The sequence below is a fragment of the Actinomadura sp. 9N407 genome (assembly GCF_044326315.1).
Classification (GTDB): Bacteria; Actinomycetota; Actinomycetes; order Streptosporangiales; family Streptosporangiaceae; genus Spirillospora.
Window position 1 is genome coordinate 1 of record NZ_JBIRAW010000022.1, and the last position, 56,213, is coordinate 56,213.

At 71.3% G+C, this 56,213-nt stretch carries 51 protein-coding genes (1 of these 51 running past the window's edge); 23 read left to right on the forward strand and 28 right to left on the reverse strand.

The features are described 5' to 3' along the window. From ACH34Q_RS29570 to pgsA, 4 genes are all read left to right on the forward strand, one after another. Positions 1 to 490 (forward strand): DNA translocase FtsK (locus ACH34Q_RS29570; protein ID WP_395986365.1); only part of this gene is annotated, 490 nt, incomplete at its 5' end. A gap of 276 nt (positions 491 to 766) precedes the next feature. Next, positions 767 to 1,531: a helix-turn-helix domain-containing protein gene (locus tag ACH34Q_RS29575; protein WP_395986366.1), complete on the forward strand. Its 765-nt coding sequence runs from the start codon at positions 767 to 769 to the stop codon at positions 1,529 to 1,531. Between the two features lie 86 nt (positions 1,532 to 1,617). Further along, a complete protein-coding gene (rimO, locus tag ACH34Q_RS29580; RefSeq protein ID WP_395986367.1) occupies positions 1,618 to 3,018 on the forward strand; it encodes a 30S ribosomal protein S12 methylthiotransferase RimO in 1,401 nt (466 codons plus the stop codon). A gap of 154 nt (positions 3,019 to 3,172) precedes the next feature. Continuing rightward, complete coding sequence (gene pgsA, locus ACH34Q_RS29585; protein ID WP_395986368.1) at positions 3,173 to 3,742, forward strand: CDP-diacylglycerol--glycerol-3-phosphate 3-phosphatidyltransferase; 570 nt, start codon at positions 3,173 to 3,175, stop codon at positions 3,740 to 3,742. Between the two features lie 178 nt (positions 3,743 to 3,920). On the opposite strand, the gene ACH34Q_RS29590 is transcribed toward pgsA, so the two are convergent. Both ACH34Q_RS29590 and ACH34Q_RS29595 read right to left on the reverse strand, forming a co-directional pair. After that, positions 3,921 to 4,337: a hypothetical protein gene (locus ACH34Q_RS29590; RefSeq protein WP_395986369.1), complete on the reverse strand. Its 417-nt coding sequence runs from the start codon at positions 4,335 to 4,337 to the stop codon at positions 3,921 to 3,923. A gap of 160 nt (positions 4,338 to 4,497) precedes the next feature. Next, positions 4,498 to 4,767, reverse strand: coding sequence for a helix-turn-helix transcriptional regulator (locus tag ACH34Q_RS29595; protein WP_395986370.1), 270 nt, complete (start codon positions 4,765 to 4,767; stop codon positions 4,498 to 4,500). A gap of 233 nt (positions 4,768 to 5,000) precedes the next feature. Between ACH34Q_RS29595 and ACH34Q_RS29600 the strand changes: the two genes are divergently transcribed. The 5 genes from ACH34Q_RS29600 (at position 5,001) to ACH34Q_RS29620 (ending at position 8,891) form a co-directional block, all read left to right on the forward strand. Beyond that, the gene (locus tag ACH34Q_RS29600; protein ID WP_395986371.1) at positions 5,001 to 5,642 is read left to right on the forward strand and encodes an RNA polymerase sigma factor; all 642 of its coding nucleotides are present in this window, start codon (positions 5,001 to 5,003) and stop codon (positions 5,640 to 5,642) included. Beyond that, positions 5,635 to 6,342 (forward strand): hypothetical protein, encoded by a 708-nt coding sequence (locus tag ACH34Q_RS29605; protein ID WP_395986372.1) that lies wholly within the window; start codon positions 5,635 to 5,637, stop codon positions 6,340 to 6,342. The genes ACH34Q_RS29600 and ACH34Q_RS29605 overlap by 8 nt, the downstream gene beginning before the upstream one ends. 184 nt (positions 6,343 to 6,526) lie before the next feature. Continuing rightward, positions 6,527 to 7,804, forward strand: a complete 1,278-nt coding sequence (locus tag ACH34Q_RS29610; protein ID WP_395986373.1) for a CinA family nicotinamide mononucleotide deamidase-related protein — start codon at positions 6,527 to 6,529, stop codon at positions 7,802 to 7,804. Positions 7,805 to 7,923: 119 nt separating this feature from the next. Beyond that, positions 7,924 to 8,274, forward strand: a complete 351-nt coding sequence (locus ACH34Q_RS29615) for a helix-turn-helix domain-containing protein (protein WP_395986374.1) — start codon at positions 7,924 to 7,926, stop codon at positions 8,272 to 8,274. Positions 8,275 to 8,423: 149 nt separating this feature from the next. Continuing rightward, positions 8,424 to 8,891, forward strand: coding sequence for a Dps family protein (locus ACH34Q_RS29620; RefSeq protein WP_395986375.1), 468 nt, complete (start codon positions 8,424 to 8,426; stop codon positions 8,889 to 8,891). Between the two features lie 284 nt (positions 8,892 to 9,175). On the opposite strand, the gene ACH34Q_RS29625 is transcribed toward ACH34Q_RS29620, so the two are convergent. From ACH34Q_RS29625 to ACH34Q_RS29655, 7 genes are all read right to left on the reverse strand, one after another. Beyond that, a complete protein-coding gene (locus ACH34Q_RS29625; protein WP_395986376.1) occupies positions 9,176 to 10,066 on the reverse strand; it encodes a LysR family transcriptional regulator in 891 nt (296 codons plus the stop codon). A gap of 243 nt (positions 10,067 to 10,309) precedes the next feature. Further along, positions 10,310 to 11,101, reverse strand: a complete 792-nt coding sequence (locus ACH34Q_RS29630; protein WP_395986377.1) for a DNA-formamidopyrimidine glycosylase family protein — start codon at positions 11,099 to 11,101, stop codon at positions 10,310 to 10,312. Positions 11,102 to 11,174: 73 nt separating this feature from the next. Then, complete coding sequence (locus ACH34Q_RS29635) at positions 11,175 to 11,639, reverse strand: RrF2 family transcriptional regulator (protein ID WP_395986378.1); 465 nt, start codon at positions 11,637 to 11,639, stop codon at positions 11,175 to 11,177. 57 nt (positions 11,640 to 11,696) lie between these two features. After that, entirely contained in the window at positions 11,697 to 13,172 is a 1,476-nt protein-coding gene (locus tag ACH34Q_RS29640; RefSeq protein ID WP_395986379.1) for a glycoside hydrolase family 3 protein, read from the reverse strand. Next, positions 13,169 to 14,107 carry a carbohydrate ABC transporter permease gene (locus ACH34Q_RS29645; protein ID WP_395986380.1) on the reverse strand — a complete coding sequence of 313 codons (939 nt, stop codon included), beginning with the start codon at positions 14,105 to 14,107 and terminating at the stop codon, positions 13,169 to 13,171. Before ACH34Q_RS29645 ends, ACH34Q_RS29640 begins: the two co-directional genes overlap by 4 nt. Continuing rightward, positions 14,104 to 15,096 carry a carbohydrate ABC transporter permease gene (locus ACH34Q_RS29650; RefSeq protein ID WP_395986381.1) on the reverse strand — a complete coding sequence of 331 codons (993 nt, stop codon included), beginning with the start codon at positions 15,094 to 15,096 and terminating at the stop codon, positions 14,104 to 14,106. Before ACH34Q_RS29650 ends, ACH34Q_RS29645 begins: the two co-directional genes overlap by 4 nt. Before the next feature lie 60 nt (positions 15,097 to 15,156). After that, positions 15,157 to 16,443 (reverse strand): extracellular solute-binding protein, encoded by a 1,287-nt coding sequence (locus ACH34Q_RS29655; protein ID WP_395986382.1) that lies wholly within the window; start codon positions 16,441 to 16,443, stop codon positions 15,157 to 15,159. Positions 16,444 to 16,756: 313 nt separating this feature from the next. Between ACH34Q_RS29655 and ACH34Q_RS29660 the strand changes: the two genes are divergently transcribed. Continuing rightward, the gene (locus tag ACH34Q_RS29660) at positions 16,757 to 17,968 is read left to right on the forward strand and encodes an ROK family protein (protein ID WP_395986383.1); all 1,212 of its coding nucleotides are present in this window, start codon (positions 16,757 to 16,759) and stop codon (positions 17,966 to 17,968) included. A 195-nt stretch (positions 17,969 to 18,163) separates the two neighbouring features. Here ACH34Q_RS29660 and ACH34Q_RS29665 read toward each other — a convergent pair whose 3' ends face one another. Further along, positions 18,164 to 18,313, reverse strand: a complete 150-nt coding sequence (locus tag ACH34Q_RS29665) for a hypothetical protein (protein WP_395986384.1) — start codon at positions 18,311 to 18,313, stop codon at positions 18,164 to 18,166. Between the two features lie 106 nt (positions 18,314 to 18,419). Next, the gene (locus tag ACH34Q_RS29670) at positions 18,420 to 19,385 is read right to left on the reverse strand and encodes a hypothetical protein (protein ID WP_395986385.1); all 966 of its coding nucleotides are present in this window, start codon (positions 19,383 to 19,385) and stop codon (positions 18,420 to 18,422) included. 133 nt (positions 19,386 to 19,518) lie between these two features. Here ACH34Q_RS29670 and secA2 point away from each other — a divergent pair, with 133 nt between their 5' ends. Beyond that, a complete protein-coding gene (gene secA2 / locus ACH34Q_RS29675) occupies positions 19,519 to 21,753 on the forward strand; it encodes an accessory Sec system translocase SecA2 (RefSeq protein ID WP_395986386.1) in 2,235 nt (744 codons plus the stop codon). Here secA2 and ACH34Q_RS29680 read toward each other — a convergent pair. After that, positions 21,734 to 22,300: a TetR/AcrR family transcriptional regulator gene (locus ACH34Q_RS29680; protein WP_395986387.1), complete on the reverse strand. Its 567-nt coding sequence runs from the start codon at positions 22,298 to 22,300 to the stop codon at positions 21,734 to 21,736. The genes secA2 and ACH34Q_RS29680 overlap by 20 nt on opposite strands. Before the next feature lie 104 nt (positions 22,301 to 22,404). Here ACH34Q_RS29680 and ACH34Q_RS29685 point away from each other — a divergent pair, with 104 nt between their 5' ends. Next, positions 22,405 to 23,343, forward strand: coding sequence for a DMT family transporter (locus ACH34Q_RS29685; RefSeq protein WP_395986388.1), 939 nt, complete (start codon positions 22,405 to 22,407; stop codon positions 23,341 to 23,343). Here the strand turns inward: ACH34Q_RS29685 and ACH34Q_RS29690 are convergent. Beyond that, positions 23,332 to 28,065: a DEAD/DEAH box helicase gene (locus ACH34Q_RS29690; protein WP_395986389.1), complete on the reverse strand. Its 4,734-nt coding sequence runs from the start codon at positions 28,063 to 28,065 to the stop codon at positions 23,332 to 23,334. The two genes, ACH34Q_RS29685 and ACH34Q_RS29690, sit on opposite strands and share 12 nt — an antisense overlap. A 161-nt stretch (positions 28,066 to 28,226) precedes the next feature. On the opposite strand from ACH34Q_RS29690, the gene ACH34Q_RS29695 reads away from it, so the two are divergent. Together ACH34Q_RS29695 and ACH34Q_RS29700 are read left to right on the forward strand one after the other, a co-directional pair. Continuing rightward, complete coding sequence (locus ACH34Q_RS29695; protein ID WP_395986390.1) at positions 28,227 to 29,540, forward strand: alpha/beta hydrolase fold domain-containing protein; 1,314 nt, start codon at positions 28,227 to 28,229, stop codon at positions 29,538 to 29,540. Positions 29,541 to 29,549: 9 nt separating this feature from the next. Further along, positions 29,550 to 29,744, forward strand: coding sequence for a DUF3046 domain-containing protein (locus ACH34Q_RS29700; protein ID WP_395986391.1), 195 nt, complete (start codon positions 29,550 to 29,552; stop codon positions 29,742 to 29,744). Positions 29,745 to 29,786: 42 nt separating this feature from the next. Here the strand turns inward: ACH34Q_RS29700 and ACH34Q_RS29705 are convergent, their stop codons facing one another. From ACH34Q_RS29705 to ACH34Q_RS29720, 4 genes are all read right to left on the reverse strand, one after another. Beyond that, positions 29,787 to 30,245: a DUF350 domain-containing protein gene (locus ACH34Q_RS29705; RefSeq protein WP_395986392.1), complete on the reverse strand. Its 459-nt coding sequence runs from the start codon at positions 30,243 to 30,245 to the stop codon at positions 29,787 to 29,789. Positions 30,246 to 30,314: 69 nt separating this feature from the next. Continuing rightward, positions 30,315 to 31,472 (reverse strand): glutathionylspermidine synthase family protein, encoded by a 1,158-nt coding sequence (locus tag ACH34Q_RS29710; RefSeq protein WP_395986394.1) that lies wholly within the window; start codon positions 31,470 to 31,472, stop codon positions 30,315 to 30,317. Positions 31,473 to 31,475: 3 nt separating this feature from the next. Then, positions 31,476 to 31,853, reverse strand: coding sequence for a hypothetical protein (locus tag ACH34Q_RS29715; protein ID WP_395986395.1), 378 nt, complete (start codon positions 31,851 to 31,853; stop codon positions 31,476 to 31,478). A gap of 180 nt (positions 31,854 to 32,033) precedes the next feature. Next, positions 32,034 to 32,894 carry an ATP-grasp domain-containing protein gene (locus ACH34Q_RS29720; protein WP_395986396.1) on the reverse strand — a complete coding sequence of 287 codons (861 nt, stop codon included), beginning with the start codon at positions 32,892 to 32,894 and terminating at the stop codon, positions 32,034 to 32,036. A gap of 194 nt (positions 32,895 to 33,088) precedes the next feature. Between ACH34Q_RS29720 and recA the strand changes: the two genes are divergently transcribed. The 3 genes from recA to rny all read left to right on the forward strand — a co-directional run bounded on the left by recA (position 33,089) and on the right by rny (position 38,000). Continuing rightward, positions 33,089 to 34,321, forward strand: coding sequence for a recombinase RecA (gene recA / locus ACH34Q_RS29725; RefSeq protein ID WP_395986397.1), 1,233 nt, complete (start codon positions 33,089 to 33,091; stop codon positions 34,319 to 34,321). Between the two features lie 155 nt (positions 34,322 to 34,476). Next, the gene (locus ACH34Q_RS29730; protein WP_395986398.1) at positions 34,477 to 35,991 is read left to right on the forward strand and encodes a RecX family transcriptional regulator; all 1,515 of its coding nucleotides are present in this window, start codon (positions 34,477 to 34,479) and stop codon (positions 35,989 to 35,991) included. Between the two features lie 440 nt (positions 35,992 to 36,431). After that, on the forward strand, positions 36,432 to 38,000 hold the full coding sequence (gene rny / locus ACH34Q_RS29735) for a ribonuclease Y (RefSeq protein ID WP_395986399.1): 1,569 nt from the start codon (positions 36,432 to 36,434) through the stop codon (positions 37,998 to 38,000). 208 nt (positions 38,001 to 38,208) lie between these two features. On the opposite strand, the gene ACH34Q_RS29740 is transcribed toward rny, so the two are convergent. From ACH34Q_RS29740 to ACH34Q_RS29765, 6 genes are all read right to left on the reverse strand, one after another. Beyond that, the gene (locus tag ACH34Q_RS29740; protein ID WP_395986400.1) at positions 38,209 to 40,173 is read right to left on the reverse strand and encodes a S9 family peptidase; all 1,965 of its coding nucleotides are present in this window, start codon (positions 40,171 to 40,173) and stop codon (positions 38,209 to 38,211) included. Between the two features lie 105 nt (positions 40,174 to 40,278). Further along, positions 40,279 to 41,448 (reverse strand): NAD(P)-binding domain-containing protein, encoded by a 1,170-nt coding sequence (locus ACH34Q_RS29745; protein ID WP_395986401.1) that lies wholly within the window; start codon positions 41,446 to 41,448, stop codon positions 40,279 to 40,281. A gap of 78 nt (positions 41,449 to 41,526) precedes the next feature. Next, positions 41,527 to 42,519 carry an amino acid ABC transporter permease gene (locus tag ACH34Q_RS29750; protein ID WP_395986402.1) on the reverse strand — a complete coding sequence of 331 codons (993 nt, stop codon included), beginning with the start codon at positions 42,517 to 42,519 and terminating at the stop codon, positions 41,527 to 41,529. Further along, complete coding sequence (locus tag ACH34Q_RS29755) at positions 42,516 to 43,217, reverse strand: amino acid ABC transporter permease (protein WP_395986503.1); 702 nt, start codon at positions 43,215 to 43,217, stop codon at positions 42,516 to 42,518. The genes ACH34Q_RS29750 and ACH34Q_RS29755 overlap by 4 nt, the downstream gene beginning before the upstream one ends. 89 nt (positions 43,218 to 43,306) lie before the next feature. Next, on the reverse strand, positions 43,307 to 44,176 hold the full coding sequence (locus ACH34Q_RS29760) for a glutamate ABC transporter substrate-binding protein (protein WP_395986403.1): 870 nt from the start codon (positions 44,174 to 44,176) through the stop codon (positions 43,307 to 43,309). 151 nt (positions 44,177 to 44,327) lie between these two features. Then, complete coding sequence (locus ACH34Q_RS29765; RefSeq protein WP_395986504.1) at positions 44,328 to 45,068, reverse strand: amino acid ABC transporter ATP-binding protein; 741 nt, start codon at positions 45,066 to 45,068, stop codon at positions 44,328 to 44,330. A 73-nt stretch (positions 45,069 to 45,141) separates the two neighbouring features. Between ACH34Q_RS29765 and ACH34Q_RS29770 the strand changes: the two genes are divergently transcribed. Genes ACH34Q_RS29770 through ACH34Q_RS29780 form a run of 3 tightly spaced genes read left to right on the forward strand, consistent with a single transcriptional unit; the run spans position 45,142 to position 47,631 of the window. Next, positions 45,142 to 45,336 carry a hypothetical protein gene (locus ACH34Q_RS29770; RefSeq protein WP_395986404.1) on the forward strand — a complete coding sequence of 65 codons (195 nt, stop codon included), beginning with the start codon at positions 45,142 to 45,144 and terminating at the stop codon, positions 45,334 to 45,336. 5 nt (positions 45,337 to 45,341) lie between these two features. Next, positions 45,342 to 46,883 (forward strand): tRNA (N6-isopentenyl adenosine(37)-C2)-methylthiotransferase MiaB, encoded by a 1,542-nt coding sequence (gene miaB / locus ACH34Q_RS29775; protein ID WP_395986405.1) that lies wholly within the window; start codon positions 45,342 to 45,344, stop codon positions 46,881 to 46,883. A 40-nt stretch (positions 46,884 to 46,923) separates the two neighbouring features. After that, the gene (locus tag ACH34Q_RS29780) at positions 46,924 to 47,631 is read left to right on the forward strand and encodes a class III extradiol dioxygenase subunit B-like domain-containing protein (protein ID WP_395986406.1); all 708 of its coding nucleotides are present in this window, start codon (positions 46,924 to 46,926) and stop codon (positions 47,629 to 47,631) included. Between the two features lie 18 nt (positions 47,632 to 47,649). Here the strand turns inward: ACH34Q_RS29780 and ACH34Q_RS29785 are convergent, their stop codons facing one another. After that, positions 47,650 to 47,838: an antitoxin gene (locus ACH34Q_RS29785; protein WP_395986407.1), complete on the reverse strand. Its 189-nt coding sequence runs from the start codon at positions 47,836 to 47,838 to the stop codon at positions 47,650 to 47,652. Between the two features lie 118 nt (positions 47,839 to 47,956). On the opposite strand from ACH34Q_RS29785, the gene miaA reads away from it, so the two are divergent. Further along, a complete protein-coding gene (miaA, locus tag ACH34Q_RS29790) occupies positions 47,957 to 48,862 on the forward strand; it encodes a tRNA (adenosine(37)-N6)-dimethylallyltransferase MiaA (protein ID WP_395986408.1) in 906 nt (301 codons plus the stop codon). Positions 48,863 to 48,900: 38 nt separating this feature from the next. Continuing rightward, on the forward strand, positions 48,901 to 49,731 hold the full coding sequence (dapF, locus tag ACH34Q_RS29795) for a diaminopimelate epimerase (protein WP_395986409.1): 831 nt from the start codon (positions 48,901 to 48,903) through the stop codon (positions 49,729 to 49,731). Between the two features lie 300 nt (positions 49,732 to 50,031). Here dapF and ACH34Q_RS29800 read toward each other — a convergent pair whose 3' ends face one another. Continuing rightward, on the reverse strand, positions 50,032 to 52,029 hold the full coding sequence (locus ACH34Q_RS29800) for a histidine kinase (protein ID WP_395986410.1): 1,998 nt from the start codon (positions 52,027 to 52,029) through the stop codon (positions 50,032 to 50,034). Positions 52,030 to 52,602: 573 nt separating this feature from the next. Next, a complete protein-coding gene (locus tag ACH34Q_RS29805) occupies positions 52,603 to 53,271 on the reverse strand; it encodes a TetR/AcrR family transcriptional regulator (RefSeq protein WP_395986411.1) in 669 nt (222 codons plus the stop codon). Positions 53,272 to 53,373: 102 nt separating this feature from the next. On the opposite strand from ACH34Q_RS29805, the gene ACH34Q_RS29810 reads away from it, so the two are divergent. Continuing rightward, positions 53,374 to 54,354 carry a hypothetical protein gene (locus tag ACH34Q_RS29810; protein WP_395986412.1) on the forward strand — a complete coding sequence of 327 codons (981 nt, stop codon included), beginning with the start codon at positions 53,374 to 53,376 and terminating at the stop codon, positions 54,352 to 54,354. Positions 54,355 to 54,580: 226 nt separating this feature from the next. Here the strand turns inward: ACH34Q_RS29810 and ACH34Q_RS29815 are convergent, their stop codons facing one another. Together ACH34Q_RS29815 and ACH34Q_RS29820 are read right to left on the reverse strand one after the other, a co-directional pair. Further along, entirely contained in the window at positions 54,581 to 55,348 is a 768-nt protein-coding gene (locus ACH34Q_RS29815; RefSeq protein ID WP_395986413.1) for a hypothetical protein, read from the reverse strand. Between the two features lie 148 nt (positions 55,349 to 55,496). Continuing rightward, a protein-coding gene (locus ACH34Q_RS29820; RefSeq protein ID WP_395986414.1) for a heterodisulfide reductase-related iron-sulfur binding cluster crosses the window boundary here: on the reverse strand, positions 55,497 to 56,213 show its 3' portion. Its footprint extends 573 nt past the window's final position; 717 of the gene's 1,290 nt are visible here — the last part of the coding sequence; its start codon lies off the right edge, out of view — the gene reads right to left on this strand; its stop codon occupies positions 55,497 to 55,499.

Below are 56,213 nucleotides of genomic sequence, written 5' to 3' on the forward strand. Positions count from 1 at the left end.
GTCCTCGCTGTCCGACAGCCGGGTCATCCTCGACCAGCCCGGCGCGGAGAAGCTGGTCGGGCAGGGCGACGCGCTGTTCCTGCCGATGGGCGCCAGCAAGCCGATGCGGATCCAGAACGCCTACGTGGCGGAGAAGGAGATCCACAGCATCGTCGAGCACTGCAAGGCGCAGATGGAGGCGGCCTACCGGGAGGATGTCACCGACGTCGCCGGCCCCAAGAAGGAGATCGACGGGGACATCGGCGACGACATGGACCTGCTGGTGCAGGCGATCGAACTGGTCGTCAGCACGCAGTTCGGCTCCACCTCGATGCTGCAGCGCAAGCTGCGGGTCGGCTTCGCCAAGGCGGGCCGGCTGATGGACCTGATGGAGAGCCGCGACATCGTGGGGCCGAGCGAGGGCTCCAAGGCGCGGGACGTGCTGGCCAAGCCCGACGATCTGCCCGGGGTGCTGGCCGTGCTCCGCGGCGGCTCGGAGGTCAAGGACTGAGCCCCCCGGCCCTTTCGCCCAGGTCCCGGCCGGTCCGGCCGGGACCTGACCGGTTCAGGGGGTTCGGTCCGGTCCGATTTCCGGCGCACGGTCGCAATGATCTTGTGCCGATTCGCAACTATCTCGGCACGCGTCCCGACCAGGCATGGCGGAATGATGCGAAATCTTGCCCGGTTTCGAACGTGTTGCCGCTCGCCCAATGGGCATGGCGGTTCCTAGACTGGTCATCACTGGAGTATGGGGTTTCGGTCATGGTCGGCTCTAAGGAGGCCTGGCGTGAGCATCGGTGAGACCTTGGCAAGGGAGCGCGAGCAGGCCGGTCTCACCCTGACGCAGGTGAGTCTCCAGACCAGGATCCGCGAATCGGTGATCCGGGCCATGGAGAACGACGATTTCAGCACCTGCGGCGGCAATTTCTATGCCCGCGGCCATATTCGCAGCGTTTCCCGCGTCATCGGAATCGACCCCGAACCCCTCGTACGCGACTATGACGACGCGCACGGCGGCGCACCCATGCCGCTGTCGGCGGCCGCCGCGTTCGAGCCCGAGCGGGCCGTGGCCTTCCGCGAGCGCCGTTCGCCCAACTGGAGCGCCGCGATGGCGCTGGCCCTGGCGCTCGTGGTCATCTACGGCATCTTCCAGGTGGTGACCACCGCCGGCGACCGCGAGCGGCACACCGCCCGGCAGGCCGCGGGCACGCCCGCCGCCCCGGCCTCGCCCAGTCCCAGCGCGACGTCCAAGGCACCGCCCAAGGCCAACGACCCGGTCGCGGCGGCCCCGCGCAAGGAGGTCCGGCTCGAGGTCAAGGCGCGCCGTACGACCTGGGTCAACATCCGGGGCGACAAGGGCCGGCAGCTGTTCAGCGGCATGATCCGTCCCGGCGCCGGCAAGAGCTGGACCGAGAAGAAGAAGATCAGTGTCCTGGTCGGCAACGGCGGCGGCCTCCGGATGGTCGTCAACGGCCAGGACATCGGCGCGCCCGGTGAGGGCGGCGGCGTCCTGCGGATGACGTTCACGCCGGACGACCCCAAGACCACCTGACCGCGCACGGACGGCGGCCGCCGGACCTCGCCGAAAAGGGCGGCCGCTGGTCGGCGGAGGGGATCGGGCCCATTACCTTAGGGGGCATGTCCACTCGCCGTACCGTCTCCCTCGTCACGCTCGGCTGCGCCCGCAACGAGGTCGACTCCGAAGAGCTCGCCGCCCGGATGGAAGAGGCGGGCTGGGACCTGTCCGACTCCTCCGACGGCGCCGACGTGGTCGTGGTCAACACCTGCGGGTTCATCGACGCCGCCAAGAAGGACTCGATCGACACCCTGCTGGCCGCGCACGACTCCGGCGCCAAGGTGGTGGCGGCCGGCTGCATGGCCGAGCGGTACGGCGCGGAGCTGGCAGCCGAGCTGCCCGAGGCCGACGCCGTGCTGAGCTTCGACGACTACGCCGGCATCGGCGACCGGCTGGACGACGTGATGGCCGGCCGCAAGAAGGCCGCGCACACCCCGCGCGACCGCCGTACCCTGCTGCCGATCAGCCCGGTGGAGCGCTCGGCCGCCCAGGTGGCCCTCCCCGGGCACGGGGAACTGCCCGAGGGTGTGGCCCCCGCCTCCGGCCCCCGGGTCCTGAGGCGGCGGCTGGGCGGCGGTCCGGTGGCCCCGCTCAAGCTGGCCTCCGGCTGCGACCGCCGCTGCACGTTCTGCGCCATCCCGGCCTTCCGCGGCGCGTACGTGTCGCGCCGCCCGGACGAGGTGCTGACCGAGGCCCGCTGGCTGGCCGGGCACGACGTGCGCGAGCTGGTGCTGGTGAGCGAGAACTCCACCTCGTACGGCAAGGACCTCGGCGATCTGCGCGCCCTGGAGAAGCTGCTGCCCGAGCTGGCCGCGGTCGAGGGCATCGACCGGGTGCGGGCCAGCTACCTCCAGCCGGCCGAGCTGCGGCCCGGCCTGATCGAGGTGCTCTGCTCGACCCCGGGCGTCGCCCCGTACTTCGACCTGTCGTTCCAGCACGCCAGCGGCCCGGTGCTGCGGTCGATGCGGCGGTTCGGCGACCGGGAGCGCTTCCTGGAACTGCTCGACCGCGTCCGCGAGCTGTCCCCTGAGGCCGGTGTACGGTCCAACTTCATCGTGGGCTTCCCGGGCGAGTCCGAGGAGGACCTGGAGGAGCTGATGGCCTTCCTGACCGCCGCCCGGCTCGACGCGATCGGCGTCTTCGGCTACTCCGACGAGGACGGCACCGAGGCCGCGAACCTGCCCGGCAAGCTCGACGCCGACGAGGTCGCGGCCCGCGTCGAGGAGGTCACCGCGCTGGCGGAGGAGCTCACCTCCCAGCGCGCCGAGGACCGGATCGGTACCGAGATCCACGTGCTGCTGGAGGAGAAGACCGACGACGGCGTCGAGGGCCGCGCCGCGCACCAGGCCCCGGACGTGGACGGGACGGTCCTGGTCCGCGGCGACGGGCTGCCCCTGGGCGAGATCGTCGCGGCCCGCGTCACGGGAAGCGACGGTGTGGACCTCGTAGCGGAGGCGTCATGACCGAGCGAAGCGAGGGCTTGGCGGCTCCTGGTCTATTCGGGGGGTGTGGGGGTCGGCCCCCACGTGGGGCAGGCGTCATGACCGAGCGAAGCGAGGGCATGACGCGGTTCGCTCTGTCGGGGGGTGTGGGGGGCGGCCCCCACAGGTGGGACGGATGACGACCGGGGCGCCCGTTCCGCAGGCGGGGCTCTGGAACATCGCCAACGTCCTCACGCTGAGCCGGATCGCGCTGGTCCCCCTGTTCGTCTGGCTGCTGCTGCAGGAGGGCACCGGCTGGCGGCTGGCGGCGTTCGGTGTCTTCGCGGTCGCCTCGATCACCGACAAGATCGACGGTGATATCGCGCGCAAGCGGGGCCTGGTCACCGACTTCGGCAAGATCGCCGACCCGATCGCCGACAAGGCGCTGATCGGGTCTGCGCTGATCAGCCTGTCGGTGCTGGGCGAGCTGTGGTGGTGGGTCACGATCGTGATCCTGGTCCGCGAGATCGGGATCACGGTGATGCGCTTCGTGGTGATCCGGTACGGGGTGATCCCGGCCAGCAAGGGCGGCAAGCTCAAGACGATGCTGCAGGTCCTCGCGATCGGGCTGTACATCCTGCCCGGGCCGCTGGATCCGGTCCGCTGGGCCATGATGGCCGCCGCCTTCGTCGTCACCGTGGTGACGGGGGCCGACTATGTCGTCCAGGCGTGGCGGATGCGGCACCAGCGCCGAGCCGAGGCCTGAACACGGGTCCTGAGCACGGGTCCTGAGCACGGGCCCTGAGCACGGGCCCTGAGCACGGGGAGCACCCCGGCGGCCGGTCGCCCGCGACCGCCGGAGTGCCGGTAAACCTGCCGTGACCAGGCGATCGAGGCGGCATGACCGCAGGATCACGGAGGGGGGAGGGTTCTCAGCGGCCCCGTCAGCCGTAGGCCCCGCCCCAGATCGCGTTGCTGCCCGACGGGCAGTTCAGCCAGAACTCGCGGGCCCCCGAGTACGTGCCGAAGATGTAGCGGTACCCGTTGGTGCAGTCGACGTAGGGCCGGTACGAGCTGCCGTTGCACTTCTCGTGGAACGTGCGGCCGGAGCGCCAGCCGTCCCAGCAGCTGACCGCCTTGACCGAGATCTCGCCCGGCCTGGCGTTCTTGGCGGCGGCGACGCCGCCGGTGCGGTCGGTGGTCTTCCGCACGGCGGCGACCGGCGCGGTGGTGCGCGCCCCGGACTTGGTCACCAGCGTGGCGGGCCCGTCGGCGGGAGCCGCGGCCGCGGCGGCGGGCGCCAGTCCGAGGCCGACGCCGGCCGCCATCCCGGCGATGCCCAGTGTGGTACGGAGCTTCATCGCTTTCCCCTCGATGTGGTTTCGCAGGTCTTTCCGACAGCTCAAGACTGCGTCTCGGGAAGCGCGCCGGGCAATTATTCTTTTGGATGAAGTGTGAATAAGTGCATTCTGACTTGGGGGATGACCTGGCGTTTCGCTGGTGGTCGTCGCAGTCGTCCGGTTATGTGACGTGGGCCACTCCCGCGTCGCCCTCCTGGAGGTAGAGCAGTGCGGCGAGGCCGGCCTGGAGGCGGGACTCCACCCCCAGTTCCTTGAGGATCTTGGCGATGTGGGCCTTGACCGTGTGCTCGCTCACGACCAGCGTGAGGGCGATCTGGCGGTTCGACATCCCGCGCCCGAGCAGGAGGAACACCTCGAGCTGGCGGGTGGTGAGCCGGTCCACGTGCGAGAGCGATCGGATCCAGCCGTGCGCGATTTCGTTGTGAGGCACTTTGCGGTAACCCTTGGTTTACGGCGGGGAGCGTACGAGAATGCCTCGCCAATGTTAGGTCGGAAGAGTTATCCTTTCGCTATCTCCCAGACCGGCCTAATGCGGACAATTAAGGCAGGCAACCGGCCGATCCTCCTCGCGTCGTCCCGTACCGGCGGGTGGCGGGCCGTGAACCGTCCCGCCGCGCCCGGCCAATACAGGGTGTGGCGAGACGACGAGGGGCTGGGCGGACCATGGAGATCGAGCAGGACGAGGAGCGTGCGGCGGGCACCGGGCCGGACGGCCCCGGCGACCCCGGCGACGCGGACGACGCGGAGCTGATCGAGCGCTCGCTGCTGGCGCCGGAGACGTTCGCGGTGCTGTTCGACCGGTACGCGAGCCGGGTGCACCGCTACCTGGCCCGGCGGGTGGGGCCCGACGAGGCCGACGACCTGGTCTCCGGCACGTTCCTGGCGGCGTTCGAGCAGCGCCGCCGGTTCGATCCGGCGCGGTCGGGCTCCGGGGCGCTGCCGTGGCTGCTGGGCATCGCGACCAACCAGATGCGCGGCCACTGGCGGGCCGAGGCCCGGCGCTGGAAGACCCTGGCGCGGGCCCGGCCGGAGGGCGCCGAGGCGTCCCCGGCCGAGCGGGTGGCCGCCCGGGTCGACGCCGGCGTGGCGGCCCGCTCGCTGACCGGGGCCCTGGCCGCGATGCAGCCCGGCGACCGGGACGCCCTGCTGCTGCTGGCCTGGGCCGACCTGACCTACGCGGAGATCGCCACCGCACTGGAGATCCCCGTCGGCACGGTGCGATCGCGCATCCACCGGGCCCGCGGGCGGCTCCGCGAACACGTGGACGGCACCCCCATCGCAGAACGGAGTGACCACGGTGAATGAGATCGAACTGCTCGCCCGGCTGGGGAGCGAGGTGCCGCCGATGCCCGAGCGCGCGCGCCGGGACGCCAGGGCCGCGCTCATGGAGCGGGCTCGCACCGAGAACGCCGAGCCGGTCCGTACCCCGGTGCCGTCGCCGGCCCCGCCCGCCCGGCGGCGCGGGCTGCTGCGGCTGGGCGCCGCCGCGCTGACCGCCGCCGCGGCGGTCGCGGTGGCCGTCGCCGTGCCGTGGGGCCAGGACGCCCCCGCGTACGCGGTCGAGAAGAAGCCCGACGGCTCGACCGAGATCCGGATCAGGGAGTTCCTGGAGCCGAAGAGGCTGCAGGCCTCCCTGCGCGAGGCCGGAGTGCCGGCCGTCGTCGACTACGTCCCCGACGGCCAGTCGTGCCGGCCTCGGGCCTGGTCCGCCGTACCGGCGGGCCAGGCCCCCGCGCTCAGCCAGGCGCCGGGCGGCTCCGGCGGCACCGTCCTGCGGATCGCCCCCGGACGGTTCGCGCCCAACCACTTCCTGGTCATCGAGGCATCGTTCGACCAGGACGACCCGGCCCGGGCCGGCGGTGTCGCGATGCAGGTCGTGAAGGGTCCCGTCGCGGCCTGCGAGGCGGCGCCCGTCGAGGACCCGGAACGGGTCCGGATCCCCGGCCAGGGCGGGAACCCCGCCGAGCCGGCCGGCCAGAGCGGGTCCGGAGCCTCGCGATCGTGACCAGCCGTCCACGGATCGGGTGAGGCTCCGGACCCGGCGACCCCGCGTGCGCACACCCCGCACGCGGGGTCGCCCCCGTTCCCGGCCGGTGTCCGACCGCTGCCGTAGATTCGGACGGTCGGTCACCGGGGCCGCCGGTCGCCGGGGCATTCACCGGGGCATTCACCGGGCATGAGGAGGACGCGTGCGGGTCGAGCTGCTCACCATCGGGGACGAGCTGTTGCTGGGCGACACGGTCAACGGGAACGCCGCCTGGATGGGGCAGCGGCTCACCGAGCACGGCCTGGAGGTCACCCGCAGCGTCGTCGTGGGGGACGAGCTCGACGTCATCGTCGCGGCCGTCCAGGAGGCGCTGGAACGTGCCGACGCCGTCATCACGACCGGCGGGCTCGGCCCCACCTACGACGACCTCACCCGCGATGCCCTGGCCAAGGCGGCCGGCGTCGCGCTCGTCCGCGATCCGGACCTGGAGCGGCGGCTGCGCGAGCGGGTCGCGGCCGCCGGGCACGAGCTGAGGCCGATGGCGCTGCGGATGGCGGACGTCCCCGAGGGCGCGGGGCTGCTGGCCAACTCGGCGGGCAGCGCGGCCGGGCTCCGGGTCGGGCTGCCGGGCGGTGTGGTGTACGCCCTGCCCGGGGTGCCGTTCGAGATGCGGACCATGCTCGACGAGGCGGTGCTGCCGGAGCTGGCCGACGAGTCGCGGGCCGCCCGGCGCACGCTGCGTACCGCCGCCCTCTGGGAGTCGGTGATCGCCACCGAGCTGGCCCCGGTCGAGGCCATGGACGGCGTCCGGCTGGCCTACCTGCCGGAGCCGGCCGAGGTGAAGATCCGGATCACCGCCACCGGCCCGGACGCCCCGCACCGCCTGGACGAGGCGGAGGCCGCGGTACGGGAGCTGCTCGGCGACGCGGTCTACGGCGCCGGGACCGAGACGCTCGACCGGGTCGTCCACCGCCTGCTGGCCGAACGGTCCGCGACCGTCGCGACCGCCGAGTCCCTGACCGGCGGCCTGATCGGGGCCGAGCTGACCCGGATGCCCGGTTCCTCGGCCACCTACGCCGGGGGAATGGTGGCCTATGCGACGGCGTTGAAGGAAGTGCTGCTCGGTGTTCCCGCGGAGCTTCTGAACGAGGGGGGCGCGGTGCAACCGGACGTCGCGGGCGCGATGGCGATCGGGGTACGCGACCGGCTCGGAGCGACGTACGGGGTCGCCGTGACGGGTGTGGCGGGGCCCGAATCGCAGGACGGGCACCCGGTCGGCACGATTTTCATCGGTGTGGCCGGACCCGGCGGCGAGCCGAGAGTGACACGACCACTACTTCCCGTACCCGGCGTGGGTGCGGAGATCCGCGGCGTGATCAGGCGGATGACCGTCGTTCACGCCCTTGAGCAGCTACGACGTGAGATCCAGGGCCTGGACGCGGGGCCCGGAGGCCGGGAGGCTCGAAGCGATGGGGACTAGGCGGGCTGATTACAGCGTTACGTCTGCAGCGAACACGAAATCCACGGTCTGCCGTACCCGTGTCCAAGCCGGGTACGGTGGAACCCAAGACGGTCCGAACTGAGGGAGGGAGCGAGACAATGGTCCTGCTTCGCCAGCTGCTCGGTGATGTACTGCGGCAGCTGCGGCTGCGCCAGGGACGCACCCTCCGTGAGGTATCCGCGGCGGCACGGGTCTCCCTCGGCTACCTCTCCGAGGTAGAGCGGGGACAGAAGGAGGCGTCTTCGGAGCTGCTGTCCTCCATCTGTAAGGCTCTGGGAGTTCCGCTCTCGCACGTGTTGCGGGAAGTGGCGGACCAGCTGGCCCTCGCCGAGCTGCAGCACGAGCCGGTGATGGCGGGCGCGCCCGAGCACGAGCGCATCGCCGACAGCATCCCGGCCACGCCGGAGGGCATCGCCGACGAATTCCGAGCCGACATGGTGGCAGCCTGACCCGCCTCCCCGGCCGGGGTCCGCCCGGCCGGGTTCGTCCGGGCCGGGTTCACCCGGTGTGGGGCGGTTCACGAGTGAACGGGACATGATCGGGGATCCTTCCGTGTTGTAGCCATTGAGACGCAACGACGCGGAAGGAGCCCTCAACCATGGTGGCGATCAAGAGCCCGCTCGCCGAGGCCGATCAGAAGGTCACGGGCGAGGCGCTGCAGGGCGCCCTCGTCGACCTGATCGACCTCGCGCTGGTGGGCAAGCAGGCCCACTGGAACCTCACCGGCCGGCACTTCAAGGTCGTCCACGAGCATCTGGACGAGCTGGTCGATCTGGCCCGGCAGTACCAGGACGAGGTCGCCGAGCGTGCCGTGGCGATCGGGATCAACCCCGACGGCCGCGCCCGTACGGTCGCCGACCGCACCCAGGTACCGCAGTTGGACGCCGGCTACCTGTCCGACGACAAGGTCGTCGCGGCGGTCACCGACGCGCTGGCGCAGGTCATCGTGCGGTTCCGCGAGCGGATCAAGGCGACGGACGAGCCCGACCCGGTCTCCCAGGACCTGCTGATCGAGACCACGGCGGCCCTGGAGAAGCAGCACTGGATGTTCCAGGCCCAGGTCTGACCGGCCCCGAGACCTGTTCCGCATCCTGAACCGGGAATCTGAACCGGGAACCTGAACCGGGAACCTGAACCGGATCGACCGGCCTTGACTGGCTTTGAACCGGCCTGACCGGTCCATCGGGCGGGAGCTTTTCGAAGACCCCGGTCCTCATCGCGAGGACCGGGGTCTCGCCTTTTACCGGGAACCGGGACGGCGCTGCCCGGAAGCAGGCCTGGAACCGGGACGGGGCTGCCGCGAGGCTCGTCGTCGCCGGTGGGAAGCTCGCCGTCCGTCGCTGAATCCGGTCATCTGGCGGGCAGGTGCTCCAGGACGGTCTCGGCGAACTCGATCGCGAGCGGGCTGAGCGCGTCCCAGCGCCGCACGGCCCAGCCTGCGGCCAGCGGCGGCAGGTCGGGGATCGGGACGAGCCGGACGATGCTGCCGGGGCCGTACGACCAGCCGGGCAGTGCGGGCAGGACGGCGTGGCCGAGGCCGAGTTCGGCGAGCAGGAGCGCGGTGTCCCAGTCGGCGACGCTCGCGGTCGAGACGAGGCGGACGCCGTGGTGCTGGAGCCGGCTCTCCAGGTGGACGCGGGACGTGGAGTGCTGGGGAAGCTCGATGTGCGAGATCCCGGCCAACTGGTCGAGCGTGATCGACTCGCGGTATGACAGCGGGTCGTCCGAGCGGACGGCGAGGACCCAGGGCATCTCGTACGAGGGGCGCTGCTCCACCCCGTCCAGCGACGGGCCGATCGTGACCCAGGCCAGGTCGGCCTGGCGGGTCTGCACGGCCTCCAGGCAGCGGCGGCTGGAGGCGGCGGTCTCGAACGCGAGCGAGACTTCGGGATGGCGGGTCCGGAACGCGGCGACGCCCTGCGCCATGAAGTGCCGGACGGTGGTGGCGCCCGTGGCGATCCGCACGGTACCGCCGACGCCTCGGCGCATGTCGTCCATCCGCCGCAGCGCCGTGCCCAGCCCGCCGAGGCCCTCGGCCGCGGCCTGGTAGAGGATCCGGCCGGCGCCGGTCGCCGCGACTCCGCGCGGGCGGCGTTCCAGCAGGACCAGACCGGTCTCCTTCTCCAGCCGCTTGACGTGCTGGCTCACGGCGGACTGGCTGCAGGACATGTCGCGCGCGACGGCGCTCAGGTTCTCCGCCTCGCACACCGCGACGAAGACGCGCAGGTCGTCCAGGGTCATGCCGCAAAGCTAAGCCTTGGAGATCATTAAGTAAACCCGAGAATTGACTTGGGTGCGCCCGCGGGCGCACGATCTTCGTACGGGCGCAGGATCCGGCGACCCGGAACCGGCGGCGACCCGCCCGGGGCATGGCGCGCACCCCCGGACGGGCGCCGACCGATCGGCCGCCGTGCTCCGGTCAGCCCGTGCGCCAGTCAGCCCGTGCGCCGGTCAGCCCATGCTCCGGGTCAGCGCTTGCGCAGGTCAGTGCGGCGGCTGGCAGCGGGGGCACCAGAAGGTGACCCGCTCGCCGGCGTCCGACTTCTGATCGGCGCGCCGGACACGGGTCCCGCAGCGGCGGCAGGCGCGCCCGGCCCGCCCGTACACCCAGTGCTCCCGCCCCGGGCGGCGGTCGCCGGTGGTGATGTGGCCGTACCGCTCCTTGTTGGCGTTCAGCAGCCGGCGGGACAGGGCCACGACGGCGAGCAGGTCCGGTACGGCGCGTACCGGGGTCCAGGGGTCGATGCCGCGCAGGTAGAGGATCTCGGCCTTGTAGACGTTGCCGATCCCGGCCAGCCGGCTCTGGTCGAGAAGGGCCTCGCCGATGGCGCGTTCAGGGTCCTCGCCGAGGCGCCGTACGGCCTCGGCGGCCAGGTCGGGCGACCACTCCGGGTCCAGCAGATCGGGACCGAGCCGGTCGACGACGCGCGGCTCCTCGGTGGTCGGGAAGAGCTCCAGGATGCCGAGGGAAAAGCCGAGGGCCTGCCATTCGGCGTTCTCCAGGACGAGCCTCAGCGTGTGGTCGCGGGGCGGCGGGGGACCGGCCGCGCGGACCCGCCACTTGCCCTCCATCAGCAGGTGGACGTGGACGGTCAGGCCGCCCTCGATCCGGATGAGCAGGTGCTTGCCCCGGGACGCGACCTCCTGGACCGTACGGCCGCGCAGGTCCTTCGTGGCCAGCCGGGGCGTCCGGAAATCGCTGCGCGTCAGCGGCCGCCCGGCGAGCGCCTCGCGCAGGCGCCGGGCGGTCAGCCAGACGGTGTCGCCTTCGGGCACGGGTCAGTGTCAGCGGGTCGGTGTCAGCGGGTCGGTGTCAACGTATGGGTGTCGACAGGCCTGTATCAGTGGATCAGATGAACGACGGGCTTTCCCAGGCGGCCGGATCCTCGGTCAGCTTGGCGACCGCGGGAGGCAGCTGCCCGGCCGCTATATGTCCCAGGTTGACCCGCTCCAGGATGGACCGCTCGCTGGCACGCAGCGCGATCCACACCTCCTGCAGGGAACGGGCGGGGCCCTCGTACCCGACATGCTCGGGACGCTCGCCGCGCACGCCGAGCAGCGGGCCGTCGATGGCGCGGATGATGTCGGCGAGGGAGATCTGCTCGGGCGGGTGGGCCAGCCAGTAGCCGCCCTCCGGACCGCGCTGGCTCCGGATCACGCCGGACCGGCGCAGCTGGCCGAGGATGTTCTCGAGGAACTTCGGCGGGATCTGCTGGGCTTCGGCGAGCTGGACCGCGGTGACCGGATGGTCTCCGGCCACCGCCAGCTCAGCGGCGGCGCGCAGCGCGTAATCGACCCGGGCGGACAATCGCATGTACGTATTATCCCTTGCCGATCGGACTGGTCGGGTGTCCGGCCGCCGGGGCGACCGTCAGCCGGTACCGCCGGACATCCCCGCCGCCAGCCCCAGGCGTTCGGCGGCGGCCTGCGCGTTGGCCTGGGCCGCGCCGTACGTGGCCAGCTGCACGGCCCCTTCGGGCGCCCAGACGGGCAGGCCCATCTCGACCAGGACGGCGTCCGGCCGGGCGGCCAGCAGCGCCGTCGTGAACGCCCGCTGGTCGGAATGCCGGTGCGCGTCCCGCAGCACGACGATCAGCCCGCGCCCGCTGGCACGTTCCAGGACGGGGCCCACCTCGGCGCTGGACCCCCCGGAGCGCACCGCGCCGGGCGCCCACGGGCTCAGGCCCCAAGGGGTCGGGCCGACCGCGATGTTGCCGGCCGCCTCCAGTTCGACGACCAGCGGCGCGCCGTTCCAGCCGGGCAGATCGCCGGAGATCCGCAGGGCGCGCCGTGCCGCCTCGAGCCCGGCGGCCCGGTCGACGACGGACGGGCCGCGCCCGGCCAGCCACTCCTTGAGCCGCGCGGTCCGTTCGGCGGCGTCGGCCAGGCGTTCCAGCGGCAGCCGCCCGGAGCGAACGGCCTCGCCGATGGCGGCCAGCATGGCGCGCAGGCTCTCCTCGTGCTCGCGCGGGCCCATGCACAGCAGGTCGGCGCCCGCGATCAGCGCTCGCACGCCCGCCTCGGGGATCCCGATGGCCCCGCTGGCGCCCTCCATGTCCAGGGCGTCGGTCACGATGACGCCCTGGTAGCCCAGCCGCTCGCGCAGCAGGCCGGTGATGGCCGCGTGCGACAGCGTGGCCGGGACGTCCCCGGTGATCGCGGGGAGCGCGAGATGCCCGGTCATCACCGCCCTGGCGCCCGCCTCGATCGCCGCCCGGAACGGCGGCAGCTCGCGCCGGTCGAGCACGTCCAGCGTCGCGTCCACCACCGGAACGCCCAGGTGGGAGTCCTCGGAGGTCGCGCCGTGTCCCGGGAAGTGCTTGGCGCAGGCGGCCACGCCGGCCTCCTGCGTCCCGATCACGGCCGCGGCGGCGTGCCGGGCCACCAGCTCCGGGACGGGCCCGAACGAGCGGGTCCCGATGACCGGGTTGTCGTCGGCGGTGTTGACGTCCACCGAGGGGGCGAAGTTGAGGTTCACCCCCACCTCGGCCAGCTCCGCGCCCAGCGACCGGTAGACCCGGCGGGTCAGCGCCGGATCGTCCACCGCCCCGAGCGCGGCGTTCCCCGGGTAGGGGCTGCCGGTGAGGTGGCCGCCGAGCCGGGTGACGTCGCCGCCCTCCTCGTCGATGGTGACCAGCGGTGTACCCGCCTTGCGCATTCCGGCGGTGAGCGCGGCCAGCGTCTCGGTGTCGGGCACGTTGCCGTTGATGGCGAACAGCGTCACCCCGCCGAGCCCGCGTTCCAGCTCGGCCAGCAGCCAGCCGGGGGCGGCCGCGCCACCGAACGCGGGCAGCAGCGTGCCCCGGGCCAGGCGTGCGATCTCGTCGTCGGTCCGGTGGTCGCTCAACCCTTTACCGCCCCTGCAACCAGGCCGGACACCATCCGGCGCTGAACGATGAGAAAGAAGATCATGACCGGGATGGTGAACAGCGTGGAGGCCGCCATGATCGAGCCCCACTCCACCTGCGTCCGGCCGAAGTGGTACGACAGCGTCAGCGGCAGCAGGTAGTGCTCCTGGTCCTTGAGGAACGCGAAGGCGATCACGAACTCGTTCCACACGGTCACGAACGAGAAGATGCTGGTGGCCGCCAGGCCGGGCGCCACCAGCGGGAACGTGATCCGCCAGAAGATGGTCCGGCCGGACGCGCCGTCGATCGCCGCGGCCTCCTCCAGTTGGCGCGGCACCGCGGCCACGAAGCCGCGCAGCATCAGGATCGAGAAGCCCAGCGCCGACCCGATGTAGACCACGATCAGCCCGATCAGGCTGTTGAGCATCTGCAGCCGCTGGGCGTTCAGCATCAGCGGCAGCATCAGCGCCTCCAGCGGCACCATCTGCACGATGATCAGCATCACCAGGAAGCTCGCCCGGCCGCGGAACCGGATCCGCGCCACCGCGTACGCGGCCAGCAGCGAGATCAGCCCCGCGACCAGCACGGTGACCAGCGCGACGATCGCGCTGTTGAGGAAGAAGTGGAACAGGCCGAACTCCAGCCCCTGGCCGCTGATCACGGCCCGGAAGTGCTCCAGCGTCCAGTGCACCGGTACCGGCAGCGGTACGGGGGAGTTGATGTCCTCGTTGCTCTTGAACGCGGTCATCACCATCCAGAAGACGGGGAACACCGCGAACAGGAACACCGCCAGGCCGGCCGCGTTCAGGCCGATCTTCCGCGTCCGCTTGGAGGCCGCGCGCTTGGTGGCCGCGCGCTTGCCGGCCCCGTGTTCGTCGGTGGTCCCGCGCTTAGTGATGCCGCGCTTGCTGGCGGGCTTGGTGGCCGTGCTCATGCGACCTCCCCCTGCTTGACCATGACGCGGACGTAGAAGCCGGTGAACACCAGCAGGATCAGGGTGAGGATCAGCGCGATGGCGCCGCCCAGGCCGTACTTGGCCGGGAACGCCACCGCCGCCGAGTAGGCGTACATCGCCAGGTTGAACGAGTCGCGGTTGGCGGTGCCGCCGGACAGGAAGTACAGCTGGGTGAAGACCTTGAAGTCCCAGATGATCGACAGCACCACCAGCACCAGGAACACCGGGCGCAGCAGCGGGAAGGTGATCTGCCAGAACGCCCGCCAGGCGCCGGCGCCGTCGACCCGGGCCGCCTCGTACAGCTCGCCCGGCAGGCTCTTGAGCCCGGCCAGCACCGAGACCGCGATGAACGGGAACGACTGCCAGACCACGCACAGCACCAGCACGAAGTAGGTCGTGAACGGGCTGCCGAACCAGTTGTAGTCGTTCCAGCCGGACCCGGCGAGCCAGTCGGGCAGCAGGTCGAGGAACCACGGGATCAGGCCGCCGCCCGGGGTGAACAGCCACTTGTAGACGATCGCCGCCGAGATGCCGGGGGTGGCCCAGGCCAGCAGCGCCCCGGACGAGACCAGCAGCGACATCTTGCGGCCGAGCCGGTGCAGCAGCAGCCCGACCACGGTACCCAGCACCATGGTGATGATCACCATGGCCGCCGCCGAGGCGACGGTGTTGAGCAGGACCCTCCAGAAGAACCCGTCGTCCAGGACCGTCCGGAAGTTCTCCAGGCCGACGTTCTCGGCCGGGGACACGCCGCGCGCCTCGCGGGAGCCGATCTTGTGGAACGACATCCAGAACAGCTGGCCGATCGGATAAAGGATCAGCGCGGCGATGATCGCGATGGTGGGGGCGATCAGCAGGTACGGTCCCGGCCGGAACCGGGATCCGGGGCGGAGGCGGCGGCGGCCCGGAGCCGGACCGGAGTCGATCCGGTCCGGCGCGCGGCCCGCCACCTGAACGGTCTGCGCCATGGGCGGCCCATCCTCGGTGAACTCAGATGCGGGTGTGACTCAAGGGCGGTGCGGTCGGCGTCAGCCCTGGTTCAGCGTGTCGGTGAGGTCCTTGTTGGCCTTGGCCACGGCCTCGTCCACCGGGGTCCCGTTCATGACCGCCTTCAGCATGGTCGGGATGATCTTCTTGTTCTGGTCGGCCTCGGTCCAGTTCGGCGTCTTGGGCGCGCCCTTGACGTTGGCCATCTGCTGGGACGCCGGGCCCTGAATCGGGTCGGTGCCGTAGCCGCCGCCCGACAGCAGGTCGTTGAACTGCGGGAAGAACTTCAGCCCGTCGGCGAACGCCTTGGCGTTCTTCTTGCTCGCCACCGAGGACACGTAGTCGAACGCGGCGTCCGGGCTCTTGCTGTCCTTCCAGACCGCCAGGTGCGAGCCGCCCGCGAACGCCGGGCCGATCTGCCCGGTCGGGGTCGGGATGGTGAACACGCCCATCTTTCCGGTGTGCTTCTTGCTGATCTCCTCGATCTGCGGCAGCGTCCAGGCGCCGTCGATGTACATCCCGACCTTGCCGTTGGCGAAGTCGCGCTGCGGGCCGGCCAGCTCGTTCACGCCGATGTACTTCTTGGGTGCGACGCCGTCCTTGACCAGTCCGGTGTAGTACTCGACGGCCTTCTTGGCCTCGGGGGTGTCCAGCTTGCCCACCCACTTGTCGCCCTCGCGGGCCGCGATCTCGCCGCCGGCGCTCCACAGGAAGCTGGCGAAGCCGTTGGTGAAGTCGCTGGGCGCCGCGATGCCGGCGACGTCGCCGCCCTCGGAGTCCTGGATCTTCTTGGCCGCGGCCTTCAGCTCGTCCCAGGTCTTGGGCACCGTGATCTTGTTCTTGTCGAAGATGTCCTTGCGGTACCAGACCACCCGGACGCCCGCGTACCACGGCACCGCGTAGGTCTTGCCGTCCAGCTGGCCGAGCTCCAGCGAACCCTTGACGACGTCCTTGCCCTCGGGCCAGGCACCGTACTGCTTGGTGACGTCGGTCAGCGCGCCCTGGGCGGCCCAGGTCACGACCTGGTCGTTGCCGATCTCCACGACGTCCGGGCCCTGGCCGGTGTTGAGCGCGTCCTGGAGCTTCTTGGTGGCGTCGGGCCAGGGAACGTACACGGCCTCGACATCGGTCTTGGGATGCTTCTGCTGGAAGTCCGCCTTCGCCTGGGCCAGGACCTTGTCCTGGGGCGCGTTGGCGGCGCCCATGAACCACGCGGTGATCTTCGCGGGTTCTTCGCCCGTGGAGCCTTTTCCGTCGTCGCCGCCGCCGCAGGCGGACAGCCCGATCGCCAGAGCGGCGCCGACGGCCGCGAATTTCGCGATCTTCATGGGGTCTTCTCCTTTTCCGGCATCGGCCCGCGCGGTACGGGGCCCGGGGAAGGCACGAGGATGAGGGGTGGGGGGAAGGTACCGGACCGTTAAGGTCCAGCCATGCCCCTTTCTCCTCCGTGCCGTCCGCCTGGGCGCCCGGCCCGCCGGCCGGCGCTGTGCGCGTCCCCGCCGTGCCGCCCGGGTGGCCGGGCGGTAGGACGCTTGCCGTAAACTAACAAGAAACTTTCCTAAATAAAACCGTCCGTTAGCGGATTGAGACTTCTACCGCCTCGGCGCTTGCGGACGTTCGAGATACGAGGGGAACGCGAGCATGGCCCAACGCCCCGGGACCCCCCGGCTGCTGCGTGAACTCAACGACCGTGCCGCACTGGACCTGCTGGTCGGGCAGGGACCGCTGACCCGGTCCCAGATCGGCGAGCACACCGGGCTGTCCAAGGTCACCGCGTCCCAGCTGCTGTCCCGGCTGGAGGAGCGCGGGCTGGTCGAGGTCGTCGGAGCGCAGGAGGGCGGGCGCGGACCGAACGCCGCACTGTACGCGGTCGTCCCCTCCAGCGCCTACGTCGCCGGCCTCGAGGTCGGCCCCGACGGCGTCACCGCGGGCGTCGCCGACATCACCGGCACCATCACCGGGCAGGTCACCGTCGACCCCAACGGCGCCGACGACCCGGTCAAGCTCGTCCACAACGCCGTCGTGAAGGCCTGCCGTTCGGCCAAGGTCGCGCTCGGCCGGCTGAACGCCTTCGTCATCGGCAGCCCCGGCGTGGTCGACCCCCGCTCCGGCGACGTGCAGTTCTCGTTCGACCTGCCCGCCTGGCACGAAGGCGTCCTGGCCGGCCTGCGCACCGACCTGCGTCGCCCCGTCACCATCGAGAACGACGTCAACCTCGCCGCCGTCGCCGAGCGCGCCTACGGGGCCGCCCGGAACGTGGACGACTTCGCGCTCGTCTGGCTCGGCCGCGGGATGGGCCTGTCGATCATGCTGGGCGGGCAACTGCACCGGGGCCGGTCGGGCGGCGCCGGCGAGATCGGCTACCTGCCCGTACCCGGAGCACCCCTGCCGTCGGGCAAGGCCCGCCCCCACCCTGGCGAGGAGAACGTCACCGCGTCCAGCACCTGGGGCATCCCCGCCTTGGCCGGCGGCTACGGCTCACTGGTCGGCGCGGACGCCGTACGCGACCTCGCGCACGCGCACGGCATGAACGAGCCCACGGCGATCGAGTGCGTCCGCGCGGCGGCCGCCGACGAGCGGCGCGGCGGAGCCTTCCTCGACGCCCTGGCCGACCGCATCTCCTACGGCGTCACCTCGGTCGCCATCATCCTGGACCCGGGACTCGTCGTGCTCTCCGGGCAGCTGGGACGAGTCGGCGGACGCCCCCTGGCCGACCGCATCGAGCACGCGGTCGGACGCATCAGCCCCACCCGCCCGCGGATCGCGGTGACGGAAGTGGAAGGCAACCCTGTGCTACGCGGAGCGCTGCACGCGGCCCTGGAACGAGCCCGCGAAGAAGTCTTCTCTAGCTAGCTGTGTTTACCTGGGGGCTGTATTTGCCTGGGGGACCACCCCCAGACCCCCAGGCGGACCGTTCGCGGCCCCTTCGCTCGCTGCGCTCGCGAAGGGGCCGCGCTCGGATCCGGGTGAGGGGCTCCGCCCCCCACGCCCCCCAGCCGGGGGATACCCCCTGGCCCCCCGTACTGGGTGGTGCTGCTTGTTGTGGTGCTACTTCGCGGTGGCGTGCGTGCGTTTGGTCGTGCGGCGTACCGGCGCTTGGGTTCGGCGCGGATCCCTTAGTGCGCGGTCGATGACCGTCTGGTTGATGACCTGGCGCTTGCGCCGCTGGGCGGCGGCCCAGCGAGTGGTCGGCGTCATGGTGAAATCCCCGTTCCGCGGTGACGTCATTGCCACCGCAACCCCATTGGTCTGATCATCCCAGGAATGGGATGACAGGGGATCCGCCGCAGGGATGAATTCGTGGTCAGACCTTGTGCTGAGGTTCGTCCAGTCCCAGGTAGCCGGCGGTGTAGGCGAGCATGTCGCGGGCGCGTTCCGCCATGTGGCGCGGGCAGTTCCAGGCGTCTCCGTCGATGCGCGGGCCATCGCTTCCGAAGCCCGCAAGAGCCCGTACGTACCGCAGGAGCGTCCTGGGCGGTACCTGGGGATGGCGGTGCTGGTGCGGGCACGTGCCTGTGAGGGGAGCCTGGTCGATGGTGGCCAGCGCGTCGCGATAGGCCGACACCATGGCCGGCGGTGTCCCGCACCAATGGCAGTGCTGTGCCGCAAAACACACTGTAAGGAACAGCGGTAGCCGTTCCTCGGGAAGGGCTCTTCCGGACAGGAGTCTGCGCGCCGCCCACAATGCCGCCTGCTCGGCCAAGTCGTTCGGGCCGCCGGGACGGAGCCGTTCGACCGTCAGTGTCAGGTTTTCGATGCGGGCCTTTCCCTCGGTGAGGAAGAACGCGTCCAGGTCCGCCGTCGTGGGGGCCTCGAAGCGGGCCTGGCGGCCGTTGCGCAGGACGGTGAGCGTGTCGCCGGCGAGTTCGGCCAGGAAGACCGGGCAGCGCCAGCCGTCGTCCAGGACGGCGACCCGTCCGGCCAGGTGGGCGATCGCCTCCTGGTCACCGATCGAGCGGGTGTCCGGGTGGCGGTGCGCGCCGGGGGCCGTGCAAGCGGACGCTCCGTACACCGACGCGGCGCGTCCGGCCGCCGCGATGAGCGCGTCGATCACCGCCACCCGCCGGATCCGCCAGAGCGCGTAGCACGAGGTCGCGGACACGGCGACGGTCAGCGCGGGCCCGTCCCGCCCGGCCGGGTCGGCGTCCAGCCGCGCCGCCAGCCAGCACAGCACCGCGGCCGGATCGCGGCACGGGCGGTCGGTCACGATGCCCAGGAGCGTACGGGTCAGCTCATGGTGATCGAGCGTTCCGTCGTCCTTGAGGTACACCGATGCTCCTGGTCAGGGGGTCCGCGCTCCGTGATCGTCGGCGCGTCTGGGTGGGACGGGCGGGGGACGGGACGGGTTCCGCCCGGACGCTGGGATCATTGGGGGAAACGTCATCCGGTGGAGGGGGAGCGCCATGGCCTTGCGTGATCGGCTGCGCCGCGTGCTGCAGCGCCCGGGGAGCGCCGGTCTGGCACCGTACGAGAAGATCGTCGCCGCCGCGGGCGAGCGCGAGGCGGACGTGCGGGACCTCACCGGCGCGGAGCTGGCGGCGCTGGACTTCGATGATCCGGTGGAGCTGTGCGCGGCCGGCCGGGAGGCGGCGCGGCGGGCGCTGGGCGAGCGCCCGTACGACGTCCAGCTGCTCGGCACGCTCGCGCTGCTGGCCGGGCAGGTCGCCGAGATGGCGACCGGGGAGGGCAAGACGCTGGCCGGCGCGCTCGCCGCCGCCGGGTACGCGCGGCGGGGCAAGAAGGTCCACGTCATGTCGGTGAACGACTACCTCGCGCGGCGCGACGCCGAATGGATGGAGCCGATCTACACGCTGCTGGGCGTCACCGTCGGATGGGTCGGGCAGGAGTCCACGCCCGCCGAGCGGCGCGCCGCGTACGCCGCCGACGTCACGTACGCGCCCGTCAGCGAGGTCGGCTTCGACCTGCTCCGCGACCGGCTCGTCACCGATCCGGCGGACCGGGTGCTCCCCGGGCCCGAGGTCGCGCTGATCGACGAGGCCGACTCGGTGCTCGTGGACGAGGCCATGGTGCCGCTCGTGCTGGCGGGCGCGACCGGCCCCGCGTACGAGGGACCCTCGTACGCCGAGCTGGTCAGGCGGCTGCGCCCGGGCCTGCACTACGCGTCCGACGACGAGGGGCGCAACGTACGGCTCACCACGGCGGGGACCCGCGAGGTCGAACGGTCCCTCGACGTCGACCTCTACGCGCCCGAGCACCTGGACGTGCTCACCGCGGTGAACGTGGCGCTGCACGCCGAGGCGCTGCTGCACCGCGACGTCGACTACATCGTCCGGGACGGCGCCGTGAAGCTGATCAGCGAGTCGCGCGGCCGGGTCGCGCTGCTGCAGCGCTGGCCGGACGGGCTGCAGGCGGCGGTCGAGGCCAAGGAGGCCCTGGAGGCGTCCCCGAGCGGGGAGATCCTCGACTCGATCACCGTCCAGGAGCTGATCGGGCGCTACTCCGTACGGTGCGGGATGACCGGCACCGCGCTCGGGGTGGCCGGGCAGCTGCGGGAGTTCTACGGCCTGGAGATCGCGGTGATCCCGCCGAACCGGCCGCGGATCCGGGTGGACGAGCCCGACCGGCTGTACGCGACCGCCGTGGACAAGGAGCTGGCGATCACCGAGGAGATCGCCGCCGCGCACGCCACCGGCCGTCCCGTCCTGATCGGCACGCTGGACGTCGCCGCGTCCGAGCGGCTCGCCCGCCGGCTCGACCGGGCCGGTCTGGACCGGGTGGTCCTCAACGCCAAGAACGACGCCGAGGAGGCCGCGATCATCGCCCGCGCGGGCGAGCGGGGCGCGATCACCGTCTCCACCCAGATGGCCGGCCGCGGCACCGACATCCGCCTCGGCGACGGCGTCACCGAGGGCCTGCTGGTGATCGGTACCGGCCGCTACCACAGCGGCCGGCTGGACGATCAGCTGCGCGGCCGGGCGGGCCGCCAGGGCGATCCGGGCGCCTCGGTCTTCTTCACCAGCATGGAGGACGAGCTGGTCACCCGGTACGCCCCGGGCGAGGAGCAGGCGGCGCCGGCCGACGACGAGGGCCGGATCGAGAGCAAGGGCGCGCACTGGATCGTCGGCCATGCCCAGCGCGTCGCCGAGGGCGTGGACCTGGAGATCCACCGCAACACCTGGCGCTACCACCATCTGATCGGGCTGCAGCGGCGGGAACTCCTCGCCGAACGGGACCGCGTCCTGGACGGCGACGAGGCCGACCGGCTGATGCTGGAGCGCCATCCCTCGCACCACGCCGCTCTGGCGAAGGGCGGCGGCGCGGTCGGCGAGGCGGCCCGCCGCCTCCTGCTGTTCCACCTGGACCGCTGCTGGGCCGAGCACCTGGCCTATCTCGCCGACCTGCGCGAGGGGATCCACCTGCGATCGCTCGGCCGCGGGCTGGACCCGCTGGTCGAGTTCCACCGCGAGGCCGTACCGGCGGGCAAGAAGCTCCTCACCCGTGCCCGGGACGAGGCCGCGGGCGCGTTCGCCGGCCTGGAGAGCCTGGACGACCTGGACGACCTCACCAAGAGGCCCTCGGCGACGTGGACGTACATCGTCCACGACAACCCGTTCGGGACCATGGAGGAGCGGGCCTTCCGGAGCCTGGTCTCCCTGGTCAGGTCCCGGCGCTCATGAGGGCGGCCGCCGTGTCGCGGGCGGTGTCGGTCGCGTTCCGGATCCCGGCGATGCTGAACGCGACCGTGGCGCCCTCGTGCAGGATCAGGAGCCGGTCCGCGAGCGCCCGTTCGAATCCGGACTCGGCGGCCAGCCCGGCGTAGAGCTCCCTGAGCCATGCCTTCTGCTGGGCGGCGGTCTCATGGACGGGATGCGCGGGATCCGGTAGTTCGGCGCAGGCGTTGATCATGGAGCAGCCGCGCTTGCTGTTGGCGCGCAGCCATTCGCCGTTCGCGTCGTACGTCATGAGGATGCGCTCGCGGGGATCGTCCACGGTGGCCAGCCGCTCGTTCAGGAAGGCGCGCCAGCGCTCGTCCCGGGCGCGCAGGTACGCCAGGACCAGCGTCTCCTTCGAGCCGAAGCGGTCGTAGACGGTCTTCTTCGTGACCCCGGCCTCGGCGGCGATCAGTTCCATGCCGACCTGGCCGATGCCCCGGTCGTAGAAGAGCCTGCTCGCGACGTCGAGCACCCGGCGGCCTGCCGGTGTCAGCGGGCGTTCCTTGATCACGCGATGGCTCCTTCCGTAGGCGCACCCGGTCGGTACACCACAAGTATACATACCGGTATAGGTAGGCTGTAGCTATACCGGTATGTATACCTCTGGAGGTCCTGGTGTCCCGGCCAAGTCACGACGTCCTGCTCGGAGCGGGGTTCGTCGTCCTGTGGAGCTCCGGCTTCATCGGTGCCGAACTCGGCGCCGCCAGCGCCCCCGCGTCCTCGCTGCTCGCCTGGCGCTTCATCATCGCCGCCGTCCCGCTGGCCGCCTGGCTGCTGTGGCGGCGCCCCCACATCCCCGCCCGCGATCTCGGCCTGCACATCCTCATCGGCACGCTCGGCCAGGTCGGCTACCTGTACGGCGTGTTCGCCTCCGTCGAGCACGGCGTCGCCCCCGGCACCAGCGCCCTGATCTGCGCGCTGCAACCCATCGTCGCCGTCGCCCTGGCCGTCCCGCTGCTCGGCGAATCCGTCGTCCCCCGGCAGGTCATCGGCCTTCTCATCGGCCTCGGCGGCGTCGCCCTGGTGGTCGGCGGCGATGTCGGGGCGACTTCCGGGGTCCCGCTCTGGGCATACGCGCTTCCGATCGGGGCCATGGTGTCCCTGGTCGCCGCCACCCTCGTCGAGCGCAGGACCCGCCCGTCGATCGGCCTCATCGAAGCGCTGGCAGTCCAGGCGGGCATCAGCGCCGTACTGTTCACCGGCCTCGCGCTGGCGACCCGTACCCTGACGCCTCCCGCCGACCCCACTTTTTGGGCCGCCATCGCCGTCCTGGTGGTGCTGGCGATGTTCGGCGGCTACGGCCTCTACTGGATCAACCTGTACCGCAACGGTGTCGCCCGGGTCTCCGCCCTCCTGTACCTGACCCCACCCGCGACCATGCTGTGGGCCTGGCTGATGTTCGGCGGAGCCATCGCCCCACTCTCCCTGGCGGGCGTAGCGGTCTGCGCAGTGGCCGTCCTGCTGATCCGTACCTCCAAGGCGTCGGGCGAAGCCGTCTCACCCGCCGACTCCCAGGCGCCCCCGGGACAATTGGTCGGCCGGTCAGGCGCGTAGGCGGAGGCCCTTGGGGGTGGGGTGGAAGCCGGCGGACTCGAGGGCGGCGGCCACGGGGGAGTTGGTGATGGCTTCGCCGTCGGCTCGTTCGACCGTGAGGCGGCCCAGGGCACCTTCGCGTACGGCGAGGGCGAGGGCGTCGACGGCGGGTTGCACGACGTCGGGGGAGTCGTCCCAGGTGAGGAGTGTGCGGCCGCCGCGTTCCACGTAGAGGGCGAGGGCGCCGTCGACCAGGACGACCAGCGCGCCGGCCTTGCGGCCCGGCTTGTGGCCGCTGGCGACCTCGTCCTCGCGGCTGGGCCAGGGGAGCGCGGCACCGTACGGGTTGGCGGGATCGGCGGCGGCCAGGACGAGGGCGCGGCGGTCCTGGGAGGTGCGGGCGTCACCGGGCAGGGGGGTCTGCCAGGGGTCGGCCGGAGGAAGCGGCGCGGCCGGGCGCAGGGCGCGGAGGCGGTCGACGGCTCCGGGGAGGGCGAATTGGGCCGCGCCCAGGCCCTCGACGAAGTAGCCGCGCCGGCAGCGCCCGGTCTCCTCGAACGCGCGCAGGACGGGATAGACGGCCGCGAAGCCGCCGGGCGTGTGCTCGGCCGCGACGGCGCCCCGGATGACGATGCCGTAGCGGTCGAGCAGGGCCTCCGCCCGGGCGTGCGAACGCAGGGTCGCGCGGCTCTCTCGCTCCGGGAGCAGCCACCAGCGCCCCGCTACTGTGGGCGGGCCCGTACGGGAGGGCAGGACGGGGCGTCCGCGCCGGGTCTTGCTGGAACGGTGGGTGGGCTTGCCCGAGCCCAACGCGGAACGGAGCGGGGCGAGGGTGTCGTTGGTGAGGTGTCCCGCCCAGACCAGGTCCCATACGGCGGTGACCAGGTCCTGGTCGTTGACCGTGATCGCGGTGTTGACGCGGTCGGAGAGCATGCGGAAGAACAGCGCCCCGCCGTCGGAGAGGGTGTCGAGCACCGCCTGGTGGACGGGGGTGAGGGTGATCTCGGCCGGCTCGGGCATCAGCAGCGGCGCGGTGTCGGCCAGGTAGAGGGAGATCCAGCCGTCGCCGCCGGGCAGCCCGCCCTGGCCCGACCAGACCACCTCGCCCGCGGAGGTGAGCTCGTCGAGCATCGCGGTCGAGTAGCCCTGGATGCGGGACGGCAGGACGAGGGACTCCAGCGCCGAGGCGGGGACGGCCGAGCCCTGGAGCTGCTCGATGGCCTGGACGAGGGCGTCGATGCCGCGCAGCCGGGAGTGGCCCGCGATGCCGTGCCAGACGGGCAGGAACAGGCCCAGGGCCTCGGGCGGCGAGGGCTCCACCTCGGAGCGGAGGCGGGCCAGGGAACGGCGGCGCAGCGACCGGAGGACGCCCGCGTCACACCATTCGCTGGTCAGGGGGCCGGAGACCGCCTCGACGGGGAGGAACTCGCCCTCCACGACGCGTCCGGCGGCGGACAGCCTGCGCAGGGTCTCCACCACTACGGCAGGCCCCAGGCCGAAGCGTGTGGCGGCGGTGCCGGCCTGGAACGGGCCGTGCGTACGGGCGTACCGGGAGATGAGGTCGCCCAGGGGATCGTCGACCGGCTCAAGGAACGCCTCGGGGATGCCTACGGGGAGCGGTGCGCCCAGCGCGTCGCGTAGCCGCCCGGCGTCCTCGATCGCGGCCCAGTGCTCCTGGCCCGCTATGCGGACCCGGATGGCGCGCCGTGTCGCCTCCAGCTCGGACAGCCAGTGCGCCGCTTCGGGGTTTCCTTCGGGGTTTCTTTCGGGGGACGTGTCGTCCGGCTCGGTGTCCGGGTCGAGTGGAAGCGTGGTGGCGTCGATGCTCTCCGGCTCGCTGCTTTCGGTGGCGGCCTTGAGGGCTGTGCGCTGGATCGCCTCGGCGGTGGTGAGGGGGCCCAGACCGCGCAGCAGGTCGGCCACGCCTTCCAGCCCGCGGGCTCGGCGGTCTCCGGTCAGGCGCTGCAGCTCACGGTCGAGCTCGGCGACGACCTCGGGGTCGAGTAGCTCGCGCAGGTCGGCCTGGCCGAGCAGCTCGGACAGGAGGGCCGTGTCGAGGGCGAGGGCCTGGGCGCGGCGTTCGGCGAGGGGCGAGTCGCCCTCGTACATGAAGGCGCCCACGTAGTGGAACAGCAGCGAGCGCGCGTACGGCGAGGGCTCGGGCGTCTCCACCTCGACGAGGCGGACCTTGCGGCCGGACAGATCGCGCATCAGGCCGACCAGCCCCGGAACGTCGAACACGTCCTGCAGGCACTCGCGCATCGTCTCCAGGACGATCGGGAACGAGGGGTACCTGCTCGCGACCGCCAGCAACTGCGCGGCGCGCTGGCGCTGCTGCCACAGGGGCATCCGCTTGCCGGGACTGCGGCGGGGGAGCAGCAGGGAACGGGCCGCGCACTCCCGGAACCGGGCCGCGAACAGCGCCGAGCCGCCCAGCTCGTCGACGACGATGCGTTCGATGTCGTCGGGGTCGAAGACGGCCAGATCGAGGCTGGGCGGGTCGTCCATGTCGGGGATCCGGATGACGATGCCGTCGTCGGCGTGCATCGCCTGGGCGTCAACGCCGTAGCGCTCGCGGAGGCGGCCCGCCATGGCCAGGGCCCAGGGGGCGTGCAGGCGGGCTCCCAAGGGGGAGTGCACGACCATCCGCCAGTCGCCCAGCTCGTCGCGGAACCGTTCGACCACCATGGTGCGGTCGTCCGGGATGTGGCCGGTGGCCTCGCGCTGCTCGGCGAGGTAGGAGATCAAGTTGTCGGCGCCCCATTCGTCCAGGCCCGCCGCGGTGACGCGTGCGCGGGCCTCGTCGGCGGGGAGGCCGGCGAGTTCGCGGGTGAACCCTCCCAGGGCGCGCCCCAGCTCGGCGGGACGGCCGAGGGTGTCGCCATGCCAGAACGGCAGCTTGCCGGGCTGCCCTGGGGCGGGGGACACCAGGACGCGGTCCGGGGTGATGTCCTCGATCCGCCACGAGCTGGCGCCGAGGACGAAGACGTCGCCCACGCGCGACTCGTACACCATCTCCTCGTCCAGCTCGCCCACCCGGGACCTCCCGGGGGATCCGGGGGTCGCCCCCCGGGCTGACGCAGTCTCGCCGACGAGGAAGACACCGAACAGGCCGCGGTCGGGGATCGTGCCACCGCTGGTGACCGCGAGCCGCTGGGCGCCGGGACGGTCGCGCAGCACTCCGGTGACGCGGTCCCATACGAGGCGGGGACGCAGCTCGCCGAACTCGTCGCTCGGGTAGCGCCCCGCGAGCATGTCGAGGGTCGCCTCCAGGGCGGAGCGCGGCAGCGTGGCGAACGAGGCGGCCCGCTTGACCAGGCCCTCCAGCTCGTCGACCGTCCACTCGTCCATCGCCACCATCGCGACGATCTGCTGGGCCAGCACGTCGAGCGGGTTGCGCGGGTAGTGCATCTCCTCGATCTGGCCGGTGCGCATGCGTTCGGCCACCACGGTCGTCTGCACGAGGTCGCCCCGGTACTTGGGGAAGATGACGCCCTTGGAGACCGCCCCCACCTGGTGGCCCGCCCGGCCCACACGTTGCAGGCCGTTGGCCACGGAAGGGGGCGACTCCACCTGGACGACGAGGTCGACCGCACCCATGTCGATGCCCAGCTCAAGGCTGGAGGTCGCGACGACGGCCGGCAGGCGGCCCTGCTTGAGGGCGTCCTCGATCCCGGCCCGCTCCTCCTTGGAGACCGAGCCGTGGTGGGCGCGCGCGATCTCCTGGGGCGCCCCCTTGGTCGCGCCCGCCTGCGCCATCATCTCGGCCGGTGCGTGGTCTTCCGTCAGGGGGCCGACGCTCCGCTCGTACGCCAGCTCGTTGAGACGTCCGCACAGCCGCTCGGCCAGGCGCCGTGAGTTCGCGAACACCAAAGTGGAACGGTGCGCCTCGATGAGGTCGAGCAGGCGGTCTTCCACATGGGGCCAGATACTGCGCTGCCTGGGGTCGGCCGTCCCCGAGCCGTCCACGAACTGGCCCACGGTCCCCATGTCCTCGACCGGTACGACGATGTCGATGTCGAACACCTTGTCCGAAGGGGGCTGCACGGTCGTGGCCGTACGGGCGCCCCCGAGGAACGCCGCGATCTCGTCGATGGGGCGGACCGTCGCGGAAAGGCCGACACGCTGGGCGGGACGTTCGAGCAGGGCGTCCAGGCGCTCCAGGGACAGCGCCAGATGCGCGCCGCGCTTGGTGCCGGCGACGGCGTGCACCTCGTCCACGATCACCGTCTCCACCCCGCGCAGCGACTCGCGGGCCTGCGAGGTGAGGATCAGGAACAGCGACTCCGGCGTGGTGATCAGGATGTCCGGCGGCCTGGCCGCCAGCCGGCGGCGCTCGTCGGCCGGGGTGTCGCCGGACCGGATCCCGACGCGCAGGTCCGGCTCGGGCAGCCCGAGCCGGCGCGCGGCCTGGCGGATCCCGGTGAGGGGCGCCCGCAGGTTGCGCTCGACGTCGACGGCCAGGGCCTTGAGCGGTGAGACGTACAGCACCCGGCAGCGCCGCTTGGGGTCGGGCGCGTCCCCCGGCCCGCCGGGGCCCTCCTGCGGTGCCGCCAGGCGGTCGAGGGACCAGAGGAAGGCGGCCAGCGTCTTGCCGGATCCGGTCGGGGCGACGACCAGGGTGTTGTCGCCTCCGGAGATGGAGTCCCAGGCCCCGGCCTGCGCCGGCGTGGGCGCGGCGAAGGCGCCCTCGAACCAGGCGCGAGTGGCGGGGGAGAAGCGTTCGAGCACGTCAACGCTCATGTCCCCATCCTGCACCGTGCCTGTGACAGTCTGCGCCGCGGCTCCGGCGGAGCGGCGGCGAAGGTGGCCGGGATCATATTGTAAGCGAATGCTTGCTTGGGTCATCCTGTAAGGCGGTCGTTCGCCTCGCGGTCGTTCGGCCCGAAGGAGGCTGAGTCCTGATGCCGTACGCCCTGCTCGCCGTCGGCGCCCTGGCCCTGGTGCTCGCGCTGAACGCGCATTTCCCCCGCCGACACCCGTGGCTGCTCGTCCCGAGCTTCTTCTCCGGGTGGCTCACCATCGAGATGGCACCGCACCTCCTTGTGGCGGAGATCGCCGGCATGGCCGCTCTCTCCGCGTACGGAGGGCTGACGGGGTGGGCGGGCTGGCTCGGGCTCATCCTGGGGGCGGCCGGGGTCGCGGGCACGATCGCCACGATCATCGCCGCGCGCCGTACCGTCGTGACCCTCAGGGACAGCGGTGCTCCCCTGGACCTGGACCCCGAACGGGCGCCCCGCTACCCGCTGGCCCATCTCATCGTCCCGCCGCTGTGCCTGATCCCGCGGCGGGGCGTCAAGGTCCGGCGCAACATCGTCTTCCATGAGCGGGAACGCCTGCGGCTGAAGCTCGACGTCTACCAGCCCGCCGACGTCTACCGCTCCTCAGGCGTCTCCCGGTCCACCGGCGTCTCCCGATCCTCGAAGGAGGACGGCGGGCTGCGTCCGGGACTCATGGAGATCCACGGAGGCGCCTGGGTCATCGGCGACAAGCGCGAGCAGGGGCTGCCCCTGCTCAACCACATGGCCGTCCAAGGGTGGGTGGGCTTCAACGTCAACTACCGGCTCAGCCCGAAGGCCACGTGGCCCGAGCACCTGATCGACCTGAAGCACTTCTTCACGTGGTACCGGGAGCACGCGGCCGAATATGGGGCCGACCCCGACTTCCTCTGCGTCACGGGCGGTTCCGCCGGCGGGCACCTCGCCGCGATGGTCGCCCTCACCGCCAACGAACCGGAGTTCCAGCCCGGATTCGAGGACGTCGACACCAGCGTCCGGGGCGCGGTCCCCTTCTACGGCGTGTACGACCTCGTCGAGCCCGGCCCTTGGCCCGTCCCCATGGGAGCCACCACCATCATGCAACGCATGGTGGTCAAGAAGTCCTTCGAGAAGGAACCGGAGGCCTTCGCCAAGGCGTCACCGGTGAGCTACCTCCGGAAGGACGCGCCCCCGTTCTTCGTCATCCACGGCAGCCACGACTCCCTCATCCCGGTGGGCGAGGCACGGCGCTTCGTGAAACGGCTGCGCGAGGCGTCGGACGCACCCGTCGTCTACGCCGAGATGAAGGGCGGCCAGCACGGCTTCGACGTCTTCCCCTCGTACCGTACGGCCCGGGTCATCGAAGGCGTGGAGCGCTACCTGACCGGCCTGCACCGGCAGTACCGCCAGAGCGCCGCGCCGCCCTCCGTACCGGACGAGGTCACCGACTCGCTCGGATAGCGTGAGCGGGTGCGGCTCACATTGTTCTGGGAACGGATGCGACAGCAGTTCGGCGACGCCTACGCGTCCAGCGTGGCCAAGGACCACGTCCTGGCCGAACTGGACGGCCGTACGATCGAGCAGGCCCTCGCGGAGGGCGTGCCCCCCAAGAAGGTCTGGCAGGCGGTGGTGGCCACCTTCGACGTCCCCTCCCGCCTGCGCTGAAGGCCGTACGGAAGGGGGCGGGGGCCACCACCGCCTCCGGGATCAGTAGACCGCGACGGCGGTGACGAAACCGATCATCAGGTTGGCGACCGCCAGCAGGACCGCGGCGGGCTCCAGCCGGTCCTCGGCGTCGTCGGCCAGCTGCTTGATGCTGATCCCGACCAGCTTGTCGAAGATCAGTGTGGCGGCGGTCATCGCGACGATGCCGACCGCGCCGAACACCAGGGTCCGGGTCAGGCCCTCCAGCAGGTCACCGTGCGAGGCGAAGATCGAGACCGCGACGATCAGGCCGACGCCGACCGTCGAGGCCGACGCCAGCAGCGTGGCGTTCGGGTTGCGGTGCTCGCGGATGACCGTGATCAGCCGGCCCGGGGTGGCCAGGTCGGTCATGTAGAAGCCGACCACGAACAGCAGCAGGCCGACCGCGGCATAGGCGAGCAGTGCCCCCGTTCCGTCCAGCAGGATCTGGCCGAGGTTCTCGTCGTTCGCCAGCGTTGTCATGGGTCTCCTTAGCGGGACGCGCGCCCACTCGGTCAGGGGTTGGGAGGGACGCCTTTACAGCGGGATGCCTTACAGGGGAATGCGGTGGGGGACGAAGGAGGAGGTGTCGTCGGTGATGAGCCCGGCGGTCTCGCGGATGCCCAGCCCCGCGGCCTCGTCGTGCACCATCCACGCGCCGAGCACCGGATGCTCCCCGTCGAAGTCGGGTAGTGCGCAGAACTCCTGGAAGACGAAGCCTTCCTTGCCGTAGGTCCCCTCCGTACGCTGCTCCTTGCCGTCCGGGGTGACGATGCGCATGCTCGCGCCCTCCCGGCCCAGCAGCGGCTTCTGCACGTAGGACGTGAGGCTCGCCGGCGTGTTCAGGTACGTGGGAAGCAGGTTGGGGTGCCCGGGGAACAGCTCCCAGAGCAGCACCAGCAGCGCCTTGTTGGAGAGCACCATCTTCCAGATCGGCTCGATCCACCTGGTCGGCGTCCCCGGGATGTTCCGGCCGAACGGCTCGTTGACGATCCATTCCCACGGGTAGAGCTTGCAGAGGGTGCGGATCTCGAATTCCTTGAGGTCCACGAAGCGGTTGCGCCGCGGATCCCAGCCGATCTCCTCCATGGCGATCCCCACACCCGGGATCCCCGCCTCCTCGGCGGTCTCCTGCATGTAGGCGATCGTCATGACCTCTTCGGCGGTCTCGTCGCCGCTGGTCCACCCGAAGTGGGCCGGGCCGTCACCCAGTCCTGAGGCGATCTCCTTCCATCGCCCCACCAGGCGCTCGTGGATGGAGTTCCACTGGTCGTCCTCGGGAAAGACGTCCTGCAACCAGAACCACTGGACGATGGAGCTCTCGACCAGGGACGTGGGGGTGTCGGCGTTGTACTCCAGCAGCTTGGCCGGACCCTCGCCGTCGTAGCGGAGGTCGAACCGCCCGTACAGGTGCGGATCCTGGCGCCGCCACGACTCCTCGATGAGGGGCGCCACCCAGTCGGGAATGCCCAGGACGTTGTAGCGGCCGGTGGTCACCACATGCTCGACCACCTGCAGGCACATCCGGTGCAGTTCCTCGACCACCTCTTCCAGGGCCAGGACCTCGTCCATGTCGAAGACGTAGTGCACCGACTCGTCCCAGTAGGGGCGGGGCAAGTGCTCGGGATGTGCCGTCCGGTGGTAGGCCAGCCCGTGCGACTCGACCTTCTCGGCCCAGTCCGCGCGCGGTTCCGAACGCGCTCGCCGCACGGCCTAGCTCCCGCTCTTGCCGCCGCCGCCGAAGCCGCCGCGGCTCAGGGTGTTCCCCTTGCTGGACTTGATCTTGCCCTTGCTGGGGCCGACCCGGCTGCCGCCGTACACGTACCCGTCGCTGTCGCGGTCGCCGCCGTAGTACCAGAAGTAACGGCCGTAGGAGATCGTTCCGCGGTCGATGTCGCGCCGGTCGCAAAAGCTGTCGGAAACGACCCGGTAGCCGCCGGCGCTCTTGCCGGCATTGAGTCCTTCACGGTCCACGCACCATGCCGTGGTGGTCTTCGAACCGCAGGCCGCCACGGTCAGCGACAGGGCGCTGACCATTCCGATCTTGACGGCCCGGGAGCTGAGCCGGCGTGTCTGTTCCTGTGGGGGCAAGGCGAACACGTCCTTCGAGAAAACGAGGCGACCGGCGACCTGGCCCCCACGGACGCGTCCAGCGTCATCCGGCGGGAAGGGAACTCTCGGTCGCGAAGCCATAGCTTAGGGGTGGGCGCTGATCGGACGGAAGAGACAAGTGTCCCGTTCCCATCGGCACGAAAGTCTGGCCCGCGAGCGTTAGTCCGGAACCGGAAGGTGCGCGTAGAGATCCATCGGATCGACGGTGGACGGCAGGTCGCTCACCTGGCCGTCGCCCACCTCCACCACCCGCCAGACGCCGTCCTCCCGGCACGCCAGGTCCGTCGTGATGAAACGGCACCCCAGCGTCCGTACCGCAGGCGCCACCGAGTCCAGTTGCGGATCGGGCTCCAGGTCCGGGCTGTCGGGATGGGGCCCCACCAGGGCGGGCTCCCCGTCCACCCACCACACGCGCGCCTCACCATCGCCGCCGTACGGCTCGAACTCCCGGACGACCAGGCCGCCCGCCAGGAACTCGTCCTGCAGCGCGAGCATCTTGGCCACGACGCCGCGCAGCGAGGAGAGATTCTTCAGATCCGGAACGAAGCACGCCTCGTCCCATTCGTGCTTGCGCGATTTCACGTAGTCCTTGATGATGCCCGGCCCCCCGTGCAGGGGACGTACCAGCTCGCCCAGATCACCCGGGTCCTCGCCCGGGGAGAGCGGGCGCCACACGCTTGGCGGGGTCAGCCCCGCGAACGTGTCGTGCCAGCCCGGCAGCTCATGTGCGCGCCGGTAGTCCTCGGGATGCGTGAGCAGCAGCGTGCCACGCGACTTCAGCAGCCCGGCCATCACGGCGTACTCGGCGCTGGTCAGCATCCAGCCGCGGTACCAGACGGGCCCCAGATCCCTGGGCACGGCCCGTACCGCCGCCTCGGCGTCGCCGCGCTGCAGCGCGTCATGGTCGACCAGGGCGATCTCGCCGTAGTGATCCCGTACGGCGGCCGCCTCGCGGGCGAAGTGGGGGTCAACGCGCCGGGGGCGGAGCGGGTCGACGCAGAAGAGGACGGTCAGCGTCATGATGGAACCCTCCGTGGACGGCGCCAGCGTACGGGTTCTTGAGTGTCGCCCGCAGGGCGATTCCCGGGCAAATCCTCGGCCGGGACCATGATCGAACGGATGTTCGGTAAAGTCGGAGTGCCGGGAACTGTCGGTGGCACCCCGTAACGTCGCCTCCGACATCGAAGGACAGACGGGAAAAGGGGCACCACCTCATGGCAGCGAACGACCGGGAGAAGGCTCTCGAGACCGCACTGGCCCAGATCGAGCGGCAGTTCGGCAAGGGCTCGATCATGCGGATGGGCGAGGAGGCGCGGGCGCCGGTCGAGGTGATCCCCACCGGCGCGATCTCGCTCGACATCGCGCTCGGCACCGGCGGCCTGCCGCGCGGCAGGGTCGTCGAGGTCTACGGACCGGAGGGATCGGGCAAGACCTCCATCGCGCTGCACGCCGTGGCGAGCGTGCAGAAGCAGGGCGGCATCGCGGCGTTCGTCGACGCCGAGCACGCCCTCGACCCCGAGTACGCCCGCGCGCTCGGCGTCGACATCGACGCGATGCTGATGTCCCAGCCCGACACCGGCGAGCAGGCGCTCGAGATCACCGACATGCTGATCCGCTCCGGCGCGGTCGACATCGTCGTCATCGACTCCGTGGCGGCCCTGGTGCCCCGCGCCGAGATCGAGGGCGAGATGGGCGACAGCCACGTGGGCCTCCAGGCCCGGCTGATGTCGCAGGCGCTGCGCAAGCTCACCGGCGCGATCAACCAGACCCGCACCACCGTGCTGTTCATCAACCAGCTCCGCGAGAAGGTCGGCGTGATGTTCGGCTCGCCCGAGACCACCACCGGTGGCCGCGCGCTGAAGTTCTACGCCTCCGTCCGGCTCGACGTGCGCCGCATCGAGACCCTCAAGGACGGCACCGAGGCGGTCGGCAACCGCGTCCGGGTCAAGGTCGTCAAGAACAAGATGGCCCCGCCCTTCCGCGTCGCCGACTTCGACCTCCTCTACGGCCACGGCATCTCCCGCGAGGGCGGCCTGATCGACCTGGGCGTCGAGCACGGCTTCGTCCGCAAGTCCGGTGCCTGGTACACCTGCGACGGCGACCAGCTCGGCCAGGGCAAGGAGAACGCCCGCAACTTCCTCAAGGCCAACCCCGACATGGCGGACGGCATCGAGAAGAGGATCAAGGAGAAGCTGGGCATCGGCCCCAAGGTCGACAAGCCGGCCGACCCGGCCCCGGCCGCCGCCCCGCCCGCCGCGTCCACCGGCACCCGCAAGGGCAGGGCCGCCAAGTCGGCGGTCTCCGCCAAGCCGGCCGAGACCGCCAAGCCGGCGGAGGCGGCAGAGCCCGTCAAGCCCGCTGAGGCCGCCGAGCCTGCCAAGCCCGTTGAGGCGGCGCCCGCCGAGGCGGTCAAGCCGGTCGAGATCCCCAAGCCGGGCGACGCGTAAAGGTGCTTCCTGACAGGGATTCTCCCGACCAGGGTGACGCTTGACGAAGGTTGAGGAATGATCTCGTATGCAGGGCGGCGGCGCCCGACCCGGCACCGGATGACCGGTGCGCGGATCTTCCCCTGTGGCGCCGCCGCTCCCCGGAGACCGGACCGATGACCCGGCGCGACGACCCGGCCCCCCGTACGGCCAACCCCTGGTTCACCGAAGACGACCCGGAACCCCCCGTACGAGACAACCCGTGGTCCGCTCTCGACGAGCCTCCACCCCCCAACCCGTTCGCCACCGAATGGTCCCGCAGCGCCTGGACGACGCCGGAGGACCAGCCGGCCGAACGTCCCGACATCGGCACGCGCCCAAAGGCACCCGACGCGACCGCCGCCAAGGAGACCTCAAGCTCCTCCACCGGGGTGGCGACGCAGTCCACCCCGGGCGGAGGAAGCCAACCCCCGCCCCAAGCATCCGGGCACGCTGAAACGCCCGCCGCCCAGGCGGCCGAGGAGCGTCCGGCCAACGCCGAGTCGCCTTCCGGCAAGCGTACGAAGGCACCAGCGGGCCGTGCCGCAAAGAGGCGGCAGGCGCGCCAGGACCTCGGCGACGAGCCGTTCCCGAGCCCAGGGCGAGAGCAGCCAGGCCCCGAAGCAGGGCCCAGCCTGAGTCCTGAGGCAGCGGGCCCTGAGCCCAGCCCGGATTCAGAGCCGGCGGGAGAGCGGCCGCTGAGTCCGGGGCCGAGACCGGAGGAGATCCCGAGTCCGGAACCGGATGCGGAGCCGAGTCTGGAGCCGGGCCACGAGGTGGAGTCGGGCCACGAGCAGGGTCCGGAGCCGGAGCACGTGCTGAAGGCGGAGCCGAACTCGGAGCCCGAGTGGGAATCGGACTCGGAGCTCACGCGGATGCTGACCCCGGAGCCGGAGCCGGAGCCGAGCCCGCAGGTGGAGCCGAGCCCGGAGGTGGAGCCGAGCCCGGAGGCGGAGCCGAGGCTGGAATGGAGCCCGCCGGTGGGGCAGGGCGCCGAGTCGGGGTCAAGCCAGGAGCGGGACCCCGAGCCGGAGGCGGGTTCGAGTCCGGAGTCGGAATCGGGATCAGGGCCGGGTTCGGGACGGGAGTGGGGCGGGGGTCGGGGCTCCCGGAGTGGAGGGAAGGGACGGCGCAAGCGGGCGGAGGCCGAGGAGCGTGATCCGGAGCGGCGGGCGCGGGACATCTGCCTGCGGTCGCTCGCGATGGCGGCCCGGACCCGGTCGCAGCTGGCCGATCTACTGCGGCGGAAGGAGATCCCCGACGATGTCGCCGAGCGGGTGCTGGGCAGATTCACCGATGTCGGGCTGATCGACGATGAGGCATTCGCGCAAGCGTGGGTGGAGTCGCGGCATAACGGGCGCGGGCTGGCCAAGCGGGCACTGGCGGTAGAGCTACGGCGGCGTGGAGTCGCTGAGGAGACGGTGAACGACGCAGTGGAGAGCCTTGATCCCGACCAGGAGGAGCAGACCGCGCGGCGGTTGATCGCGCGGAAGGCGGCGGCGACGCGCGGCCTCGATCCCAACAAGCGGACGCGGCGGCTGGTCGGGGTGCTGGCCCGCAAGGGGTACTCGCCGGGCCTGGCGTACCGGGTCGTCAAGGAGGTGCTCGCGGAGGAGGGCGAGGAAGTCGAGGAGATGCCCGAGCTGGACTGATCACTGCGACACGCCGGGGAATGACGGACGATCCTGACGCCGGGGGTGCCGGGTTCTGACTGCGATCACACAGGTCGGGTGTGTCGCGGGAGCGGTAAGGGGTTTCTCACGCAGGCGTTCGGTTAGCCCGGAATGCCCGGCGTTTGCTTGCTCATTACCTCCCCGCCGCTTACCGTTACGGCAGTGAGGAGTTACTCCGCGCACTGCGGATTGCGATACGACCGAGCACGTTCACGCAGCTGAGAGGCACAGAGGACAGACGTTTGGCCGACCTCGGTGGAGGGGCCGTGGTCACCGGGCGCGGTAGCACGCCGCCCGGGCGCCGCCCCGTACCCGCCGGGTGTGCCGCGGCGTGCGCCGATCCGCCGGGACGCGGGTAATCCTCGCAGAGCAGGGCCTCGACCTCCGACGGGGCCCGCGGGCGAGGAAGGGTCTGCCCCATGGCCGAGAGCGTCCTGTTGGGTGCCGCGCTACTGGTGACCCTGGTCGCTCTCGTCATCATGCTCCTGCGGCGGCCCGCCGGGTCCGGCAAGGACGAGCGTGGCCAGGCCGAGCGGGACGCCGCCGAGATCACGGCCGGCGCCGAGGCCGCCGCCCAGGAGATCCTCGCCAAGGCCGAGACGCGGGCCCGGCAGCTCGGTAGTGCCGCGCGGAGCGAGCTCGACGAGGAGGCCCGCGCCGTACGGGAGGATCTGCGCACCCTGCGCGAGGACCTGGAGCGCAGGGAGACCCGGCTGGCCGAGCGCGAGCAGCGCCTGGACGCCGAGGTGCGGCGGCTCGAGGAGTGGTCCGGGCGGCTCGCCGAGTCCAAGCGCTCACTGGAGGAGCGCCGTCAGGAGCTCGGGAACCTGGCGGACGAACGCCGCCAGGTCCTGGAACGTACCGCCGGGCTGACCGCCGAGGAGGCCAAGTCCGAGCTGGTCGCGGCCCTGGAGAACCAGGCCAAGCGGGAGGCCGTCCCGATCACCCGGGAGATCGAGAACGCGGCGCGGCAGGAGGGCGACAAGCGCGCCCGCAAGATCGTGACGCTGGCCATCCAGCGGGTGGCGAGCGAGCAGACCGCCGAATCGGTGGTGTCGGTGCTGCATCTGCCCGGCGACGAGATGAAGGGCCGCATCATCGGCCGCGAGGGCCGCAACATCAGGGCGTTCGAGTCCACCACCGGGGTCAACCTGATCATCGATGACACGCCGGAGGCGGTGCTGCTCAGCTGCTTCGACCCGGTGCGCCGCGAGGTCGGGCGGCTGACGCTGGAGAAGCTGGTGCTGGACGGCCGGATCCATCCGCAGCGGATCGAGGAGGTCTACGAGCGCAGCCGCGGCGACGTCGAGCAGCTGTGCGTGCGGGCCGGCGAGGACGCCCTGGTCGAGCTGGGGATCGCCGAGATGCACCCGGAGCTGGTCACGCTGCTGGGCAGGCTGCGCTACCGCACCTCGTACGGGCAGAACGTGCTCAAGCATCTGATCGAGTCGGCCCATCTCGCCGGGATCATGGCGAGCGAGCTGCGGCTGCCGGTGGAGCTGGCCAAGCGGTGCACCCTGCTGCACGACATCGGCAAGGCGCTGACCCACGAGGTCGAGGGCAGCCACGCGCTGATCGGCGCCGAGATCGCCCGGCGGTACGGCGAGCACGAGGACGTGGTGCACGCGATCGAGGCGCACCACAACGAGGTCGAGGTCCGTACGGTCGAGGCGGTGCTCACCCAGGCCGCCGACGCGATCAGCGGGAGCCGTCCCGGCGCGCGCCGCGAGTCGCTGGAGGCGTACGTCAAGCGGCTGGAGCGGCTGGAGGAGATCGCCCGCGAGCAGCACGAGGGCGTGGAGAAGGTCTTCGCGATGCAGGCCGGCCGGGAGATCCGGGTGATGGTCAAGCCCGACTCGGTCGACGACATCCAGGCACAGGTGATCGCCCGGGACATCGCCAAGCAGGTCGAGGGCGAGCTGACCTACCCGGGCCAGATCCGGGTCACGGTCGTCCGGGAGTCCCGCGCCATCGAGTTCGCCCGCTGACCGACCGCCCGCTGACGCTTCGCCCGCTGACCGACCGCCCGCTGACGCTTCGCCCGCTGACCGACCGCCCGCTGACCCTCCGCCCGCGCCCGCTGACCGACCGCCCGCTGACCGTCCGGCCGCTGATCACCCTGCCCGCCGATCACCCGGCCGCGGGTGCCGCAGTGGGCGCGTGTTCCGCGAGCGCCACTGCGGCTTCACCCTGCGGTCAGCCGACGGCCAGGTCGATGGGATCTACTCCTCGGGGCTGGAAGCCGAGGGTCTGGCCGTAGAAGGCGAGCTCGGCCTCCAGGGACGCGATGACGGTCTCGGCGCGGCGGAAGCCGTGGGATTCGCCGTCGAACGTCAGGTACGCGTAGGGGGTCTTCTTGGCGGCCAGGGCCAGCGCGAAGCGCTCGGACTGGTCCGGCGGTACGACCGGGTCGTCCAGCCCCTGCAGGAGCAGGACGGGGCAGGCGGTCTCGTCGGCGCGGTTGAGGGGCGAGCGCTCCTCGTACGCGCGCTCGAATCCGGGCAGCGGGCCGATCAGGCCGAACAGATAGCGGGACTCGAAGTCGTGCGTACCCTCGGCGAAGCTCTGCAGGTCGCTGATGCCGAAGTAGCTCGTGGCGGCCTTGAACAGGTCGGTCTGGGTGACGGCGGCCAGGGTCGTCCAGCCTCCGGCGCTGCCGCCCCGGATGGCCAGGCGCTGGGGGTCGGCGATGCCGCCGTCCACGAGGGCCTGGGCGGCGGCCATGGCGTCCTCGACGTCGACGACGCCCCACTGGCGGCGCAGGCGCTCGCGGTACGCGCGGCCGTAGCCGGTGGAGCCGCCGTAGTTGACGTCGATGACGCCGACCCCGCGGCTGGTGAAGTAGGCGCGTTCGAGGCTGAGCGACCGGGAGACGCGCGACGTGGGGCCGCCGTGCACGAAGACGACGTACGGGGGCAGCTCGCCTTCGGCCCCGGTGTACTCCGGGTTGGACGGCGGGTACACGTAGGCGTGCACGGGCCGTCCGAACGGCCCTTCCAGCTGCTCGGTGCGCGGCTTGGGCAGGTAGGCGATGTCGGGCAGCTCGGCCAGCTCGCGCCGCAGGCCCTCGACCCGGCCCGTGGTGGTGTCGATGCGCACGACCGAGGCCGGAACGGTGGTGCCCCCCGCGATGCCCACGATGGTGGAGCCGTGCGCGGACAGCGACAGCTGCCAGTCGTCGTACGGGACCTCGAGGTCGATCAGCTCCAGGGTCTCGGGGTCGACGATGCCGAGGACCTGGTCGCCCTCACCGTGCAGGACGGCCAGGCGGCCGTCTTCGAGCAGGGCGTACGGCATGCCGCCGAGCTGCCACAGGGCACCGGCGAACTCCTCTTCCGCGGGGTAGAGGGCCTGGGGCGACTCACCGTGCAGGCCGACCTGGTAGATGTTCCACCAGCCGGGCCAGTCGGAGATGACGTACAGGGAGCTGTCGTCGCGCCACAGGGGGGCGAGGGCCGACTCGGTGAGGCCGCCCTTGACCGTACGGGGCGCGACCACCTGGCCGTCCTCGAACGCCGCCACGCGGATCTCGGTGCCGTCCCAGGGCATCCGGGGGTGGTTCCACTGCACCCAGGCGAGGTGACCGCCGCTGGGGGAGGGGACGGGGCCCGCGTAGAAGTCGGCGCCGGTGACCAGCTCGCGGATGGCCGAGGCGTCCGCGGCGGCACTGCCGTCCAGCGGAACGGCGACGATGGCGCGCCGGATCCCTTCGGGGGTGTGGCCCTCGCATACGCACCAGATCTCGCCGCCATCGGGGGAGAGCACGTAGTCGGCGTAGCGCAGGCCCCCGGGGATGGCGGGCTCGGGCGTCAGGGGCCGGGGCTTGGGATCGCCGGGGTCGAGCCGGTGCAGCCGCTGGTCCTCGTAGTTGGAGAACACGATCGCGTGTCCGTCGCCGGTACGGACGGTCAGGTAGGACCGGCCTCCGTACTCGTGCACGCGGGTACGGGCGTCCCACGGCGCCGGCAGGAGCTCGGTACGGTGACCGCCCTGGAGATGGATGACCGTGGTCCGGCCGCCTTCTTCCGGCCGTGTCTCCTGCCACCACACGTCGCTGTTGTGCACGGTGGGGAAACTGAGGCGCAGCCGGGCGCGGGCGACGTCGGCGGCGGATATCGGAGAGGGCCAGGAGCCGTAGGGAAGGGTCGCGCGAGCGGTCATATGGGAATCGTCCCGCATACAGGGATCGGTTGGGGCCATGACGGGGCAGTTGACCTCGGAAAGATACAACCCGTTCGCAACCGACCGCAGCCGGTGGGGAATCGGTCAGGCCCCAGAGGCCAGGGGGAGCGGGGCCAGGAGGGCCTTAATGTCGCGGACGGCGGTACGGGCGGCCCGCCCGGCTCCGATGGTGCTGGCGGACGGGCCGTATCCCAGCAGGTGAACGCGGGGATCGCCGGCGACGCTGGTGCCGTCCATCCGGATGCCGCCGCCGGGTCCGCGCAGCCGCAGCGGCGCCAGATGGTCGAGCGCGGCGCGGAATCCGGTGGCCCACAGGACGACGTCGGCCTCGATCGCGGTGCCGTCGGCCCAGGCGACGCCGGTGGGCGTGAGGCGTTCGAACATCGGGAGCCGGTGCAGGACGCCGCTCTCGCGGGCGGCGCGGATCTCGGGGGTGAGGACGAGGCCAGTGGCGCCGACCACGCTGCCGGGCGGGAGCCCGCGCCGTACGCGGTCCTCGACACGGGCGACGGCCTGACGGCCGCTCTCCTGGTCGAACGGACCCTCGATCCACACTGGAGGGCGCCGTGTGACCCATGTGGTCTCTGCGGCCTTCTCAGCGATCTCCATGAGGGCCTGCGTGGCGGAGGCACCGCCGCCGACGACCACGACGCGCGCGCCGGCGAAGTCGTCCGGTCCCCGGTATCCGGCGGTGTGGAACTGGCGGCCACGGAACGTCCCCTGCCCGGGGTAGTACGGCACGAAGGGGCGATCCCAGGTGCCGGACGCGTTGATCAATGTCCGCGCGGCGTAGTCGCCCTCTGACGTCTCCACCACCAGCCCTGACCCCGTCGGGTCCATCACCAGCTCTGGATCGTTCCGGTCCACCACCAGCTCTGCCGCGTCCCGGTCCAATGTCGGCTCCGGCCTGTCCGGACGCACGGCCAGTGGCTCGGTTGCGTTGCGGACGGCGGTCACGTCCACGGGACGACGGACGTCCAGGCCGAACTCGCGCTCGTAGCGGTCGAAGTATTCGGACACCACTTCGGAGGCGGGCCGGGACGCGTCGCGTTCGCCCATGGGCATCCCTGGCAGGTCATGGATGTTGTGCGTCGCGCCTAGCGTCAGCGTTGGCCAGCGGTACTGCCAGGCGCCCCCAGGAAGGGGAGCGTGGTCGAACATGACGAAGTCCAGGCCCGCCCTCCGCAGGAAGTAGCCCGCCGACAATCCCGCCTGCCCGGCCCCGATGATCGCCACGTCGTAAGTCACGTCCACGGCAACGAGCGGAAGGGGCCGCCGGATTCCCGGCGGCCCCTTCGGCCAAGCCCCTTCAGTGACAGGGGACGGTCCTGCTCAGCCCTTACCGCCCGGCTCCGAGAGCGACATGCCCACCGCGGGCGGCGCGCCGCTCGCGGTGGTGATCGACTTGGCGGACGTCTTGCGGCTGCGGCGGCTGCGCCGCTCCAGCCAGTTCGCCACGCCGCTCACCACCATGTTGATCGAGATGTAGATGATCGCGACGACCACGCCGGCCTGCAGCAGGTTGTTGCCGAAGTTCGGCGGGACCTGCTTGAACCCGGCCTGCAGCAGTTCGGGGTAGGCGATGATGAAGCCCAGCGCGGTGTCCTTGAGCAGCACCACCAGCTGGCTCACGATCGCGGGCATCATGACCGTGATCGCCTGCGGCAGCAGCACCAGCCGCATCACGCCGTTCTTGCGCAGCCCGATCGAGTACGCGGCCTCCGACTGGCCCTTGGGGATCGAGTTGACGCCCGCGCGGACGACCTCGGCCAGCACCGAGCCGTTGTAGAGCACCAGCCCGAACACCACGGCGGCGAACGCCGGGACGGTCACCACGCCGGCGTTGATTTCCACCCCGAACATCCCGCCGAAGGTGTCCACCAGCATCCGCTGGAACGTACCCAGCCCGGTCTCGGCGATCACTGGGCTGATCTTGTTCGGCACGAAGAAGGCCAGGAAGATCAGGATCAGCAGCGGGATGGCCCGGAAGAACTCCACCACCGCGCCCGCCGGTACCCGGATCCACCGGTGGTCCGACAGCCGGGCCAGGCCGAAGACGATGCCGAACAGGATGGCCAGAACCGAAGCCACCGCGGCGGCCTTCAGCGTGTTCCACAGGCCCGGCAGGATCAGGTTCGTCCACACGTCGGCCTGGAGGAACGGCTTCCAGAGCTTCGCGTCGAGCTGGCCCTTCTGGTCGAGCCGCAAGACCAGTGCCACGATCACGGCCAGCAGTGCCAGCGCTGACACCACGGTTAGGATGTTGTTGCGCTTCCGGGCCCGGGGGCCAGGCGCGTCGAACAGGACGTTCGCTTCCTGGCTCATCGCGCCACCGCCGTCCGCTTGGCCAGCCAGCCGAAGAAGAAGCCGGTCGGCAGGGTCAAGATCATGAAGCCCACCGCGACGCCGATGAACAGCGGCAGCGCACCGCTGGTGAATGACGGCAGGTCCATCAGGCCCTTCATGACGACGGCCGTCTCCGCGTAGCTGGCGGCGGCCGCCACCGTGGTGTTCTTGATCATGGCGATGAGGATGCTGCCGAGCGGCGCGATCACCGCGCGGAACGCCTGCGGAAGGATGATGATGCGAAGCGACTGGGTGAATGTGAGCCCGATCGAGCGCGCGGCCTCGGCCTGGCCGAGCGGGACCGTGTTGATGCCCGACCGCAGCGCTTCGCAGACGAAGGCGCCGGTGTAGCCGGAAAGACCGATGACGGCCCACCAGTAGTAGCTGGTGCCGGAGTCGCTCGACCATTTCAGGCTCAGGGTGTCGTTGAGCGCCAGGCTGCACATCAGCAGGACGAGGGTGAGCGGCGTGTTGCGCACGATGTTGACGTACGCGGTGCCGACCTTCGCCAGCACCGGCACCGGGGAGACCCTGAAGGCCACCAGGACCGTGCCGATGATGAGCGAGAGGATCGCCGACGCCGCCGCCAGCCGGATGGTCGCCCAGAAGCCGTCCAGGATGGCGTCGAAGTTGTCGAAGAACGGGCCGAAGTCAAACAGGTCGAGTAGCTGTTCCATGGCGTTCCAGCGGGTCAGGGCCACACCGACGCGCTCCCCGGGACGGGTCTACCGGGGAGCGCGCCGGCCTGGCGGGCTTCAGCCTGAGATCAGGCGCAGCCCTCGAACTGCGGGACGGTGGTGGTGGGCTTGAGTCCGGTGCCCGCGAAGTGCTTGTCGAGCAGGGTCTTGGCGGTGCCGTCCTGGTACATCTTGGTGACCGCCTTGTTGACGGCCTCGCAGGTCTCGGTGTCGCCCTTCTTGATCCCGACGCCGTACTTCTCGTCGGTGAACGGCGAGTTGATCACCTTGAACTTGCCCTTCTGCTGGCTGGCGAACCCGGCCAGGATCAGGTCGTCGGTGCTGACCGCGTCCAGCGCGCCGGCGCCGAGCTTGGCGACGCACTCGGAGTAGCTGGAGGCGTCCACGAGCTCCACGCCCTTGATGGCCAGCTTGCCGTCCGGCGGGCCCTCGGTGACGCGGCGGAACGAGTTGGAACCGGCGGCCTTGCAGAGCTTCTTGCCCTTGAGGTCCTCGGTCTTCTTGATGTCGTTCTCATCGGCACGGACCATCGTGTCCTGGTGCGCGACGTAGTACGGGCCGCCGTAGGTGACCTGCTTCTTGCGCGCGTCCGTGATGGAGTACGTGGCGATGACCAGGTCGACCTGGCCGCCGCCCAGGAAGGACTCGCGGTTCTCCGAGCGGGCCTCCTTGAACGTGATCCCGTTCTCGGGGGCGCCCAGCTCCTTGGCGATGTAGCGCGCGACGTCGGCGTCGAAGCCCTCGAACGTGCCGTCGGGCTTCTTCAGGCCGAGTGCGGGCTGGTCGAACTTGATCCCGACCGTGATCTTCTTGCTGTCCTTGACCTTCTGCGCCACCGACTTGGCCTCGGTCTTCTCGGTGTCGGCGCCACAGGCCGTCAGGGCCAGGGCAAGCGCGGCCGCCGCACCGATGGCGGCGCTCATACGACGTACTCGCATTGCTGGTTCTCCCTCTGCTTTTGTGCCGGAGCCGTTCCTGCGCGGGGCCGTTCTCGCGGGGCCGGGGCTCATGCGTGGGTTTCCGCCTGGTTCTCAGGTGGGGTGATCAGGACGTTCGATGGATCAGGACGTTCGATCGGTGCGCGGCCGGTCAGTGCGTAAGGATCTTGGAAAGGAAGTCCCTGGCACGTTCGGTGCGCGCGTTGGTGAAGAACTCGTCGGGTGTGTTCTCTTCGACGATCTGGCCGTCGGCCATGAACACGACCTTCTGCGCCGCCCGCCGGGCGAAGCCCATCTCGTGGGTCACCACGATCATGGTCATGCCGTCCCTGGCCAGCCCGGTCATGACGTCGAGGACCTCGTTGACCATCTCGGGGTCCAGCGCCGAGGTGGGCTCGTCGAAGAGCATCACCTTGGGCTTCATGGCCAGCGACCGGGCGATGGCGGCGCGCTGCTGCTGGCCGCCCGAGAGCTGGGCGGGGTACTTCTGGGCCTGGTTGGCGATCCCGACCCGGTCCAGCAGCTCCATGGCGTGCTTCTCGGCCTCCTGCTTGCCGCTCCCGCGCACCTTGATGGGGCCGAGAGTGACGTTGTCCAGGATCGTCTTGTGCGCGAACAGGTTGAACGACTGGAACACCATGCCCACGTCGGCCCTGAGCCTGGCCAGCTCGCGGCCCTCCTTGGGCAGTTCCTTGCCGTCCACCCTGATGACGCCGTCGTCGATCGGCTCCAGCCGGTTGATCGACCGGCACAGGGTCGACTTGCCGCCGCCCGACGGCCCGATCACCACCACCACCTCACCGCGGTCCACGGTGAGGTCGATGTCCCTGAGCACGTGCAGCTCGCCGTAGTGCTTGTTGACGCGCTTGACCTCGACGAGGGGCGGGCCCATCGGGCCGTCGTCGTCCCGGGCCTCGCCCTTGGTGACCCCGGTGGTGATCTCGACCTCGTCTCCGCTGTCCGTCATGGAGCGGGACTTTACGTCATCGTCGTTCACCGGCGACTCTCGGAGCGGTACCGATCCGATCACGAATCCCCACGTCGGCGGCACGATGGGCACCGGCGAGCCGCTGGGAAGCCCGTTGACCGGCGGGACCTGCGGGACGTCGCCGGGCGTGATCGCGTACACGCTGCCGGTCCCCTGCGCGTACCCTTGGTGACTGTCATGAATGCGCCCCTGGAGACCGGTACCCGCACGTACGAGATCCGTACCTACGGGTGCCAGATGAACGTCCACGACTCGGAACGGCTCTCCGGCCTGCTGGAGGACGCCGGCTACGTGCGCGCGGGGGAGGACGAGCCGGACATCATCGTCTTCAACACCTGTGCCGTACGGGAGAACGCCGACAACAAGCTCTACGGCAACCTCGGCCACTTGCGCCCGGTCAAGGACGGCCATCCGGGCATGCAGATCGCCGTCGGCGGGTGCCTGGCGCAGAAGGACCGCGACACCATCGTCAAGCGGGCGCCCTGGGTGGACGTGGTCTTCGGGACGCACAACATCGGGTCGCTGCCCGCCCTCCTGGACCGGGCCCGGATCCAGGACGAGGCGCAGATCGAGATCGAAGAGTCCCTGGTGACCTTCCCCTCGACGCTGCCGACGCGCCGCGAGTCCCCGTACGCGGCCTGGGTGTCGATCTCGGTGGGCTGCAACAACACCTGCACGTTCTGCATCGTGCCGGCGCTGCGGGGCAAGGAGCGCGACCGCCGCCCGGGCGAGGTGCTGGCCGAGGTGGAGGCGCTGGTCGCGGACGGGGTCCTGGAGATCACGCTGCTGGGCCAGAACGTCAACGCCTACGGCTCGGGCTTCGGTGCTCTCGCGACCGCCCCGCAGGAGGTACGCGACATGACGGCCGGGGGCCAGTCCGCTTTCGCTGGGCTGCTGCGGGCCTGTGGTGACGTGGAGGGCCTGGAACGGGTCCGCTTCACCTCCCCGCACCCCAAGGACTTCACCGACGACGTCATCGCCGCCATGGCCGAGACGCCCAACGTGATGCCCTCGCTGCACATGCCCCTGCAGTCGGGCTCCGATCCGGTGCTGAAGGCCATGCGCCGCTCGTACCGGCAGGAACGCTTCCTCGGCATCATCGACAAGGTCCGCGCCGCCATCCCGGACGCGGCCATCACCACCGACATCATCGTCGGTTTCCCCGGGGAGACCGAGGAGGACTTCGAGCAGACCCTGCACGTGGTGCGCGAGGCGCGGTTCGCCAGCGCGTTCACGTTCCAGTACTCCAAGCGTCCCGGCACCCCGGCCGCCACTATGGACGGCCAGCTGCCCAAGAAGGTCGTGCAGGAGCGGTACGAGCGCCTGGTGGCCCTCCAGGAGCAGGTCTCCTGGGAGGAGAACAAGAAGCAGCTCGGCCGCAAGCTGGAGGTTCTGGTCGCCGAGGGCGAGGGCCGCAAGGACGGCGCCACACGGCGCCTGTCAGGGCGCGCGCGCGACAACCGGCTGGTGCACTTCCAGGTGCCCGAGGAGCCCGTACGTCCTGGCGACATGGTCACGGTCGAGGTCACCTACGCGGCGCCCCACCACCTGGTGGCCGACAAGCCGGCCGAGGAGGTCCGCCGTACGCGTGCCGGGGACGCCTGGGAGGCGCGCCAAGGCAAGCCGGCCGCGCCACAAGGCGTGACGCTTGGCATGCCCGGCATCGGCCGCCCCGCCCCCGCCCCGGTGGCCGAGTCCGGATGCTCGATCGACCAGTGAGCCCCGTGTCTTCCCGCCACACGCCTTACCGCCACGGGCCATGCTGATCTTCGCGGCGGTCTGCCCGCATCCGCCCCTGCTGGTCCCGGAGATGGCCGGGGAGGCCGCGCACGAGCTGGACGGCCTGCGCGCCGCCTGTGAGGTGGCCGTGCGACGGCTCAAGGCCGCCGTCGGTACGGACGGCGTGCTGTACGTGGTGGGGGGCGATATCGCGACGCGCGCCCATGGCCCAGAGGCGGTGGGTTCCCTCCGCCCCTACGGCTTGGGCGACGAGCCGGTGGACGGGCCGGTGCTTCCGCTGTCGCTGACGATCGGCAGCTGGCTTCTCAAGGGCGAGGATGCCCGTTTCCAGTCGGTGGCGTACGACACCCCTGCCGAAGATTGCCTGAAGCTAGGGCGCGAGCTCGCCGAGTCGGCCGAACGGGTCGCGCTCTTGGTGATGGGGGACGGGTCGGCGTGCCTGTCCGAGAAGGCGCCGGGCTATCTGGACCCACGTGCCGAGCCGTACGACGCCCTAGTGACGGAAGCACTAGGGCGAGGCGATGCTCACGCCCTGCGCGACCTGGACCCCATGGTCTCCCAAGAGCTCCAGGCCGCCGGACGCGCGGCATGGCAGGTTCTGGCAGGCGCCGCACAGGACGCGGCACAGGACCCTGCACAGGGCTACGAAGCCGAGCTCCTGGCCTACGAGGCCCCTTATGGCGTCGGCTATTTCGTCGCAACCTGGAACGGGCTCACCGCACAGTGAGCCCACGCCTCTGCGAGCTCAGGCGCCGCCGCCCTGCTGCCTGTTGCGGTCGATGTAGTCGCCGGCCTTCTCCTGGCCCTTGTCGACGTGCTTGGCGTACTTGCCGCCGGTCTTCCGGTCGACCATGTCGCCGCCCTTCTCGACACCCTGACGGGCCTTGTCCCCGTGCTGGCCGAGCATTTCCTTCACCTTGTCGACGATGGACATCTGTTTCCCCCCGGATCCCTCGTCCCGCGGCGTCCGCGGCACCCTTGGGAAGGCGCCGGACGCCCCTTACGATCGGATCCCTACCCGTTCCGCCGGTTCCGTCACCAGAAGTGGGCCAGTGACCAGCAAAGACGTCATCGCCGTCGTGGGGCCGACCGCGGCCGGCAAGTCCGATCTCGCCGTCGAGCTGGCGCTGCGGCTGAACGGCGACGCGGTCAACGCCGACTCGATGCAGCTGTACCGCGGCATGGACATCGGCACCGCGAAGCTGTCCGAGGCCGAGATGCGCGGCGTTCCCCATCATCTGCTGGACGTCTGGGACGTGACCGTCACCGCCAGCGTGGCGGAGTACCAGCGGCTCAGCGCCGAGACCATCGAGCGTGTACGAGCCCAGGGCCGCGTCCCCGTACTGGTGGGCGGGTCCGGGCTGTACGTACGGGCGGCCCTCGACCACATGGAGTTCCCCGGTACCGACCCGGAAGTCCGGGCTCGCCTGGAGGGAGAGCTGGCCCAGACGGGGCCCGGGGTCCTGCACGAACGGCTGCAGACCCGCGACCCCCAGGCGGCCGAGGCGATCCTGCCGTCCAACGGGCGTCGCATCGTCCGCGCCCTGGAGGTCATCGAGATCACCGGGCGGCCGTTCAGCGCGACCCTCCCGGAGCGCCGCTACCGGTACGACGCGGTGCAGATCGGGCTCTCCATCCCCCGTGAGGAGCTGGACGCTCGGATCGCCCTGCGCGTGGAGCGGATGTGGGAGGCGGGCCTAGTGGACGAGGTCCGCACCCTGGCGGAGAACGCGAAACTCAGGGACGGCCTCACTGCGAGCCGTGCGCTCGGGTACGCGCAAGTGCTGCGGTTCCTGTCGGGGGAGTGGACCGAGGAGCGGGCCAAGGAGGAGACGGTCCGTACGACGCGGCGGTTCGCCCGGCGGCAGGAGTCGTGGTTCCGGAGCGATCCCCGGGTGCATTGGCTCCCGTACGACGCGCCCGATCTGGTGGAGCGGTCGCTGGCGCTGGTGCGCTGACGGGGCGATACGGCCGGCGGGGCAATACGATCGGTGGCATGCGGTTTGTCAAGGGGCATGGGACCGAGAACGACTTCGTGATCCTGCCGGATGCCGGCGGGGCCCTCGAACTGGAGCCGGCGACCGTGGCGCGGCTGTGCGACCGGCGGGCCGGGATCGGGGCCGACGGGGTGCTGCGCGTCGTCCGGACCAAGGCCGCCGGGGATCCGGCCGCCGAGGCGCTCGCCGGCGAGGCCGAGTGGTTCATGGACTACCGCAACGCGGACGGCGGCATCGCCGAGATGTGCGGCAACGGTGTCCGGGTCTTCGCCCGCTACCTCGTCGACGCCGGGCTCGCGGCCCCCGGGGAGTGGGACATCGCCACCCGTTCGGGATCGCGCAGGGTGACGCTCGGCGCGGCCGGGGACGTGAGCGTCGACATGGGGCCGCCCGAATACCTGGGTACGGGCGAGGCGTCCCTGGCGGGGCGGGCCTACGCCGGCACGCGCGTTTCGATGGGCAATCCGCACTTGGCCTGCCCTGTCGCCGAGCCCGTCGTGGGACTCGACCTTGAGCGCGCGCCCGTCTTCGACCCGGCGGTGTTCCCCGAAGGCGTGAACGTGGAGTTCTTCCGCACCGTGGGTGAGCGCCATGTGGAGATGCGGGTGTTCGAGCGCGGCTCGGGCGAGACCCGTTCCTGCGGGACCGGAACGGTGGCCGTGGCCGCCGCGGCGGCGAGGGACACGGACGCCGAGCGGGGGGAGTGGACGGTGGACGTCCCGGGCGGCCGGGTCATCGTCACGCTGGACGGCCGTACCAGCCACCTGCGCGGTCCGGCCGTGCTGGTGGCCGAGGGCGAGATCCACTCCGGCTGGCTGCGGAATCCCTGAACCCGCCGGAACCGGCCATCGTCCCGGCAGTCTCGGGACGAGTGTCCCTGACCATTGGGACCGAAAGGCGCTACCTTCAGTAGTGCACACCCTCTGGTGAAGGCCCGCTCGGATCGGGATGGGAGCCCCGATCCGAGTGGTGCCGAGGGCCGGTGGCTCCTTCTTGGCGGGGGGCGGCCACCGGCCCTCCACTCCAGAGCGAGTGGAGGGCACACTCCCCGGAGCGCAGCGCCTCGCCGACCAAGCCGAGCGAACGCGCCACGCGAACGGGTCGAGATGGCCCGGGTCGAGATGATCGGGTTAAGCGACTTCCCGAGAATGGCCATTGTGGCCGCCGTTGCCGCTGATATTGACCGGAAGCCTGGCACGGACCACGGTTCCGCCCTCCGGCCCCGGGCCCACCGTGCAGGATCCGCCGATCTCGGTGGCCCGTTCCTGCATCGAGGACATCCCCACCCCTGAACGGGCGTCGGCGGCCATGCCCACACCATCGTCCCCCACGCACACGTGCAGGTCGCCGTTCAGCGAGAGCCGTACGACGGCGTTCCCTGCCTGGGCGTGCCGGTACACGTTGGTCAGGGCCTCCTGGACGATCCGGTACGCGGCGACCTCGGCGGCGGCGGGCAGTTTGTCGAGGTCGCCTTCCACCTGGACGTCCACCGCGGGCCCGTCCCCGGTCGCCACCACGCCGCCCAGGGCCTTGATGGCGCCGGCCAGCCCGAGATCGTCGAGCGCGGGCGGGCGCAACCCGTACACCAGCTCGCGGATGTCGCCGATGGTGCGTCCCATCGTGGTGCGCAGCTCCTCCAGCAGCGCGTCGACCGCGGCGGGATCGCTCTTGAGCGTGATGCGCGCCGCGTCCACCGTCATGGCCAGGCTGGCCAGCGTGGGGCCCAGGCCGTCGTGCAGGTCGCGGCGCAGCCGGCGGCGCTCCTCCTCGCGGGTCCGCAGGATCCGTTCCCGGGACCGCTGGACGTCGGCGGCCAGCCGGGCCGAGCTGGTCAGCTCCGCCAGGTTGCGGGCCAGGACCTGGGCCAGCCGCGCGTCCGGGGCCCGGTGGACGCCGAACAGCAGCCGGCCGACCGGCTCGCCGTGCCAGACCAGCGGGATCAGCTGCGGGGCGTCGCCCAGCCGGCCCTCCTCGCTGATCGTGGCCGTCCGGCCGTCCCGGTCCAGGACCTCGATCCGCACCCCGGACGCGCGCAGCGCCTCGCGCACCACCGAGACGGCCGTGGCCAGCGCGGCGGCCGGATCGGAGGTGGTCTGCAGCTGCCGGTTGAGCCGGTCGGCGATCCGGTACGGGTCGCGCTCGCCGTGGATCAGCCGGTCCACCGCCCGCTGCAGGCGCCGCCGGGCCGGCTCGAACACCGCGCCGGCGGCGATCGCGCCGAGCAGCCCGCTCAGCGGGCCGTGCGGCGCCACCACCTTGCTGACCAGCGCGACCAGCGCGAAGTAGACCCCGGTGATCACCACGACCAGCCCGGCGTAGACCAGGGTCCGGCTGACGACCAGGTCGATGTCGTACAGCCGGTACCGGGTGATGGCGATCGCGATGCAGATCGGGATGGCCGCGATGACCAGGTTGCGGAACGGATCGCCGATCGGGGTGGTCTCGCCCACGTAGATGACCGCCTGGGCCAGGACGCCGGGGTAGACGACCCAGGCGATCTGCCGGCGCACGTCGGGCGAGGACCGCAGGAAGCGCAGCACCACCGAGAGCAGGGCGAGCGCCAGCGTCCCGAGGATGGTCGCGCTGATCGCGAGCGGGATGTCCTGGAACGGGTAGACCGAGACGCCGTTGTGCCAGCGGCGGGCGTCGGGGTCGATCGTGAGGTGGACGCAGACGATCAGCGGTACCGCGCAGGCCATGGCGAGGACGGGCCGGAACCAGGCCGACACGAGCCGGCCGTCCGGGAAGATCAGCGGCAGCACGAGGGTGAGCCCGAACGTGTCGACCGCCCACAGCCAGACCCCGAGCCAGTTCAGCAGGCCCGTGCCCGGCCAGCCGTTGATCTCGAACAGCGGGCCGAGGTTGAGCGCCAGCACGTAGACCGCCGCGCTGACCCCGCACGCCAGCATCAGCCACGCGACGCGCAGCCGCGGCCGGTGCCGCAGCAGCAGGGCGGCCACCGGGGACCAGAAGAGCGCGATCACGATCTCCGGGTGCCACCACACCAGGCGCCGGGGCTCCGGCAGCCACCGGCCGACGACCAGTGCGGCGAGCACGGCGCCGATCGCGGCAAGGGCCAGCGGCACGGCGAAGCGGGCGGGCCGGCCCTCGCGCTCCTCGGTCACCATCGCTCTCCCCGCGTCAAAAGTAATGGAATGTTAAAGCGTCCCGGTGGTGATCCCGCCGTTCAAGGGTCGGCCGCCTCAGGACAACGGGACTCGGGGAGGCCGACACTGGCCGGGTTTCGGCGCTTTCGCGGGGGCGCGCCGGAGCGCGCCGGGGCTGGTCTGGCGACCGGCGGTGCCGGCGGAGCGGAGGAGGAGGGGCGCGGATGCACGGCGTGGCGGGGGCTCTGATCGCGGGATGACTGCGGGATGACAGGAGGTACCGGCCCTGGCCGGAGCGGCGGGAGCCGACGGCAAAGAGGTACCACGACCCACCCGCCCGGTGGCAAGGCCCTGGCGGGGCCGTCCGCGCGCCCCGGGCGGCACCGGCGCGCGCCGGACCCGCTCGGGCCTTGCCGTTGGCCGGTCCGCACCGGCCATCTGGTGGTGGCGTCGGTGCTCATCGGCGGCGGTCTGATCGTGATGGTTTCGGTACGGTGCCGGTGGCGGCCACCGAGCCTTCAAAGGGGCGGGCTCGGGACACCGCCGGTGCCGGGGCCGAAGCCGCGCCGCTGACGGCGGAACGGCCCGGCGGGATCAGGACCCGGTCGTGGCGCCCGGTGCTGTGGCGGCGGGTGCTGTGGCGGCCGGTGTCGTGGCGTCCGGTGTGATCAGGCTTGACCGGATGAGCGTCCGGACGCCCGTCCGGAGCTGCTCGGGCGTGATGTCTTCGACGATGAGCCGCTGGAGCAGGAAGCCGGGCAGGATCCCGAAGATCGCCTTGCCCGCCGCCTCGGTATCGGTATCGGCGGGCAGCAGCCCCGCGGCCACGCAGCGCCGCATGTACTCGATCCAGTGCCCGCGCAGGCCGGCGACGTTCTGCTGGACGTAGTGGCGCAGGTCGGCGTCGTACATCGCCAGTGCCCAGGCCTGCGGAGCGAGCCGCATCGGGCCCTCCGGGCCGGACAGCTTGACGACGCGCTCGGTCATCCGCACGACCATCTCGTCGAGCGGCAGGACGGGGTCGTGCTCCACGAGCTCGGCCAGGAACACGTGCAGATCGCCGATCACGGTGCCGGTGATGGCCTCGATGATGTCGGTCTTGCTCTTGAAGTAGCGGTAGACGGCGCCCGCCGACAGCCCGGCCTCGGCGAAGATGTCCTGCATGGACGTCGCGTGGACGCCGTTGCGGATGAAGCAGGCCCGGGCGGCGTCCAGGATCTGCCGCCGGCGCCGTTCCAGGTGCTCTTCGCTCATTCGTGGCATGGCCCCAATATAAAACGAATGTTCGTTCTTGACGAATCGCCACGCCCGGTGTCACGCTGGAAGCGCTAAAGAGAACGGACATCCGATTTTTTGGAGGCGACAGTGAACTCCTCGCTGACCCGGCGGGCCGCGGGCGTCGTCCTCGGCGCCGCCGTACTGCAGCTCCTCATGATCATCGCTTTCTCGTGGCCCGCATCGCGGGTCGCACCGAACGATGTGCCGATCGTGACGGCGGGCCCTCAGGCCGCGGCCGTCGCCGCCCGCCTGGACCGCGAACGTCCCGGCGCGTTCGAGGTCACGACCGTCGCCGACGAGGCGGCGGCCCGGCGGTCCCTGATCGACCGCGAGGCGTACGGCGCGATCGTCAGCACGCCCGCAGGGCCCCAGGTGCTGGTCGCCTCTGGCGCGTCGCCGGTCGTGGCGCAGCAGCTCACCCAGCTCGGCGGGCAACTCGCGGGCGGATCCCCGGCCGGCGCAGTCCAGGACGTGGTGGCCGGCGATCCGGACGACCCGCGCGGGGCGGGCTTCGGCGCGCTGGCGCTTCCCCTGGTCATGTCGAGCATCGCCGCGGCGGCGCTGCTGACCCTCGCGATCCCCAAGCTCGTGCCGCGCGCCGCCGGGCTGGTGCTGTTCTCGCTCGTGGGCGGGTTCGCCGTGACGTGGCTGGCCCAGGGCTGGCTGTCGGTGCTGCCGGGTTCCTACCTGGCCGTGTCCTCCGTGATGGTGCTGTCCATCCTGGCCGTCAGCGCGCCGGTCGTCGGCCTCGCCGCGGCCCTGGGTCGGGCCGGGCTCGGCCTGGGAGCGGCGATGTTCATGTTCCTGGGCAACCCGCTGTCGGGTGTCACCTCGGCACCGGAGATGCTGCCGCAGCCGTGGGGCGAGCTCGGCCAGCTGCTCCCGCCCGGCGCGGCGGGGACGCTGCTGCGCTCGGTCGCCTTCTTCGACGGCGCCGGAGCGGCGGGCCCGCTGACCATCCTGCTGGTGTGGGCGGCGGCAGGTCTGGTCCTGCTCGGGATCGGCGGCCTGCGGACGCGTCGCGAGGTCGCCCCGGTGGCCGAACGGGAGCCGGCCCTGGTGTCCTGACCACACTCCAGAGCGTTTCCGGGGGCGTCCTAGTCAGCAGAAGGCGAGGCTAGGGCTTGTCTCAAAGTGGCCTCAGCCACCGCGCGAGCGCGTTACCTGGCCGGTGAGGCTCGCCTTCGGCTTCGCCTCACCGGCCAGATCGCGAAGCGATGCCGCGCTCGCACAAGGCACGGTCACGGTGCGAGCCGCCAGGCGAGCACCGTGGGCCGGGGCTTTGAAACGCTGGCTATGGGAAGGCGAGTTCGATGCCCTTGCGGTCGCTGGTGTAGCGGGCGTTCCACACGAACAGCTTCAGGTCCGAGGGCTTGATGGCGTCCTTCACCGGGAAGTCGCTGGTGATGCGCACCAGGTAGGACGCTCCTGCCGGGATCAGCGTGTCGCCGGCCTCGCTGATGGGAGGCTTGGCTCCGCCGACGCGCGCCGTGACCTTGCTGGTGTTGGGCAGCGTGCACATGTCCTCGGGGATGCCGGGTTGCGGCATGCAGCGTTCGCGCGAGGAGTCGGGCACCTGGGCCAGGGGCATGAACAGGTCGGCCGGGTAGTCCAGCAGCGCGGGGCGCCGCTGGTTGTTGGTGAGGATGTACTCGGCGTACACGTAGGTCGTGCCCGCGGGCGCGGCCTGGCCGCCGGGGGGTCGCCCGTCCGTTCCCGCCTTCACCGCCGCGAGGCCGTACCCGTATCCCTCGGGGGTGGTGATGCTGAGGACGGGCCCTGCCGCGGGCGCCGGGGTGCTGGGGAGGCTTCCCTGCCCGCCTTCCTGGCTGGACAGCGAGGACGGAGGCGTGGTCTCGTCACCGGCGGGCGGCCGGAAGATGACGATGCCGGCGGCGACGGCGGCCATGGCGACCGCGCCGCCCAGGGCCCCGGCGATGCCGAGCTTGCCCGCGCCGCGCTTCTTGTGGCGGCGGTGGGAACGGGGGTTGTTGCCCGGCATGGGCCTGGGCGGCATGGGCCGGTTGGGCATCGGCCTGTTCGGCATCGGCCTGTTGGACATGGCTACCTGTACTCCTCGGCCTCTCCGGTCGGTAAGTACAACCTTTCTTGGCGGGCAGCCAACGATACAGGACGACCGATTGATACGAATATGTCCGTCATTGAGTGTTTTCAGGCCGGACGGGCGCGCGGCCGAGGGTGCCGTCGCGTCAGCCGGAACGGCCGAGCAGCGCGGCCCGTCCGAGGCCCCGCAGGGACGCGTCCAGGACCTCGGCCGTGTGCGCGACCGGGAGCCGGACGCCCTGCCGCTCCAGCGCCGTCGCGATCTGCATCGAGCAGCCCGGGTTGGCCGCGACCAGCAGTTCCGCCTCGGTGGCCCGGACGTCCGCCGCCTTGCGGTCGCCGAGCCGGCCGGCCGCCTCCGGCTGGAACAGGTTGTAGGTCCCGGCCGAGCCACAGCAGATCTCCGGGTCGGCGATCTCCTTGATCGTCAGCTCCGGAATCCCGGCGAGCAGCGCGCGCGGCTCGGCCCTGATGCCCTGGGCGTGGGAGAGGTGGCAGGCGTCGTGATAGGCGATCGTGACCGGAACCGGCCGCCGGGGCGCGCGGGGACCGAGTTCGCCGAGGTACTCGGCGAGGTCCCGCGTCTTGGCCGACAGTGCTTCCGCCCGGCCGGCCCATTCCGGATCGTCGGAGAGCAGGTCGCGGTACTCCTTCATCGCCGATCCGCAGCCCGCCGCGTTCACCACGATCACGTCGACCGCCTCGAACGCCACGACCGTACGGCGCGCGAACGCCCTGGCCTCCTCTTCACGGCCCGAGTGCAGTGACAGTGCCCCGCAGCAGCCCTGGGCCTTGGGGATGACGACGTCGCAGCCCTCCATGGCCAGTACGCGCGCCGTCGCGGCGTTCACCCCCGGGAAGAA

Coding starts and splice junctions, on each gene's coding strand:
- ACH34Q_RS29660 (WP_395986383.1), top strand. CDS start 16,757: ATGGCCCAACGCCCCGGGACCCCCCGGCTGCTGCGTGAACTCAACGAC.
- ACH34Q_RS29615 (WP_395986374.1), top strand. CDS start 7,924: ATGGTCCTGCTTCGCCAGCTGCTCGGTGATGTACTGCGGCAGCTGCGG.
- ACH34Q_RS29635 (WP_395986378.1), bottom strand. CDS start 11,639: ATGCGATTGTCCGCCCGGGTCGATTACGCGCTGCGCGCCGCCGCTGAG.
- ACH34Q_RS29650 (WP_395986381.1), bottom strand. CDS start 15,096: ATGGCGCAGACCGTTCAGGTGGCGGGCCGCGCGCCGGACCGGATCGAC.
- rimO (WP_395986367.1), top strand. CDS start 1,618: ATGTCCACTCGCCGTACCGTCTCCCTCGTCACGCTCGGCTGCGCCCGC.
- ACH34Q_RS29760 (WP_395986403.1), bottom strand. CDS start 44,176: ATGCGAGTACGTCGTATGAGCGCCGCCATCGGTGCGGCGGCCGCGCTT.
- ACH34Q_RS29695 (WP_395986390.1), top strand. CDS start 28,227: ATGCCGTACGCCCTGCTCGCCGTCGGCGCCCTGGCCCTGGTGCTCGCG.
- rny (WP_395986399.1), top strand. CDS start 36,432: ATGGCCGAGAGCGTCCTGTTGGGTGCCGCGCTACTGGTGACCCTGGTC.
- ACH34Q_RS29665 (WP_395986384.1), bottom strand. CDS start 18,313: ATGACGCCGACCACTCGCTGGGCCGCCGCCCAGCGGCGCAAGCGCCAG.
- ACH34Q_RS29645 (WP_395986380.1), bottom strand. CDS start 14,107: ATGAGCACGGCCACCAAGCCCGCCAGCAAGCGCGGCATCACTAAGCGC.
- ACH34Q_RS29705 (WP_395986392.1), bottom strand. CDS start 30,245: ATGACAACGCTGGCGAACGACGAGAACCTCGGCCAGATCCTGCTGGAC.
- ACH34Q_RS29815 (WP_395986413.1), bottom strand. CDS start 55,348: ATGTCCAACAGGCCGATGCCGAACAGGCCGATGCCCAACCGGCCCATG.
- ACH34Q_RS29750 (WP_395986402.1), bottom strand. CDS start 42,519: ATGAGCCAGGAAGCGAACGTCCTGTTCGACGCGCCTGGCCCCCGGGCC.
- ACH34Q_RS29740 (WP_395986400.1), bottom strand. CDS start 40,173: ATGACCGCTCGCGCGACCCTTCCCTACGGCTCCTGGCCCTCTCCGATA.
- ACH34Q_RS29805 (WP_395986411.1), bottom strand. CDS start 53,271: ATGCCACGAATGAGCGAAGAGCACCTGGAACGGCGCCGGCGGCAGATC.
- dapF (WP_395986409.1), top strand. CDS start 48,901: ATGCGGTTTGTCAAGGGGCATGGGACCGAGAACGACTTCGTGATCCTG.
- ACH34Q_RS29730 (WP_395986398.1), top strand. CDS start 34,477: ATGACCCGGCGCGACGACCCGGCCCCCCGTACGGCCAACCCCTGGTTC.
- ACH34Q_RS29625 (WP_395986376.1), bottom strand. CDS start 10,066: ATGACCCTGGACGACCTGCGCGTCTTCGTCGCGGTGTGCGAGGCGGAG.
- ACH34Q_RS29800 (WP_395986410.1), bottom strand. CDS start 52,029: ATGGTGACCGAGGAGCGCGAGGGCCGGCCCGCCCGCTTCGCCGTGCCG.
- miaB (WP_395986405.1), top strand. CDS start 45,342: ATGAATGCGCCCCTGGAGACCGGTACCCGCACGTACGAGATCCGTACC.
- ACH34Q_RS29600 (WP_395986371.1), top strand. CDS start 5,001: ATGGAGATCGAGCAGGACGAGGAGCGTGCGGCGGGCACCGGGCCGGAC.
- ACH34Q_RS29770 (WP_395986404.1), top strand. CDS start 45,142: ATGGAGCGGGACTTTACGTCATCGTCGTTCACCGGCGACTCTCGGAGC.
- ACH34Q_RS29620 (WP_395986375.1), top strand. CDS start 8,424: ATGGTGGCGATCAAGAGCCCGCTCGCCGAGGCCGATCAGAAGGTCACG.
- pgsA (WP_395986368.1), top strand. CDS start 3,173: ATGACGACCGGGGCGCCCGTTCCGCAGGCGGGGCTCTGGAACATCGCC.
- ACH34Q_RS29590 (WP_395986369.1), bottom strand. CDS start 4,337: ATGAAGCTCCGTACCACACTGGGCATCGCCGGGATGGCGGCCGGCGTC.
- ACH34Q_RS29655 (WP_395986382.1), bottom strand. CDS start 16,443: ATGAAGATCGCGAAATTCGCGGCCGTCGGCGCCGCTCTGGCGATCGGG.
- ACH34Q_RS29690 (WP_395986389.1), bottom strand. CDS start 28,065: ATGAGCGTTGACGTGCTCGAACGCTTCTCCCCCGCCACTCGCGCCTGG.
- ACH34Q_RS29720 (WP_395986396.1), bottom strand. CDS start 32,894: ATGACGCTGACCGTCCTCTTCTGCGTCGACCCGCTCCGCCCCCGGCGC.
- ACH34Q_RS29765 (WP_395986504.1), bottom strand. CDS start 45,068: ATGGGCCCGCCCCTCGTCGAGGTCAAGCGCGTCAACAAGCACTACGGC.
- ACH34Q_RS29785 (WP_395986407.1), bottom strand. CDS start 47,838: ATGTCCATCGTCGACAAGGTGAAGGAAATGCTCGGCCAGCACGGGGAC.
- secA2 (WP_395986386.1), top strand. CDS start 19,519: ATGGCCTTGCGTGATCGGCTGCGCCGCGTGCTGCAGCGCCCGGGGAGC.
- recA (WP_395986397.1), top strand. CDS start 33,089: ATGGCAGCGAACGACCGGGAGAAGGCTCTCGAGACCGCACTGGCCCAG.
- ACH34Q_RS29780 (WP_395986406.1), top strand. CDS start 46,924: ATGCTGATCTTCGCGGCGGTCTGCCCGCATCCGCCCCTGCTGGTCCCG.
- ACH34Q_RS29755 (WP_395986503.1), bottom strand. CDS start 43,217: ATGGAACAGCTACTCGACCTGTTTGACTTCGGCCCGTTCTTCGACAAC.